Source organism: Cupriavidus sp. D39 (assembly GCF_026627925.1).
Taxonomy (GTDB): Bacteria; Pseudomonadota; Gammaproteobacteria; order Burkholderiales; family Burkholderiaceae; genus Cupriavidus; species Cupriavidus ulmosensis.
The window spans coordinates 4,512,568-4,569,308 of sequence record NZ_JAPNLE010000009.1; the positions used below are offsets into that span (position 1 = coordinate 4,512,568).

Genomic DNA, 56,741 nt, shown 5'->3' on the forward strand with positions numbered 1-56,741 from the left:
TCGGCGCGCAACCAGTTGCCAGGCAAGGTGACCCGCGTGCTGCCGGGCGCCGTCAATGCCGAGGTGGCGCTGGAGCTGGACGGCGGCGGCACCGTGGTGGCCATCGTCACCAACGACAGCGTGAGCGCGCTCGGCCTGGCCGAGGGCAGCCGCGCGCTGGCGATCTTCAAGGCGTCGAGCGTGATCCTGGGTACCATGGGCTGAGTCGCGTCGCGGAATCTTCTGCGCGGCTTGACGTCAAATTCAACTGCTTAACGTCCAAAGGTCAAAAGCCTAAAGTCAAAGGCAGTTTCACCTCCCCTGCGGGGAGGCGACCTACTTTCTTGTCTCGCCAAGAAAGTAGGCAAAGAAGGCGACCCGGATGGGGCGAAAGACTCCTCGTCGGCAGGCAAAAGAGCGGCCGGGGGCCAAACTCACATCGCCTTGAGGCGATGCTCAGACATGGCCCCCTCTTTTCCGCTCTTTTTGCCTGCCGACGAGGCGCCCCATAACGGGAGATGAAAACCTTGACGGCTCGCTTCGCATCGCGCGTGGGTGATTTCCGCCTGGGGGCGGAAATCACGGCTACCACAATTGGTTGATCTTGCCGCCGGTTTGCTCCCCTCTCCCACTCGTGGGAGAGGGGCCGGGGAGAGGGCGGGCGCTGGCTCGAAGTGAAGTGTCGCTCCCCCACCCCCTCCCGCCATGTGGGAGAGGGGAGCAAATCAGTGCTGGAGTCCGCTCTGCAAAGCAGTCCAGCCCAAACCAAGATCCAAGTACCCGTTGATGATTCACAGAAATCCGCAGGAAGCAGCATTTGCGCCGGGCCGTTCCATCCCGGCATGGCGCGTGCTGGAGATCGTCATCGGCGTCACCATGTGGGTGATTGCCGCCAAGCTGCTGTTTTCCTCAGACCCATGCCAAGAAATATAGAAATCAAGGCGCATATCGACAGCGTGGACACATTGGTGCCGCTGGTTGCGCCGCTGGCCGATCATGGCCCGGAGCTGATCTTGCAGGACGACACCTTCTTCGTCTGCCCCAACGGCCGGCTCAAGCTGCGTGCCTTCCCGTCCGGCGATGGCCAGTTGATCTTCTACGCGCGCGCCGACCAGGCCGGGCCCAAGGAGAGCCACTACATCATATCGCCCACGGCCGAGCCCGATTCGCTGCGCGCCGCACTGACGGCGGCGTGGGGCGAGAACGGGCGCGTGCGCAAGGCGCGCACCTTGTTCCTGGTGGGCCGCACGCGCGTGCATCTGGACCGCGTGGAGGGGCTGGGGGATTTCCTGGAGCTCGAGGTGGTGCTGGCGCAGGGCGAGCCGGCAGCGGCCGGCGTTGCCGAGGCGCATATGCTGCTGGGCAAGCTAGGCGTAGCGCCAGGGCAATGGATCGACGCCGCCTACGTGGACCTGCTGCGCGCGGCCGGGGCCTGAGCCGGCCTCAGACCGCGCTCGCGGAAGCCGGTGCGTACACCTGCGGATGCCCCTTCACGGGCGCGGCGCCAAAGATACGGCCTTCGCGCACTTCCAGCACATGGTCGCCGAGGGCTTCCACGTCGTCGGGGTCGTGCGAGATCACCAGCATCGGCACTTCCAGGCTGGCCTGCAGCGCGCGCAGCTCGGCGCGCATGCGCACGCGCAGCGCCGGGTCCAGCGCGGAGAACGGTTCGTCCAGCAGCACGATGTCGGGCCGCGCCGCCAGCGCACGCGCCAGCGCGGCGCGTTGCTTCTGGCCGCCCGAGATCTCGCCGGGATAGTTGCCGGTGATCGCGCCGAGGCCGAACGCATCGATCCAGCGCTGCGCTTCCGGGTGGTGCGTATTGCGGCGCGGGTTGCGCCAGCCGCGCTCCAGGCCAAAGGCAATGTTCTGCGCGACCGTCAGATGCGGGAACAGGGCGTAGTCCTGGAACAGGTAGGCTACGCGCCGCTCCTGCGGGCGTACGTTGACGCGAGTCTCGCTGTCGAACAAGGTGCGGCCGTTGAGCGCGATGTGGCCGCTGTCGGGCGTGAGCAATCCGGCGATGGCGCGCAGCGTCAGGCTCTTGCCTGCGCCGGAGGGTCCGAACAGGGCAATGCGCTTGCTCTCCGAGTCAAAGGCGATATCCAGCCCGAAATGGCGGTCGGCGGAACCGAGCTGCTTGCGTACGGTGACTTGCATGGTCATGGCGGTCTACCGGTACATTTTGCGGGTGGGCGGCACCAGCCGCCCGGCGGCCACCAGCAGCACCACGCAGGTGACGGAGGTGACCAGCACCAGCAGGGTGGAGGTGTTGTCGTCGCCGGCCTGCACGGCTTCGTAGATGGCGACCGACAGCGTTTGCGTGCGCCCGGGCAGGTTGCCGGCCACCATCAGCGTGGCGCCGAACTCGCCCAGCGCGCGGGCAAAGGCCAGCAGCACGCCGGCGATGATGCCGCGCGACGCCAGCGGCAGCGTTACGCGAAAGAAGATGCCAGCCTCGGACGTGCCGAGCACGCGCGCGGCGTCCTCCAGCTGGGAGTCCACCCCTTCGAAGGCGGTGCGTGCCGACTTCAGCACGAGCGGGAAGGCCACGATGGTGGAGGCCAGCACCGCGCCTTGCCAGGTAAAGACCAGTTCGATGCCGAGCCGCCCGAGCCACTCGCCAAAGACGCCGCGGCGCCCGACCAGCACCAGCAGGTAGTAGCCGAGCACGGTGGGCGGCAGCACCAGCGGGAGCGTGAGCAGGGCGTCGACCACGTCGCGCGCGGCCGATTGCCAGCGCGATAGCGCAAAGGCCGCGCCCACGCCGAGCACGGCATTGAGCACGGTGGCCCAGCCCGCTACTTTGAGCGAGAGCGAGAGCGGGACCCAGACAGCTTCCAGGGAGGTCATCAGCATAAACGCCTGCCGGCGAAGCCAGGCAGGCGGTGAGGTGGATTCAGGTTGGCGGCGCGCGCAGGCGCCGGGGCTGCGGGTAAGGACTACGGATTATGGCTTGCGGATTACGGCTCACGGCTTACGGCTTGAGAAAACCATACTTCGCCAGCACCGCTTGCCCTTCCGGCGATGTCACGTAGCCGAGGAATGCCGCGGCTTCGGCGGGCTGCTTCGATTGCGAGGTGATGGCGATCGGATAGGTGACCGGCTGGCGCGTCGGCACCCGCAGCGCCACCTTGACCTTCTCCGGCATGATCGCCGCATCGGTGGCAAAGACGAAGCCGGCATCGACTTCACCGCGCGCCACATAGTCCAGGCTCTGGCGCACGTTCTGCGCCATCACGCCCTTGGCCGATACCGCATCCCACACGCCCGCCGCTTCCAGCGCGCCCTTGGTGTAGCGGCCTACCGGCACCGACGCCGGGTTGCCGAAGGCCACGCGCTTGAACTCGGGGCGGGTCAGGTCCTGCAGCTTGCTCAAGTCCAGCTTGCTGTCCGCCGGCACGATCAGCGCCAGCTGGTTGGCCGCGAAATCGCGGCGCGACGCAGGCTGCACCACACGCTCGGCCACCGCCTTGTTCATGGCGTCCTGGTCGGCCGAGGCAAACACATCGGCCGGCGCGCCGTTGACGATCTGCTGCATCAGCACGTCGGAGGCACCGAAGTTGAGGATCACCTTGGTCTGGGGATGCGCGCGTTCGTAGGATTCGGCGAGCGACTTGAAGGCATTGGTCAGGCTGGCCGCGGCGGAGACCACCAGGTCGGCGCCGAAGGCGGCCGGCGCGGACAGCGCCAGCGTGGCGGACAGCAGCAGGCCGGCCGCCAGCGCGGCGGTCCGTCGGGCGCCGCGCGGTGGGCGGAACTGGGCAGGCTGCGGAGCGGAGATCGGGTGCATGGGCATGGCGGGGCGAGGGTTGGAGGGCAGGCGGGGCAAACAGAAAGTGTCCGCCAAAAGCGCAATATATGACGGTATATAACGCGGCGTCAATGGCACTTTTGGTCAGGACAGGGCATATGGGCAGAGTCCCCCGCTCCGCGCCCCACCCGATGGTGGCCGTCACGGTGGTGTAACGCGCGCGTCACTCTGCTGCCATTTGCGCTCGGGACAATGTCCGGCTTCAGGCACAACAAGAAAGAAGGGAGCCACAAATGCACCGCCGTCCGACCGACGTTCTACCTGCGCGCGCCGCGCCCGCTTCGTCCCCCATCCTCGCCGTGTCCACCGTGGCCGCGGTCGCCGCCGCCATCGCGGCCACCGCGCTGCTGGCCGCCTGCGGCTCCGGCGACAGCCCCGCCAGCCCCGGCACGGGCGCCGGTGTCACGCCGCAGGCCGATAGCGTCTCGGCCGGCACCAAGGCCACGCTGGCCTTGCTGGAGACCACTGACCTGCACACCAATGTGCGCAGCTACGACTACTTCAAGCTGGCCGAGGACAAGTCCTTCGGCTTCGAGCGCGTGGCAACCCTGATCAAGCAGGCGCGCACCGAGTTTCCCAACACCTTGTTGCTGGACAACGGCGACACCATCCAGGGCACGGCGTTGGCCGACTACCAGGCCCAGGTCAACCCGCTTAAGTGCGGCGAGACGCTGGCCATGTACAAAGTGATGAACGCCGCGAAGTTCGACGGCGGCGGCATCGGCAACCACGAGTTCAACTACGGCCTGGGCTACCTGAACCAGGTCACGGGCAACCGCTTCAACGTGGATGGCCTGCCCGACCCGACCGTGCAGACGCCGTGCGCCGGGCCGGCCTTCCCGCAGGTGCTGGCCAACGTGTACAGCGTGCGCACGCGCGCGCCGCTGTTCCAGCCGTACACCATCATCACCCGCCAGATCACCGCCACCGGGCCCGACGGCAAGGCCGTCACGGTCCCGGTCAAGGTCGGCATCATCGGTTTCACGCCGCCCGCGATCATGAGCTGGGACAAGCGCTGGCTCGACGGCAAGGTCTACACGGAGGGCGTGAAGGAAACCGCTGAGAAGTTCGTGCCTGAGATGCGCGCCAAGGGCGCCGACCTGGTGGTGGTGATCTCGCACGGCGGGCTCGATGCCTCCGCTTACTCGCCCACCATGGAGAACGGCAGCTGGCACCTGTCCAAGGTGGCCGGCGTGGACGCCATGCTGATCGGCCACTCGCACCAGGTCTTCCCCGATGCCACCAGCACGGTAGCGCAGTTCAACCTGCCGGGCGTGGACAAGGTACGCGGCACGGTCAACGGCGTGCCCACGGTGATGGCCGACTACTGGGGCCGCCGCCTCGGCGTGATCAAGCTGCAGCTGGCGCATGACGGTTCCCGCTGGGTCGTAGACAAGAGCGCCACCACGGTGGAGGCGCGCTCGATCCAGAACGCCGACAAGAGCTATGTTGCCCCCGATGCCACCGTGGCCGCCGCGGCCGATGCGGAGCACCAGGCCACCATCGCTTATGTGAAGACGCCAATCGGCACCACCGACTACCGCATGAGCACGTACTTCGCCGATGTGGGCGATCCCGGCGCGATCCAGATCGTCAACCAGGCGCAGGCGGCCTACGTGAAGGACTACATCGCCGCCAACCTGCCGGCGCTGGCCGCGCTGCCGGTGCTGTCCGTCTCCGCGCCGTTCAAGAGCGGCTTTGGCGGCGGCAACGACTACACGGACGTGCAGTCCGGCAACCTCGCCATCAACAATGCGGCCGATCTCTACCTTTACCCCAACACCATCTACGCGGTGAAGGTGAGCGGCAGCGACGTCAAGGCGTGGCTGGAGACCGCCGCCAAACGCTTCAACCTGATCGATCCGGCCAAGACCGCCGACCAGCAGCTCATCAGCAGCTTCCCTGGCTATAACTTCGACATGTTCACCTCGCCCGACCTGCAGTACGAAATCGACGTGATGCAAGCCGAAGGCAGCCGCATCAAGAACCTCGCTTACAAGGGCGTGCCGCTCGACGCCAGCCAGCAGTTCATCGTAGCCACCAACAACTACCGCGCCAGCGGCGGCGGCAATTTCCCCGGCCTGGACGGCAGCAAGACGGTCTATGCCTCGCCCGACACCAGCCGCGATGTGTTGATCGCCTACATCAAGAAAGCCGGCTCCATCACGCGCGCCGCCAACGGCGCTGCGCGCAGCTGGCGCTTCACCAAGGTGGCCACGGCCGGCAAGGTGGTATTTGCTTCCGCGCCTAACCAGCTGGCGCAGGCACAAGCCGCGGGCCTCGCCAATATTGCGCTGGAGCAGGCGAGCTACGACACCACCAAGAACCTGTCGCTGTATAGCATCGACCTCAACCAGTAAGGCGGCAATGACCACGGCAATGAAGGGAACGATGGCGCCGGCACGCAGCGCGCCTGGGCGTCGCCAGGGCCGCCAGCGCCGCCTGCATCCGGTCATCGCTGCCGCGCTGGTGGCGGTCGCGGTGGCGGCAGGCTGCGTGGGCGGGGCTTCGGCGTGGCGCGAGCATGCCAGCGCGCGCCACGCGCAACTTGCCCAGTGGCAGACGCTGGCGGGCTCGGCCGCAGACGCGCAGGCGCTCGCGGCGTTGCAAAAGCGGCGCAGGCGGGCGAGGTCGCGGCCCAGGCCGCGCTCGGTGAGGCGTTGTGGGCAAGCGGGGATGCGGCGACGCATGCCGAAGGCCGGGACTGGCTGAAACAGGCCGCCGTGGCGGGCGACGCGCGCGCGCATTTCGTGCTGGGCAAGGCGGCCTTCCTCGGCGATGCGCAGCGCTCGCCCGACGTGGCGGCGGCCTGGCACCACTTCGAGCTGGCCGCCGCTGCGGGCAATACCGGGGCGGCGTACTACCTCGGCTTGCTGCACCGTGGCGGCTATGGCCGCACGCCGGACCCGGCCGCGGCCGCGCGCTGGTTCGAGCTGGCCGCAGATGCCGGCGTGGCGCAGGCGATGTTCATGCTGGCCAACGCCTATCGCGAAGGTGCGGGGGTGCCGCGCGACGAGGGCCGCGCGGTGGCGTGGTACGAGGCCGCGGCCGAGCGCGAGCATCCGGAATCGATCCAGGCGCTGGCGATGGCCTATCGGTATGGCGAGCTGGGGTTGAAGCGGGATGAGGGCAGTTTTCGCGCGCATCTGGCGGAGACCGCGCATGCGCTGAAGCATCCGGCTCTGGTTCCCTGAGCCTTTGGGTCCTGGAGCGCGGGCGGCGGCGAGGCGGCGTGCGTGGATGCCACCGCCGCCGCCCGGCCGCGCAAGGGGGATCGGGCTTGGCCGATCTCGCTCAGTCGATCTTGATGTCCGCCGCCTTCACCACCTTCGCCCACTTCACGATCTCGCTGCGCTGGAACTCGGCAAACTGCTGGGGCGACATCCCCGACGGTTCCATCCCCAGCTTTTCCAGCCGCGCCTGCATGTCCGGCGTCTTGATGATCGCCGAGATCTCCTTGTACAGGCGGTCCACGATCGGCTTGGGCGTATTCGCCGGGGCAAAGACGGCTTGCCAGGATTCCAGCTCGTAGCCGCTGACGCCGGCCTCGGCCATCGTCGGCACGTTCGGCATGCTCTTGATGCGCTTGGCGGAAGTCACCGCCAGTGCCCGCAGCTTGCCCGAATCGATATGCTGGGCCGCCACCACGGTGGTGTCGAACATCATCGGCACCTGCCCCGCCATCACGTCCTGGATCGCCGGGCCGCTGCCCTTGTAGGGAATATGCGTGATCTTGATGCCAGCCAGGCTCTGGAACAATTCGCCGGCCAGGTGCTGCGAGGTGCCGTTGCCGGCGGACGCGAAGGCCAGCGTATCCGGCTTGGCCTTGGCTTCGGTCACGATGTCCTTCACCGTCTTGAACGGGCTGCCGGCGCCGACCACCAGCACATTGGCATTGGTGCCGATCAGCGTGATGGGGGCGAAGGACTTGACCACGTCGTACGGCATCTTCGGATATAGGCTGGCATTGATCGCGTGCGAGCTGATGGTGCCGCCAAGGATGGTGTAGCCATCGGGCGCGGCCTTGGACGCGTAGTCGGAACCGATATTGCCGCCGGCGCCGGGGCGGTTCTCCACTACCACGGTGGTGCCGAGCGCCTGGCCAAGGCGCTGGCCGATCAGGCGCGCCAGGGTATCGGTGGTGCCCCCGGGCGGGAAGGGCACCACGTAGGTGATCGGCTTGCTGGGCCAGCTGGCCTGGGCGGAAGCGGTCAGCGGGAGGGCGGCGGCTACGGTCGTCGCGGCGGCCAGCAGCGCAAGGGCTTGGCGTTTCATGGGGTTGGGTCTCCTCGGTTTTTCTTGGAATGGTGAAGCGTCAATGGATTTCCGGCTCGCCGCTTTCCGGGGCGTCGACCGGTTCCAGGAAATCAAAGTCGCAGCCCTTGTCCGCCTGGCTGACATGGCGCAGGTAAAGCTTGCCGTAGCCACGCTCGAACTTGGGCACGGGCGCGACCCACGCAGCGCGGCGGCGCGCCATCTCCTCGTCGCCGATCAGCAGGTTGAGCTTGCGGGCCGGGACATCGAGCTCGATCAGGTCGCCATCGCGCACGAAGGCGAGCGGGCCGCCAACATAGGATTCCGGCGCCACGTGCAGCACGCACGCGCCGTAGCTGGTGCCACTCATGCGCGCATCGGAAATACGCACCATGTCGCGCACGCCTTGCTTGAGCAGCTTCTGCGGAATCGGCAACTGGCCCCATTCCGGCATGCCTGGGGCGCCTTGCGGGCCGGCGTTCTGCAGCACGATCACGCAGGTGGCGTCGATGTCCAGCGCTGGGTCGTCGATGCGCGCCGCCATGTCGTTGTAGTCGCGGAACACCACGGCGCGGCCGGTGTGGCGCAGCAGGTCCTGCTGCGCCGCGGGGAGCTTGATCACGGCGCCGTCCGGGGCGAGGTTGCCGCGCAGTACCGCCAGGCCGTCGCTGGCCACGAGCGGCTTGTCGCGCGGGCGGATCACGTCGTCGTTGAAGACGCGGGCGCCTTCCAGGTTCTCGCCGAGCGTGCGGCCGTCGACGGTGAGCGTGCGCGTATCGAGCAGGTCGCCCATCTGTGCCAGCATCGCGCGCAGACCGCCGGCGTAGTAGAAGTCTTCCATCAGGTACTGGCCCGACGGACGGATATTGGCCAGCACCGGCGTGCCGCGCGCCAGCGCGTCGTAGCGGTCCAGCGAGAGCGCATGGCCGGCGCGGCGCGCCAGCGCGATCAGGTGGACGATGGCATTGGTGGAGCCGGACAGCGCCAGCGCGGTGCGCACGCCGTTGTCGATGGCGGCAGGCGTGACGATCTCTGACGGCTTCAGGTCCTGCCACACCATCTCGACAATGCGCCGGCCCGACAGCGAGGCCATCTGTGCGTGGCGCGAATCCGGCGCGGGAATCGACGAGGCGCCGGACAGGCACATGCCGATGGCCTCCACCACGGCCGTCATGGTCGACGCGGTGCCCATCGTCATGCAGTGCCCGGGCGAACGCGCGATGCCGTCCTCGATGCCCTGCCAGTCCTGCTCGGTGATATTGCCCGCGCGCAGCTCGGCCCAGTATTTCCACGTATCCGAGCCCGAGCCCAGCGTGACGCCATTCCAGTTGCCGCGCAGCATCGGCCCGGCCGGCACGAAGATGGTCGGCAGGTCCATCGCCAGCGCCCCCATCAGCAGGGCGGGGGTGGTCTTGTCGCAGCCGCCCAGCAGCACGCAGCCATCGGCAGGGTAGGAGCGCAGCAGCTCCTCCGTCTCCATCGCCAGCAGGTTGCGGTACAGCATGGTGGTGGGCTTCTGGAACGGCTCGGACAGGCTCATCGCCGGCATTTCCACCGGGAACCCACCGGCCTGCCAGATGCCGCGCTTGACCTCTTCGGCACGCTGGCGGAAGTGGCTGTGGCAGGGGTTGATGTCGCTCCACGTGTTGATGATGGCGATCACCGGCTTGCCGGCGTAGTCGGCGCGGTTGTAGCCCATCTGCGCGGTGCGCGAGCGGTGGCCGAAGGCGCGCAGGTCGTTGGCGCCGTACCAGCGGTGGCTGCGCAGTTCCTCTGGGCGCTTGGCGGGCCGGTCTTGCCTGTCTTGCCGGTCTTGTGGCGCGGAGTTGGCGGGGGTGTGGGCATGGGCTGTCTCGTCTGATTGGTAGCGTCGTGTCGACGTCTGTTTTTTGTCCGGCCTCGGCGTGCGACGGCGGTGCTTCTCCGGCCCCGAAGACAGCAGATGATAGCGCTGTCATTTGTCGATCACAACGCATGCCTGCTCGGGGTTAACCCGTCGCGCGGGCCGGCATTGCAGCCCGCCCCGCGGCGCGGGCGCTATCATGGCGGCCACGCTGGCCGTGCCGACCCTGCGGCCAGCTGGCTTTTTTGCTTCCTTCACCACATTCATGGCCTCATCCCGCAAGCCGACCACCCCTCGCCCCGCGCCCCCGCCAGCTCCCGCGGGCCGCGCCACCGGCAGCGTCACGCTGGCCGACGTGGCCAAGATCGCGGGCGTCTCGCCGATCACCGTGTCGCGCGTGGTCAACCAGCCCGGGCTGGTCTCGGCGGGTACCGTGGCGCGCGTGCAGGAGGCCATCCAGCGCACCGGCTATGTGCCCAACCTGCTGGCCGGCGGCCTGGCCTCGCGGCGCAGCCGGCTGATCGCGGCCATCGTGCCGACCATCGCCAACTCGATCTTCGCGGACACCATCCAGGCGCTGACCGACCGCTTCTCGCAAGCGGGCTACCAGATGATGCTGGGCCTGTCGGGCTATGCCGCCACGCGCGAGCAGGACCTGCTGGCCGCCATCCTCTCGCGCCGCCCGGACGGCATCGTGCTGACCGGCATCGCGCACACCGCCGACACGCGCCGCCGCCTGCTGGGCGCGCGCGTGCCGGTGGTGGAGACCTGGGACATCACGCCCACGCCGATCGACATGCTGGTGGGTTTCTCGCACGAGAAGGTGGGACAGTCGGTGGCCGAGTTCCTGTATGCGCGCGGCTATCGCAAGCCCGCCATCCTGTCGGCCAGCGACCAGCGCGCCGAGTCGCGCCGCCTGGGCTTTCTCGACGCCTTCGGCCGCTACGGCATCACGGAAGTGCCGAGCAGCATCGTGCCGGCGCCGTCCAGCCTGGGGCTGGGCCGCGAGGGGCTGGCGCGGCTGCTCGACGGCGGCGCGCGGCCGGACGTGGTGTTCTGCAGCTCGGACACGCTGGCGCAGGGTGCGCTGTCGGAAGCCCGCGCGCGCGGGCTGAAGGTGCCGGAGCAGCTCGCGGTGATGGGCTTTGGCGACCTCAACTTTGCCGCGCACACTTTCCCGTCGCTCTCGACCGTGCGCATTGACGGCCCGGCCATCGGCCGCACCGCCGCCGAATGCCTGCTGGCGCGCATCGACGGGCGCGAGGTGGGGGAGCGCATCATCGACCTGGGGTTCGAGGTCATCCAGCGCGACAGCGCCTGAGTGGAGCGTCCTGCGCTGCGGCGCGGCGCAGGACGCGCTATGATTGCGCTACCATCCAACGCCGCAACCTTTTCCCTCGCTTCGCACCCATGTCCCAAGCCACGCTTATCCAGATCGGCCCCCTCGCGCCGCAGATCAATTCCCGCCTGCGCGAGCAGTACCAGGCCGTGCCGCTGTGGGAGCAGGCCGAGCCGCTGGCGTGGCTGCGCGAGCACGCGCAGCAGGCGCGCGTGGCGGTGACGTCGGCGCGCCACGGCATCACCGCCGAGGCGATCGCGGCCATGCCGAAGCTCGAAGCCATCGTGAGCTTTGGCGTGGGCTATGACTCGATCGCGCTGGACGCGGCCCGCGCACGCGGCATCCAGGTCAGCAACACGCCCGACGTGCTCAACGACTGCGTGGCCGACCTCGCCTTCGGCCTGCTGCTCGACGCCGCCCGCGGCATCGCCCATGGCGACCGCTTCGTGCGCGCCGGCAAGTGGGGCAAGGACAACTTCCCGCTGACCACCCGCGTCTCCGGCAAGAAGCTCGGCATCCTCGGCCTGGGCCGCATCGGCGAGAAAGTGGCGCAGCGCGCCACCGGCTTCGGCATGGAGATCGCGTACCACAACCGCCGAGCGCGCGACGGCGCGCCGTGGCGCCACGAGCCGGACCTGAAGGCGCTGGCCGGCTGGGCGGATTTCCTGGCTGTCACTTGCGTGGGCGGCCCCGAGACCGAAGGGCTGGTGTCCGCCGAGATCATCGCGGCGCTGGGCCCCAAGGGCATCCTGGTCAATGTGTCGCGCGGCAGCGTGGTGGACGAAGACGCGCTGGTGGCGGCCTTGCGCGACGGCCGCCTGGGCGGTGCCGGGCTGGACGTGTTCCGCGCCGAGCCGGAAGTGCCCGAGGCGCTGTTCGCGCTGGACAACGTCGTGCTGGCCCCGCATGGGGCCAGCGGCACGCATGAAACCCGCGCCGCCATGTCCGGCCTGGTGTTCGACAACCTCGATGCGTTTCTTGGGACCGGCAAGGTGATCACGCCGGTACTTTGACGCGCTGGCCGGCCCCTCGCGTACCGCGCCGGTCCTATACTGGATCAGGCGCCCGCTGCCCTGGCGGCGCCATCTCACCTCACGCGTCAGGAGGCAATGATGGGACGCAAATATATCGATTGCCGCGAGTTTCCGAGCCAGTCCAAGTGCACGGTGGCATTGAGCGCCGACACGGAAGACGAACTGCTCGAAGTCGCGGTCCAGCATGCGGTGCAGGTGCACCAGCACCAGGATGGCCCCGAACTGCGGCAGATGCTCAAGAGCGCATTCAAGGATGTCTCGCCGCCCGCGTGAGGCCCGGGGGCACGAACGCAGGCCGCCGCCCGGCGAGGGGCGGTGGGCTGCGGTTCAGGTCTGACGTTGGGTTTGAAGCTGTCGCCAACGCTTCAAACACATGCGCTATGCTCAGCAGCATCAACGTCCGCCATCCCGCCCACGCTCAATGAAAACCATCTACCTTGCCGGCTTCGACGTATTCCGCAAAGACGCCATCGCCTATGGCGAGACCCTCAAGGCCCGCTGCGCCCATTACGGCTTCCTCGGCCTCTACCCCCTCGACAAAGCCGCCCCGGCGGGCCTTTCCGGCCCCGATACCGCGCGCTGGATCTACGAAGCGAACATCAACCTGCTGCGCCGCGCCGATATGGTGATGGCCAACCTCGACGATTTCCGCGGCCCGGGCGAGCCGGACTCGGGCACGGCGTTCGAGGTGGGGTTCGCGATTGCGCTGCAAAAGCCGGTATGGGGCTACAGCGGCGACCGCGGCACGTTGCTGGACCGCGTGGCCGTTGCCACCGATGCAACGCACGGCAAGGGCGAGCGGCTCGATGCGCGCGGCTTCGTGGTGGAGGATTTTGGCCTGGGCAAGAACCTGATGCTGGCCTGCTCGGCCAAGCTGGTGGCGGGAGATGCCGAGGCATGCCTGGCGGCCATGGCCGAGGCGGAGCGCAGGCGCAGTTGCAGGGGCGCGTGGGCGCCGGCGGAGGATTGATGCTGGCGCGGGCGGGACCTGCGTCCCGCCGCGCCACTACTTTACCGTGCCTCGGCGCAGTGTTTCCACGCCGGCCGCGATATCGTCCGCGGTGCTGGCCACGATCTGGCGGTAAGCCGCCACTACACCGTCCACCGCGCCCGGCGCGGGCAGCTCGGCCTGCGTGCGGCCGGCCTTGACCTTGCCGTCGGGCAGGCGGCGCACGGTCCAATTGATGACGGCGCCGGCGCGCTGGCCCACGTCCGCATCCAGCCGCACCACTTCGGTGGTGATGCGAAACACAGGCTCCACTTCCGACAAGCCTTGCTGGTAGGTATCGACCGCACCCAGCCTGGCCTGCAGTTGCTGCGACAGCGCGTCGCGCAGCTCATCCGGCAGAGGCGCGGACCAGCGCGACAGGTCCAGCAGCCTGAGCGCGTTGCCATCCTTCCCGTCACGCACCACAAGCTGTGGCCGGTTGAGGCGTTCAGGCACCCGCACCGGCGCAACCTCGATCCACACCGGCTGTGCCTGCGGCGCCCGCGCCGGCGCAGCGGCCTGTCCTTCAGCGCTGGTAGCGGTAGCGGGACCCTGGGCCAGCGTGTAGTAGCGCGGATCGGGCGAGGCGCAGCCCGCCAGCAGCGCGGCGGCGAGCGAGAGGGGCAGCAACGGGCGGTGGCGGGTCATCTCTATGCGGGTCATCATCATTTCTCCGGCTTGCCGCGCACCAGGGCTTCGGGGTGGCGTTCCAGGTATTCGGTCAGCGTGCGCAGCGACACCGCGGTGCGCGTCAGCTCCTGCATCATGCGGCGCGTGTCTTGCTGCAGCGGCGCATCCGAGGCAAGCGTGCCGTTGGCGGAATGCAGCGTCTTGCGCGCGTCCTGCAGCGCGGCCAGCACTTGCGGCGCCACATCGCCATTGAGCTGGGCGACCAGCTTGTCGGCGCTGGTCATCATGGTGTTGAGCGTGGCCATCGACGTGCGCAGGTCCTGGCCGATCTGGTCGAACGGCACCTTGTCGATCTTGTTGACGATATCGCCCAGCTTGGCCTGCAGCTCGTCGAACGCGCCCGGCGTGGTGGGCAGCTCAGGCATGGGGCCATCCGGGTTGACGCTGGCCGGCGGCGCCTTGGGGAAGAAGTCCAGCGCCACATAGAGCTGGCCGGTCAGCAGGTTGCCGGTGCGCAACTGCGCGCGCATGCCGCGCTTGATCAACGTCTGGACGATATTGCGGGCGCGGTTGATGTCCTCCACGTCGCGCGCGCGAAAGCCCATGCGCGAGGGATACAGTTCCACCACCACCGGCAGGCGGAAGGCCTTCTTCTCACTCTGGTATTCGATGCCGATCGAGCGCACCTGGCCCACGATCACGCCGCGGAAATCCACGGGCGCGCCGGGTGACAGGCCGCGCACGGACTGGTCGAAGTTCAGCACGGCGAGCGAAGGCGCGAGTTCTTCCGGCTCCTTCATCGCCTCGGTCTGGTCGCTGGCCAGCAGGAACTGGGTGTTCTCGTTGGCGGCATCCATTGCCTTGGAGTCGTCCGGGGCCTGGAAGGCCACGCCGCCCAGCAGCACCGTCACCAGCGATTGCGTGTTGAGCTTGAAGCCGCCGGCATCGAGCTTGATGTCCACGCCGCTGGCGTGCCAGAAGCGCGAGTCGGCCGTGACCAGCTTGTCGTAGGGCTTGTTGATGAACACGCGCAGCGACAGGTCGCGCCCATTGGGCTCCAGCTGGTAGGCCACCACCTGGCCGACCTGCACGCGGCGGTAGTAGACCGGCGAGCCGATGTCGAGCGAGCCGAGATCGGTGGCGCGCAGCACGAACTGCTTGCCGGAGGCGTCGGTGGTGACGGCGGGCGGCACTTCGAGCCCGGTGAAGTCGCGCACGCGCTCCTCCGACTTGCCGGCGTCAACGCCGATATAGGCGCCGGACAGCAGCGTCTCCAGCCCGGAGATGCCACTGGTGGCAAAGCGCGGGCGCACCACCCAGAAGCGCGTGTCCTTGGCGGAGAAGCTCGCCGCATCCTGGGTCAGGTCGATCCTGGCGATCACGTGCGAGCGGTCGCCGGCGAGCCGCACGGACTTGACCAGGCCAATGTCCACGTCCTTGTAGCGTACCGGCGTCTTGCCTGGGACGAGGCCCTCGGCGGTGCGGAACGTGACCGTGATCTGGGGGCCGCGCTCGGTGAGCGTGTGGATCAGCAGCGACAGGCCAACCACCGCCGCCACGATCGGGATCAGCCAGACCAGCGAGGGCAGCCAGCGCGCTCGGCGGCGGCGCTCGGGCGCCGGTGGCAGCGACGGCGAGGAAGGAGAGGAGGAGACGGGTCAAGGTCAGGCATCGTTTGTATCCATCGAATCCCACAGCAGGCGCGGGTCGAAACTGAGTGAAGCCAGCATGGTGAGCACCACCACGGAGCCGAACGCCATGGCGCCGGCGCCCGGGATGATGGTGGCGAGCGCCCCGGCCCGCACCAGCGAAGCCAGCAGCGCCACCACGAAAATATCCAGCATCGACCAGCGGCCGATGAGTTCCACCAGCCCGTACAGCTTGGTCTGCTGGCGAATCCGCCAGCGCGAGCGGAAGTGCACGGACAGCAGCAGCAGCGTGAGGATGATCATCTTCAGCAGCGGCACCACGATGCTGGCGATCAGCACCACGATGGCCAGCAGGTTGGAGCCCGACAGCCACAGGTAGACCACGCCGGAGAAGATGGTGTCGCGCTGCGTGCCCAGGATGGACTGCGTCACCATCACCGGCAGCAGGTTGGCGGGAAGATAGAGGATGAAGGCGGACAGCAGGAACGCCCAGGTGCGGGTGAGGCTGTTCGGCTTGCGGTGATGTAGCGTGGCGCCGCAGCGCGGGCAGGGCTCGCCTTCCATCGTGCGCGGGCTGAGCGCATCGCAGGCGTGGCAGGACACCAGGCCCATCGAAGTGGCGGTGGGCACCTGCGGCAGCGGCTTGGTTTCGTCGTCGTCGGTCAGCTCCGCCACCACCTCGGCGGCCAGGCGGCGCGAGCGCGCTAGCGCGGCGGCGCCCACCGGGAGCTTGGGGGTTGGGGCGCTCATCGGGGCGGCTCCTCGTCCAGGTGCTGCCAGAGATCGCGCGGATCGAACGACAGCATCGCGGCCAGCACGATCACCAGCGCGGCGAACGACCACAGCGCCACGCCCGGCAACACCTGCGCCATGGTGGAGAGCTTTACCAGCGTGACCAGCACGCCAATCATGAAGACTTCGATCATGCCCCACGGCCGGGTTTGCTGGATGCCGCGCACGATGCGCTCGAAGCCCGGCGGCATCCGGCGGCGCGCCATCGGCACCAGCAGGTAAAGCATCATCAGCATCTCGGACAAGGGAAACAGGATGGTGGTGGCGAACACGATCACGGCCACCAGTGCCATGTTGTCCGCGTAGAGCGCCTGCACCGCGCCCCACAGCGTGGTTTGGGTGCGCACGCCCTTGAGATCCATCTCGACGATGGGATAGGCGTTGGACACCATGAACAGGATCAGCGCGGCAATCACCAGCGGCAGCAGCCGGGCATAGGCCCGCGCGCTATCGCGGTAGAGCTGGCCGCCGCAGCGCAGGCACAGCGCGCGCTCGCCCGGCTCCAGCTCGGCGCGCTGGTAGACCGCATCGCAGTACTCGCAGGCCACCAGCCGGGCCAGCTCGGCCTGGGTGGGCGCGGGCGGCGCCAACGGTTGCGGTTCGGGACGGCTGGTTTCGCTCATGCCTTGCCGGAACCCGCCACGTCCTCGGCGGTGGTGATGGGCTTGCCTTGCGCCAGCGCTGGCGGCGGGTCGGCCAGGTGCTGCGAGCCGATGGTCCAGTCGCGCAGCAGCGCGTAGGCCACTGCCAGCAGCGTCGGGCCGATGAAGACGCCGAGGAAGCCGAAGGCCAGCGCGCCGCCAAACACGCCCAGCATCACCCAGATCAGGGGCATGTCGGTGCCCTTGCTGATCAGGAGCGGCTTGATGACGTTGTCGGCCATGCTGACCACGCCCACGCCCCACACCACCATGAAGATGGCCCAGCCCAGCGAGCCGGTGTGGTACAGCCAGAGCGCGGCGGGAATCCACACCAGCGGCGGCCCGACCGGGATCACGGACAGGAAGAAGGTGATGAAGCCGAGGATGGCGGCGCCGGGCACCCCGGCGATCCAGAAGCCGATGCCGGCCAGCAGGGCCTGCACGAACGCCGTGCCCAGCACGCCGTAGACCACGCCCTTGACCGTATTGCCGGCCAGCGCCAGCAGGTGGTCGGCGCGCTCGCCGGCAATGCGGCGCATGCCGGCGCGCAGCCACGCCACCGCGAACTCGCCGCCGGTGTAGAAGAAGAATGCCAGCACGATCGACAGCGCCAGCTGGCCCAGCCCCGCGCCGATCGACAGCCCGGCGCCCAGCACCACATGGCCCACGGGCGCAATCAATTTGCGCAGGTTGGCGACCATCTCCGAGTCGGCATGGATCACCTTGTCCCAGGAGCTTTGCAGGTAGTCGCCCACATAGGGCAGGCCGGTCAGCCATGCGGGCAGCGCGGGCGCGCCGTGATCGAAGAACTGGTCGACCAGGCCGGACAGCTCGTCGATGTGCGCGGAGACGCTGGCGCCCGCATAGACAAAGGGACCGAGCACGATGACCGCGGCCAGCAGCACGCAGATCAGGGCCGCCAGGCTGCGCCGGTTGCCCATCCAGCGCGACAGCACCGTATAGGGGTACCACGAGCTGAAGGCGAGGATGGCGCCCCACAACAGCGCGGTGGTAAAGGGCGCGAGCACCAGCAGTGAGCCGCCGATCAGCACGATCAGTGCAAAGATGGCGGCGAGTTTTTCAATCAGTTGGCCGGAATTCATCAGTTCGCGCGGGAAACATCGGCCTTCAGGCCGGTGAGGGATAGCGCGCGACGCGAAGCGTCGCCCCTGTGCCCGCTCTCCTTCGTGGATTGCGCTACGAGTGAATAACCATATCCATCGCCGCGCTGAATGATCTTGCAGTAGCGGTGAGAAATGCCTTGGACGACCCCAGCGACGGTCTGAATGTTGAAGGATCCGGTGGCGCGAATCGCCAGCCGCCCAATATGCCTACCGACCTTCTTTCCGGACGGGACATCGGCCCGCACCATATCACCGGTCTGGAAGCCGAATGCCCGCTTGCTGCGCATCAAATAGCCGCGCGGGAAGCCTGATGCGGTGAGTCGCGTGCGCTGGTAAGTGCCACGGCCCGAGCACTTGATAGCCAACGTGGGCTTTTGCCAGTCTGAAACAGAGTCGACCACCCCAACACACGCCGCGTCCAGCGCGTGCGTCTTTGGCAGATCGAAGCGTCGGCGGTTGTACTTCGTCCGGCCACCCGACCCCGTCTCCAATGAAAGCCCCGTGGTCTTCAGCGCGTTGTACAGCGCCCACCGGGTCGAATTGACGGCGGCAGCGTCGCGAAGCGGGGCCTTTGCCTTCGCCAGAATGCGTCTGAGGCGCTCCGGGTCCTTGCGCAGGAAATCAGAGAGCGGGCGAGCGGCCTTCTTCCTATTGCAAGGCACGCAAGCCAGTGTCAGATTGGAGACCCGATTCGAGCCTCCGTTTGCCCGGGCATCGATATGTTCCAATTCCAGCGGCATATCGCGGGCATCGCAGTACGCGCACTGCCGGCCCCATTTCTCTAGTAGGTATTCGCGGACCTCATAGCCGGCCAGTTCGCCCTGCTGATACTCGACGCCGGAGATTTCGGCGTTCTGCATCGCCTGCATGTCGAAGCGGACGAGTTCGGTGCTGATGGCGGTGATCGGCGCGAGTGCGCGCAAGCGGCGGACCCAGGCCATCGTGGTCTGCACACGGTGTTGTAGGCTCGGCGCTAGCCAGCCTGCCGGCTTACGGCGGTTGTCGAATCGGGCAGCGCGATACCGCGTCTTCCGCCCGCGTCGCGACCGGCGCATAGCCCTGCGGGCCGTCAGGTTCAGGCTGATCTGCGCGCCGCGGTGTATCAGTTCCACTAGCGACAGCACGGCGACACGCCGGCCCGCCTCGCCGCCGCAGGACTCGACCTCACGCACGATGGCCACGCCGGTTCCCTTGCTACCGGGATCGAGTTTAAGACGGACCGGTTGCAGGACGCAGTCCGCTGTCCGCCGATCCACTATGCGGATAGCGAACGGCATCACGCGGTGCACGCGTGCGCGGCCGCGCGCCAGCAACAGCCGCGCCCGCTTCTCACTGCAGGGCATGAGCGGATTGCCGCTCCTGTCTAACACAAAGACTGCCAAGGCAATCTCTCCTAAAAGCTGCCCTTACGGGCCTGGTGACGCCTCCCGTTGGGAGGTCTCCCCTCGGCAATGTTGCGAACCGGCGATCTGCCCCGATCCGTTTCGTGCTTGGTGAGTAGCTCCGGGGAGTCGCACCCCGAGGCTCTCGCAGAACCGTACGTGACACTCTCGCGTCATACGGCTCCCGTTATCCAACCACACCCTAAGCAACCCGCCAGTGGGTAAACAGTCCACGATAGATATCCTTCATCCTGCCCAGCCACGCCACGCCGCGCAGCTTGTGCCACGACAGCGTCTTGTACTTGCGCCGGGCCCACGTCACAAGTCGACGGTCAACATAACGCGCCAACTCGCGCATCGCAGATCGATGGAATGCCCCGTAGTAGCTTAGCCACCCACGAATTGCCGGATTGCAGAACTCAGCGAGTTCCTCCAGCGTTGCTGGAGTCCGGCGGTGCAGCCGCCAGTTCCGCACCGTCTGCCTCATTCGGTTCAGCGCTTCCTTGCTCACCGCCGGCAAAAAATTGGTAAATCGCCGGTTGTGTCTGTTCAGCGCCTCACGAGGTCGGAACGTGAAACCCAGGAACGTGAACTGCACGTCGGGATACGAACCGGGACGGTTACTGTCCTTGCAGTACACAATCTTCGACTTCTCTGGATGCATCGTCAGCCCACAGTCCGCCAGCCTCGAGGCTATTGCCTCCATCACGGCCTTCGCCTCTGCTTCCGTGCGGCAGTGGACCACCGCATCATCGGCGTATCGGGCAAACGGACACTGCGGATACGTCCGCTTCATCCAGTTGTCAAACGCATAATGCATGAACAGGTTCATCAGGATCGGACTGACTACGCCTCCCTGGGGTGTACCCCTCGTGCGGGGTATCTGCTCCCCGTCCGCGGTTTCAAACGGCGCGCACAGCCACCGCTCAACGTACAGCAGGATCCAGTCTTCCCTGATGTGGCGCCGCACTGCTTTCATCAGCAGCGCATGGTCGATCTGGTCAAACGCCGCCTTGATGTCAAACTCAACAACCCAGTCGTATTTCCAGCAACGCTTTCGCGTCACGGCAATCGCCTGTTTCGCCGACTTGCCCGGCCGGTACCCATAGGAATCTTCGTGGAATACCGGATCAAGGATCGGCTCGATCATGAGTTTGGTCACCGTCTGGGCGACCCTGTCAGATACTGTGGGCACGCCCAGCTTTCTCGTGCCACCCGTGGCCTTTGGTATCTCCACCTGTTTCACCGGCGGCGGGAAATACGCCCCCGACGACATCCGGTTCCACACCTTGTAGAGGTTGCCCGACAGGTTCTGCTCGAACATGGCGATTGTTTCATCGTCCACACCCGCAGCGCCACGGTTGGCCTTCACCAGCTGGTACGCCTCCCATACCACCCGCTTCGCAATGCAATACGGTTTTGCTGGGCTCATGTCACTCATCCCGGCCTTGCCGGTTGGCAACACTCGTCAGCAGGATAACGCTGCCCCTTTGCTCCATTCCCATTACAGGAACTTCAACACTACTACGGGCAGCTCCGCCCCTCGCTCCGGCATCGGTATTCATCCTCATGGTGTCTGCCATTTGTCTTTTCCCTTCACATCCGAAGCAAGGTTCTCACGTTCCATACCAAAGCCTGTATTGGGCTCATGCCACCTATACACCGACTGCCACCGGGCCCGTAAGCAGGTTTCCTCCCGGCTGATCCTGGAGGACAAGGTCACCTCCAGTTTTGACAGTGTCTATACAAGTTACGATGCGTCATCGGTCGGTTTGCTTTCGCTCATCTTCCCAATACGTACCTGCCACCCTCACGGAGTGACTTTTCCCCGGTCGCTCACCACCGTGCCTTTTGGGCACAGCAGCACCGGGCGGTTTGGAGCCTGCCCCTGCAGGCCGACTCCGGGAGGCCTTCTCCCATCTTTGGTACAGCACCACGGGCTCTCACCCGTGTTCGTGACACACACCCTGTCGCTTGTCTGCAACCGGAGCTTCAAGAGGTTGGGACTGAGGAAGCATCCCCACGTTGGCCTTGCACCTATTCGCAACGTAGCGGGTTGGTTACCGCTTTGCCTGGTCAACCCGAGCTTGTTCAGTTGCCTTTGCAAGCTCCGGCCTTTAGGCCGGGGTAGTTGACCGGGCGCTTCTCCTGGACTGCCGGTGTGACGTGGACGGCGTCAATATATAGGAAAACCCGTAGGCCGCCGGAGGCGGGCCGTTTTGAGACGGCTGAGATGCTGCATTGCGGGATGCCTGGCGCGCTATGTGCTTCGCAGTCCTTCCCCGAACGTCTCACGATGCCATACCTCGGTGACATCTTCCAGCAGCGCGAGAAAGCGGTCCAGCGCGGGCAGGCCGTGGTCGCGCCGTACGGTGGCGTAAAGGTCCGCGGCCAGCCCCGGCTCGTCCAGCGTGACGAAGGCCACGTCCTCCCGCGGCGCGCCTGAAAGCGAGCGCGGCAGCGCGCTCACCCCCACGCCTGCGCCCACCAGGCTCAGCACTGTCTGTGGATCCACCGACTCGTGCAGCACGCGCGGCTGGAAGCCATTGCGCACGCAGGCGGCCAGCAGGTTGCGGATCACCGGGCTTTGCGTATTAAGGACCACAAACGGCTCCGCCGCCAGCGCCTTCAGCCGGATCCGGCCGCTCGCCGCCAGTGGATGGCCGGCCGGCAACGCGGCCATCAGCGGCTGCGGATAGACCCGGATCGAGCGCAACTCCTCCCGCTCGGTGGCGCTGGACGCAAAGCCCACATCGATCTGGCCGCGCGCCAGCGCCTCGCCCTGCTGGTCGGGCAGCATCTCGTGCAGGGTCCATTCCACCGCCGGATTGCGCTCCTGGAACAGCCGCATGGTACGTGGCAGGGGACCATACATCACCGAATTGATGATGCCGATGCGCAGGTAGCCCTCCAGCCCGTCGGCCACGCGCAGCACCATTTTCCGGGTCGAGTCCAGGTCGGCCACGATGTCGCGCGCCCGGATCAGCAGCGCCTCGCCCGCCCGGGTCAGGCGCGCGCCCAGGCGGCCGCGCTCGAACAGGATGACCCCGAGCGACGCCTCCAGCGACTTGATCTGCTGGCTCAGCGGCGGCTGGGAAATATGCAGGCGCTCGGCGGCACGGCTGAAGTTGCCCTCCTCGGCGACGGCGATGAAATAGCGGAGCTGGCGGATATCCATATGGTTTTCGTATGGAAAAGATTCTCAAATCATATTTCACATATGGATTTGGCGCAGCTAGTCTTTGCTTCAAGACGGCCCGCCAGCCCCCAAGACAGCGATAAGCAGCGATTAACAGCGACAGACGGCGGAGCAAGGAGAAAACAATGACCCCCATCAAAGTCAACGGCGCCCTGCGCGCCGTGCAAGCCCCAGCGATACGCCCCTGCTGTGGGTGCTGCGCGACGAACTCGACCTCACCGGCACCAAGTACGGCTGCGGCATGGGCCTGTGCGGCGCCTGCACGGTGCATGTGGACGGCGCCCCGGTGCGGGCCTGCCAGACGCCGGTGTCCAACGTGGCGGGCAAGCGGGTCACCACCATCGAAGGCCTGGGCCAGCCCGATGCGCTGCACGCGGTGCAGAAAGCCTGGCAAGCCGAGGACGTGCCCCAATGCGGCTATTGCCAGTCCGGCCAGCTAATGTCGGCCGCCGCGCTGCTGGCCCGCAAGCGCAACCCCACCGACAGCGATATCGACGCCGCCATGGCCGGCAACATCTGCCGCTGCGGCACCTACGACCGCATCCGCCGCGCGATCCATCGCGCCGCCGCCGAACTGCGTGGAGGCAAGGCAGCATGACGCGCGATCTCGACCTCATCGATGCCACCCCTGCCAATGGCGGGCGCCGCCGTTTCCTGCAAGCCGGCGCCGCTCTCGCCGGCGGCTTGCTGCTGGAGATCGGCAGTGCTGGCCAGTTCATCCGCAACGCTGGCGCCGCGCCCATCACCGACAGCGCGGCCGGCAACTTCGCCCCCAATGCCTGGGTGCGCGTCACGCCCGACAACCGCGTGCTGCTGGTGGTGCACAAGTACGACAGCGGCACCGGCGTGAAGAACGCGCTGGGCCTGATGCTGGCCGAGGAGCTGGATGCCGACTGGGCCACCGTGCAGGTGATCCAGCCCGACGATCCGCTCGCCAAGGCCTACCTGCATCCGCTGTGGGGCATGCACGCCACCGGCGGCAGCACCAGCGTGCCGCTGGAGTGGAATACGCTGCGCCGCGCGGGCGCCACCGCGCGCGCCATGCTGGTCGGAGAAGCCGCGCGGCGCTGGGCGGTCGAGCCGGCCACCTGCAAGACCGCGGCCAGCGCCGTGATCCACGCGGCCAGCGGACGGCGCCTAACCTACGGCGAACTGGCCGAAGGCGCGGCACGGCTGCCGGTGCCGGCGGAGGTCACGCTCAAGCGGCCCGACGAATTCGTGCTGATCGGCAAGGAGCGCAGCAGCTACCGCGTGGCCGACAAGCTTACCGGCCGCGCGCGCTACGCCATCGACATCAAGCTGCCGGACATGCTGACCGCAATCGTGGTGCACGCGCCGGTGGTCAACGCGCGGGTGGTGTCCTTCAACGCCGCCGAGGTCAAGGCGCTGCCCGGCGTGCGCGATGTGTTCGCTACCGAGATTCCGGAAGTGATCGCGCATTTCCGTCCCGACGCGCCCGCCGCGCGTCCATCAACGGCGCCAGCCAGCCCGGCGTGGCCATCGTGGCCGATCATTTCTGGGCCGCGCAGCGCGCGCGCCAGGTGCTCAAGGTGGCGTGGGGCGACAGCGAGATGAAGGACTTCAGCGCAGAGGCCGCCATCCGCACCATGGCCGCGCGCGTGGACGAGCCGGGCAAGAAGTCCAAGGCCAAGGGCGATGCCGATGCCGCCTTCCAGGGCGCCGCCAAGGTCGTGGAAGCGGTCTACACCATGCCCTACAAGGCGCACGCGCAGATGGAGCCGCTCAGCATCGTGGCGTGGGTCAGGCCGGATGCGGTGGAGTACTGGGGCGGCGTGCAGGTGCCGTCGCGCTGCGCGCAGGCGGCCGAAACCATCGCCGGCATCTCGCGCGACAAGGTGAAGATCCACCTGACCGAAGCCGGCGGCAGCTTCGGCGCCCGCGAAGGGCTGCACATCATCCTGGAAGCGACCTATATCGCCAAGCGCATGGGCCGCCCTGTCAAGCTGCTCTACAGCCGCGAAGACGACATGCACGCGTTCTACTACCAGAGCGCCAGCGTGCACAAGGCGCGCGCCGCGCTGGACGCGGCCGGCAATGTGCAGGCGTTCAGCCTGCGCGCCGTGGTGCCGTCGATCAAGGAGCCGGACGATCCCGGCTTCCTGGCCAAGGTGCCGGTGGACCCGAGCTGTACCGAGGGCATGCGCGACGATTTCTACTACCAGGTACCGGCGCTCGACCTGGCCTGGGTGCGCCACGAGCCGGGCTTCCCGGTGTGGTGGTGGCGCGCGGTGAGCTACGTGCCGAATATCTTCGCCATCGAAAGCCTGATCGACGAAGCCGCGCATGCCAGCGCGCAGGACCCGGTGGCGCTGCGCGGCAAGCTGCTGCAAGGCAAGCCCGAGCATGTCGCGGTGCTCGACCGCGCCGCCGCGCTGGCGGGCTGGAAAGCCGGCGTGAAACCGGGCAAGGGCCGCGAGGGTCGTGGCCTGGGCGTGGCCACCTACGAAGGCTACAAGAGCTATATCGCCATCGTGGCCGATGTCAGCGTCAGGAACGGCGCCATCACCGTGCACAAGATCACCTGCGTGGTGGACTGCGGCCTGTGCGTCGATCCCAGCTCGGTGCGCCAGCAACTGGCCGGCGGCATCTACTGGGGCGTGTCCACCGCGCTGATGAACGCGGTGCATATCGAGAACGGCGGCGTGAAGCAAAGCAAGCTTCCACGACTACCCGGTGGTGCGCATGAGCGACGCGCCCGCGCTGGAGATCGTGGTGATGCCGCCCTCAGGCAGGCAGCCCGGTGGCGTTGGCGAACTGTCCAATCCGCCGGTGGTGCCCGCGATCGGCAACGCCATCTTTGCGGCTACCGGCAAACGGCTGCGCGCCACGCCGTTCGTGCTGGCCTGAGCCGCCGCCCTCGACAACACCAACGAACATGCACAACCCGAACACGGAGCAACGCAAATGACAAAATGGAAATGCATGGTATGCGGCTTTGAATATGACGAAGCGCTCGGCATGCCCGAACATGGTTTTCCCGCCGGCACGCGCTGGGAAGACATCCCCGACGAATGGCTGTGCCCGGACTGCGGCGTGAGCAAGGCAGAGTTCGAGATGGAAGTGGTGGCCTGAGCCATGACCAACGACGCGAACGACGCCATCCACGCTGAAGCACATCGAGCCTTGCCGCTGGTCATCCTCGGCACCGGCCTGGCCGGCTACACGCTCGCGCGCGAGTTCCGCAAGCTCGACAGCGCGACGCCGCTGGTCATCGTCACGCGCGACGGCGGCGAGTCGTACTCCAAGCCGATGCTGTCCAACGCGCTGGCCGCCAACAAGGCGCCCGCCGCACTCGCCATCGCCAGCGCACAGAAGATGGCCACGCAACTCAACGCACGCGTGCTGACGCATGCCGACGCAACGGCCATCGACACCAGCGCGGGCACCGTGCTGGTCGACGGGCAAGCGCTGCGCTACGGACAACTGGTGCTGGCGCTGGGCGCGCAAGCGCGCGCCGGGCTTGCAAGGCGATGGTGCCGATGCGGTGCAGACCGTCAACGATCTCGCCGACTACACGCGCTTTTACGCCTCGCTGCAAGGCAAGCGCCGCGTGGCCATCCTCGGTGCCGGCTTGATCGGCTGCGAGTTCGCCAACGACCTGCACGCGGGCGGCTTCGCAGTGGAGCTGGTCGATCCCGCCGCGTGGCCGCTCGGCCGGCTGCTGCCGGGCGAGGCGGGCGAGCTGATGGCCGGCGCGCTGCGCGGCCTCGGCGTGCGCCTGCACCTCGGCGAGATGCCGGTCGCGGTGCATCGCCGCGACGGCGCGTTCGCGGTGCAACTGGCGAGTGGCGCGCAGATCGTGGCCGACGTGGTGCTGTCTGCCACCGGGCTGTTGCCGCGCGTGGCGCTGGCGCAAGACGCCGGCATTGCCACAGCACGCGGCATCGTGGTCGACCGCCTGCTGCGCACCAGCGCGCCAGCGGTCTACGCGCTGGGCGACTGCGCGGAGGTCGACGGCCTGGTGCTGCCCTACGTGATGCCGCTGATGCAGGCCGCCCGCGCACTGGCCCGCACGCTCGCTGGCACGCCTACGCCGCTGAGCTATCCCGCCATGCCGGTGGTGGTGAAAACGCCTGTGCTGCCGGCGTTGGTTTCGCCCGCGCTGGCTGGCGCGGGCAACTGGGAGATCGAATCCCAGGCGGCGGAGGAAGCCGGCGCTGGCCTGCGCGCGTTGTTCCGCGATACGCAAGGCGGCCTGACCGGATTCGCGCTCTTGGGCAAGGCGGTGGCGGAGAAGGGCGCACTGGCCAAACAGATCCGCGACTGGCTGCCGGCGCCAGCCACGCCAGCCGCGCCAGCCTGAAGCAAGAACACAACGAGCTGCACGCCTGCACAACCCACACTCGACAATACGAGAGGAGACTTCCCAATGCTTGTCACCCAACAGCCGGTCCTGCGGCGCTTCTGGTACGCGGTCATTCCCGAATCCATGCTCGACAACGGCCCGCAGCCGTTCACGTTGCTGGGCGAGGACATCGTGATCTGGCGCGGGGCCGATGGCACGCCCGCGGCCGTGCGCGACCGCTGCTGCCACCGCACCGCCAAGCTCTCCAAGGGCTATGTGGATTCGGACGGCCTGCTGTGCTGCGGCTATCACGGCTGGTCCTACGACTGCAGCGGCAAGTGCGTGCGCATTCCGCAGATGCCGCAGAACATGATTCCCGCCAACGCGCGCGTGGCGAACTACCACTGCAAGCTGCGCTACGGCTACGTGTGGGTGGCGCTGGAAGACCCGCTGACCGATATCCCCGACATCCCCGAAGGCAACGATCCTTCATTGCGCCGCATTCCACAGTTCTACGAACGCTGGCAATGCAGCGGCCTGCGCTTCATGGAAAACTCGTTCGACAACGCGCACTTCAGCTTCGTGCACAAGAACACCTTCGGCAAGTTCGCCAGCCCCAAGCCGGCGGACATCGAGATCGTCGAGAACGCGTGGGGCTTCGAGTCGCGCCGCTCGGTGCCCATCATGAACCCGCCGGATAGCTGGCTGCTCACCGGCAGCAAGGAGCCGGAGACCATCCGCCACCTGCACGACAACTGGTACATGCCGTTCTCGCGCCGCTTCGGCTGCACCTATCCCAACGGCCTGGTGCACACCATCGTCAACTGCGCCACGCCCATCGACGACAAGAGCACGATGATGGTCCAGTGGCTGTACCGCAACGACACGGAGCAGCAGGCGCCGGCCGAGGAACTGGTCAAGTTCGACCACGCGGTCACGCGCGAGGACAAGGAGATCCTGGAAGCCACGGACTATGACGCGCCCATCGATACCACGCGGCGCATGGAGTTCCACATGCCGTCCGACAAGCCCGGGCTGGTGATGCGCAAGAAGCTGATGGCGCTGCTGCAGGCGCACGGCGAGAAGGAGGTGCACCTGTAGGAAGCTTGCTGACCTTGCCCCGGCGCCTGCTGGGCGCTAGTCAGGTGCCGGGGTTTTCTTTTCTGGGTTCATCGGACTTGCGTGGGTCGATCAATGCGATGCGATACGCCGGTTTGCTCCCCTCTCCCATGAAATGGGAGAGGGGCCGAGGAGAGGGTGGGCGCTAGCTCAAGGTGAAGCGCCTCGCTCTTGCGGATGCCCGCCCTCTCCCCCAACCCCTCTCCTGCCGCGCGGGAGAGGGGAGCTACAACAGCGCCGGATTTGCGCCGCAACGGGTTCACACCAAAGTCCGTAGAAGCCAATTCCCATAGATGTCGCGTGATCTCACGTAACGGCACAAGAGGAGACAACCCCATGAACACCCAAGACCTGACCGGCGACAGGCCGGCCGCAGTCGACCAGGTGCCCGCCCCCGGGCCGCTGGTGATGCTGGGCTTCCAGCACGTGCTGGTGATGTATGTCGGCGCCATCGCGGTGCCGATGATCATCGCCAGCGCGCTCAAGCTGCCGAAGGAGGCGGTGGCGGTCCTGATCAACGCCGACCTCTTCACCTGCGGCATCGCCACCATCCTGCAGGCCGCCGGCTTCTGGCGCTTTGGCGTGCGCATGCCGGTGATGCAGGGCGTGGCCTTCAGCGCCATTCCGCCGATCCTTGTCATCGCCACGAACCCGGCGCTCGGCTTGCCGGCGGTGATCGGCGCGGTAATGGCGGGCGGCGTGATCACCATGCTGCTGGCGCCCGTGTTCGGCAGGCTGCTGCGCTTCTTCCCGCCCATCGTCGGCGGGTCCATCGTCATGGTGGTGGGGCTGTCGCTGTTTCCGGTGGGCGTGAACTGGGTCGGCGGCGGACGCGGCGCGGCGGATTTCGGCGCGCCGCATAACCTGGCGCTGGCGGGCTTCGTGTTCGCGCTGATCCTGGTCATCAACAAATGGCTCAAGGGGTTCTGGTCCAACGTCTCCGTGCTGCTGGCGCTGGCGGCCGGCATGCTGGTGGCGATCCCCTTTGGCATGGTGGATTTCCATGGGGTTGCCGAGGCGCCGATGCTCGACGTGATCCATCCCTTCTATTTCGGCTGGCCGGTGTTCGATGTGGTGGCCACGCTCACCATCGTGGTGGTGATGATCATCATCATGATCGAGTCGATGGGTTTGTTCCTGGCGATTGGCGATGTCGTGAACAAGCCGCTGAGTGCGGGCGAGATGACGGATGGCCTGCGGGCCAACGGCCTGGCCAGCGTGATCGGTGGGGCGCTCAACGGCTTTCCGTACACCATCTACAGCCAGAACATCGGCCTGCTGGTGGTGACGGGCGTCAAGAGCCGCTGGGTCGTGGTGGCAGCGGGCGTGATCCTGTGCGCGTTGGGCTTGTTCCCCAAGCTGGCCACGGTAGTCGCTTCCATTCCTCTGCCGGCGCTGGGCGGGGCAGGGCTGTTCATGTTCGGCGTGGTCACCGCAGCGGGCGTGCGCACGCTGGCGCGGGTGGATTTCGAGGGCACGCGGCATAACGTGTATATCGTTGCCGCCACGCTGGCCATCTCGCTGCTGCCCACGTTCTCGGGCACGCTGTTCAACCAATTGCCAGGTTGGTTGCAGCCCATCATGCACAGCAGCATCTTGCTGGCTTGCGTGATGTCGGTGGCATTGAACCTGCTGTTCAACGGCATTCCGTGCGTCGATGCCCATGCGGTGCCGGCGGCGGGCGGGTTGCAGCCGAGCCGCTAGCGCCCCTGCCGTTCAGCTTGCCGGCTGCTGGGCGGGTTCCACTTTTGCCGGCGGGCCTTGTTCGAGCAGCGCGGCGATCAGGTCCGATTGCGTGACGATGCCCAGCAGCCGCTGCTGGGCATCCACCACCGGCACCTGATGCAGGCCGCCATCGGAAAACGCCCGCGCCAGATCCACCATGGGCTGCTCCACCCGGGCCGTGGCCATCCCGGTGTGCATCAGGTCCCCGGCAGTGCCAACTCGCACCTGCCCCGCAGCGTCGCCCCGCGCAGCAAGAAGATCCGCCAAACCAAGCATGCCAAGCAGCCGCCGCTGCCCGTCCACCACCGGCAATGCCTGGATCCCATGCTTGAACAACAGGGCCCGCGCCTCCACGCCACTTTGCCCGGGCTGCACCGTCACCACGTCCCGCGACATGATGTCCCCGCACCGCACATCGCCGAAGCGCCGGCGATACGCCCGCAGCTGCGCGGCCACCAGGATGTCTTCAAGGTCGTCTTCCTCGATATCCAGGAATTCGCCGCGGGCCTTCAGCACTTCGTCCAGATCGCTGCGGTTGAAACCCACCCGCTCGCTCGGCAGCGGATCGGCGGTGCGGTGCGGGTTGGCGTGCTCGACGGGGCGGTGCGGATAGCGCCGGCGCATCAGGTTGTTGAACAGCAGCGCCACCAGCAGCAACAGCATCGAGTTGACCGCGACCGGCATCACCACGAAGCCAAAGCCAAGCTGGGTCACGGCGTGGCCGCCGAAGACCGCGGTAATCGCCACCGCGCCGCTGGGCGGGTGCATGCAGCGCAGCTGGAACATGGCGACGATGGCCAGCGCCACGGCGACCGAGGCGGCCAGCCCAGGCTCGGGGATCCAGCGCGCGCAGGCCACGCCGATCAGCGCCGCCACCAGGTTGCCGCCGATGATGGACCACGGCTGCGCCAGCGGGCTCGCCGGCACGGCGAACAGCAGCACCGCGGAGGCGCCCATCGGGGCAATGAACCAGGGGTTGAAGCCACCGAGCAGGTGACGGCTGATCCATTCGGTGATCAGCAGGCCCAGCAGCGCGCCGATGCAGCTCTTGATGCGTTCGCGGCGGCCGGCGGTGATGGGAGTGGGGGCAAACGCGCGCAGCCACGCACGTGCCCGGCCTGGCGGGAAGTCGGCTAAGGAGGGGGCCTGGGATGGCGGCATGGGTCTTTTTGTTCGGGTTGTGCGGGAAATGCGTGCAATAGCGCACCTGGATCGACTTGGGATAGTGCCCTGGAATCCAGCGCGCAAATATATCATGGCATGATACATTCCGTTTTCCGCGGACCGTGTTCGTCCCGCAATCCGCGCCACGTCCTTCGCCACATTTGCCCAATCCTCACCATGCACTTCGAAAAACGCGACTACGCCGTCGACCGCCGGCTGCTCCTGCTGGCCGCGCTGGCGCCGCTCATCGGGGCGATCAGCACGGCGGCTGCCGTGCTGCTGCTAAACCTGATCCGGTTCTTCACCAACCTCTTTTTCTATCAGACGCTGTCGCTGGCGGAGCGCTCGCCGGCGCAGCATGCGCTGGGGGCATGGGTGATCGCCGTCCCGGTGGCGGGTGGCTTGCTGGTGGGCCTGATGGCGCGCTATGGCAGCGACAAGATCCGTGGCCACGGCATCCCGGAGGCCATCGAGGCCGTGCTGTTCGGCAAAAGCAAGATGTCGCCCCGGGTGGCGGCGCTCAAGCCGCTGTCGTCCGGCATCGTGATCGGCAGCGGCGGGCCGTTTGGCGCGGAGGGCCCGATCATCATGACCGGCGGCTCGATCGCCTCGCTGCTTGCGCAGTACCTGCATCTCACCGCGGCCGAGCGCAAGACGCTGCTGGTGGCGGGCGCGTGCGCCGGCATGACGGCGATCTTCGGCACGCCGGTGGCGGCGGTGCTGCTGGCCGTGGAGCTGTTGCTGTTCGAGCTGCGCCCGCGCAGCCTGCTGCCGGTGGCGCTGGCTTGCGCCGTAGCCGGCTTCCTGCGCACGATGGTGTTCGAGCCCGGTCCCTTGTTTGCGCTGCACACCGCGCCGGCAAGCAACATGGCGCTGGGCTCGTGCATGGTTGCCGGCCTGCTTTGCGGCATGCTGGGCGCCGTGCTGACGCTGGCGCTCTATCGCACCGAGGACCAGTTCTCCAGGCTCAAGCTGCACTGGATGTGGTGGCCGGCAATCGGCGGGCTGGTGGTTGGCATCGGCGGGTACTTCGAGCCGCGCGCGCTGGGCGTGGGCTATGACGTGATCGCGGACCTGTTGCACAACCGCATGGCGATCGGCGTGGCGGTGGCGCTGCTGACGGTCAAGGCCATTATCTGGGTTGCCGCGCTGGGGTCAGGCACCTCGGGTGGCGTGCTGGCCCCGCTGCTGATGCTGGGCGCGGGCCTTGGCGTGGCGCTCGCGCCGTGGCTGCCCGGCGCCTCGCCGGCGTTGTGGGCACTGGTGTGCATGGCGGGCGTGCTGGGCAGCGTGCTTGGCGCGCCGCTGACCGCCATCGTCTTTGCCTTCGGCCTGACGCATGACAGCAACGCATTGCTGCCGCTGCTGCTGACCGTGGCGGTGGCGCACGGCTTCACGGTGCTGACCATGAAGCGCTCGATCATGACCGAGAAGATCGCGCGCCGCGGCCTGCATATCTATCGCGAGTATGGCGTGGATCCGCTCGAGCGCCAGCACGTGGCGGATTTGATGACGACGGCCGTGGTGAGCGTGGACGGCGAGCAGCCGGTCCACGTCTTGTGGGCCAGGCACTTTGGCGAGCAGGCACCGCATCGCGGCTATCCCGTGGTGTGCGCAGAGCGTGTGGTCGGCATGCTGGAGCGCAATGCGCTGCGCGGGACGGAGGCATCGATGGAGGCCGGCCGCGCGCTGATGGCGCCGCTGCAGCCGCACCAGGTGCTGCTGCCGGCGCAGACCGCGCGCATCGCGGCGGGCCGCATGGCGGAGCTCGGCGTCAGCCGGCTGCCGGTGGTGGCCGACCTGGATTCCATGCGGCTGGTCGGCGTGGTCTCGCTGCGCGACCTGCTGGGCCCCAGCGGCCAGGTGCTGCACGAGGAAACCCGGCGCGAACGGCTGCGCGGCGCTGCCGCGGCGTAAGCGCTCCCGCGCCGCTCAAAGCTTGTAGCTCGACAGCAGGATGCTGGTCTCCGTGGCGGCAATGCCGTCGATCAGCCGGATGCGGTCCAGCGTGCGGTCGAACGCCTCCAGCGAATCCGCGCGCAGCTCGGCAATGATGTCCCAGCGCCCGTTGGTGGTGTGCATGGCCTGCACATTGGGCTCGCCGCGCAGCGCCTGCAGCACCGCGCGCGCCTTGTTGCCTTCCACCGCGATGGTCATCCAGGCGCGGATGCGGTGCGCCTCGGCTTCGGGCTTCAGCCGCACCGTGTAGCCCACGATCAGTCCTTCCTTTTCCAGCTTGTCGATGCGGTTCTGCACGGTGGCGCGCGAGACGCGCAGCGCCTTGGCCAGAGCGGTGGCCGGCGTGCGCGCGTTGTCGCGCAGCAGGGCAAGCAACTGGCGGTCGGTGTCGTCCATGGTGGTTCCTGTGGGCGGGCGAGGGGGTGCTTTTGCCTGCACGATCGTCGTGGCTGGCGATTCGCCAATTCTAGTTGGCGTTTTGCAATACAGTACAGGCAAATTGCGCAACTTGCTGGCTTTTAGTTAGCGCGGCAGTGCACCAGAATGCAGGCATCCCAGCGCATTCACTGACCCCGTCACCCACCACCTAAAGGAGCCAGCGTGATCAACCAGCCCACCATCCTGCTTGTCGAGCCCACCCACTACGACGTGTCGTACAGCATCAACCCGTGGATGGACCCCGGCCTCTGGGCTAGCGACCCGCGCGGCATGCATCGCAACGCGGTGGCATCCTTCGAATCCCTGCATGCTGCCTTGCAGGCAGCTGGCTTCGCGGTGGAAACCGCACCCGGCGCCCCGGGCCTGCCCGACATGGTGTTCCCTGCCAATGCCGCCGTGGTGCTGGATGGCCACGCCGTGCTGGCGCGCTTTCGCTATCCGCAACGGGCCGGCGAGGAAGCGCCTTTGCGCGCATCTTCGAGGGCCTGCGCGAGCGCGGCCTGATCGACTCCGTCAGCCTGCTGCCGGAAGGCTGCTACCAGGAGGGCGCCGGCGACTGCATCTGGGATGCCGTGCGCGGCCACTTCTGGGCCGGCTTCGGCCCGCGCTCTTCGCGTGCAGCGGCCGAAGCCATGGCGAGCCATTTCGGCCGCGAGGTGGTGGCGCTGGAACTCGCCACGGCGCAGAGCTATCACCTCGACGTGTGCTTCTGCCCGCTGTCCGGCGGCGAGATCCTCTACTACCCGCCCGCCTTTACGCGGGACGCCCTGCGCACCTTGCGCGAGCGCGTGCCGGCCAGCCTGCGCATCGAGGCGAGCGAGGATGATCTGCGCCACTTCAGCGTCAATGCGGTCAACCTGCATGACCAGGTGGTGATGACGCGCACCACGCCGCACCTGCGCGCCGAACTGGGCCAGCGCGGCTACCAGTTGCGCGAGGTGGACTTGTCGCCGTACATGCTGTCCGGCGGCGGCGCCTACTGCATGACGCTGCGCCTGGACCGCACCAGCGGGCCGGCCCAGGGGATCGTCGCGGCCGATGGCGCCGCGGTGGCGGCATGAGATGGGCCGGCCGGGCAAAAACTAGAACCGAGGCAAACAGAGCCAAGTAACGCCAATCAGGGAGAACACCATGAAGGAGATCGCCATGACCCGCTTTCTGGACGCCGCCGATGTGGCGGCGCTGGTGCGCGCCACGGGCGTCGCCAACGCCATCGCGCAGATGGCGCATCATATCCACCAGGATTTTGTGCGCTGGGACGCATTCGATAAATCCGCGCGGCTGGCCACGCACTCCGTCGACGGCGTGATCGAGCTGATGCCGGTGAGCGACGGCGTGCAATACGCATTCAAGTACGTTAACGGCCATCCGCGCAATGGGCAGAACGCCATGCCGACGGTGATGGCCTTTGGCGCGCTGGCGGAAGTGGAGAGCGGCTTCCCGTTGCTGCTGTGCGACCTCACGCTCGCCACCGCGTTGCGCACTGGCGCCACGTCGGCGCTGGCCGCGCAGGTGATGGCGCGGCCCGGCGCCGCCACGCTGGCGCTGATCGGCAACGGCGCGCAGGCGGAGTTCCAGGCGCTGGCCTTCCATGCCATGGTGGGCATCCGGGAGATCCGCGCCTACGACATCGATCCGGCCGCGACCGCGCGGCTCGCGTACAACCTGGCAGGCGTGCAGGGGCTGAAGGTAGTGGCGGCGGACTCGGTGCGTGCAGCAGTGCAGGGTGCCGACATCATCAGCACCGTGACCGCGGACAAGACGCGGGCCACCATCCTCACGCCTGACCTGGTCGCCCCCGGCGTGCATATCAATGCGGTAGGCGGCGATTGCCCGGGCAAGACCGAACTGCACCCGGACATCCTGCGCCAGGCGCGCATCGTGGTCGAGTACGCGCCGCAGACGCGCATCGAAGGCGAGATCCAGCAATTGCCGCCGGATACGCCGGTGACGGAGTTGTGGGAGATTTTCTCCGGCCGGGCGGCCGGGCGCACCGAAACGGGGCAGGTCACGGTGTTCGACTCGGTGGGGTTTGCGCTGGAGGATTACTCCGCGCTGCGCTGGCTCCATGCCGCGGCCCACGCGCAGCATCGCGGCAGCCACGTGGAACTGGTGGCGACGCCGCCGGATCCGCGCAATCTCTATGGCTGGATGTTGGACGCCGGGGTGCCGCAGCCCGCGCGCGAGCCGCTCGCCGCGCTGGCCTGAAGCGGTGGCAGATGCAACAACGCCGCAGTCGTGCGGGTCACGAGACTGCGGCGTTGTAGTGTGCGGTTTATAGCGAGTGCCACGCCCACGGGTAACGGGCAAGGCAGGCCGGGCGGCCGGGTGACGGCCGGGCAGATAGCTGCCGGTGAAACGTCCTGGATAGGGTCGTGGCGATGTGCCGGGTGATCAGCCGGCTGCGCCTCGGGTCATCATCAGTTGCGCGCGCAGGAAGCCTTTGACTTCTTCCAGCGAGGGCGTCTTCAGGAACACCATGATGCCCCATTGCTGTAGCGCATCGGCCACGCCGTCATAGGCCTGGCGGTTGGTGATCACGGCGAAGATGACATTCTGGCGCGCAAAGAAGTTTTGCAGCTTCTCGATGGTGGCCGACTCGGCGTCAGTGAGTTCTTCCACGTAGTACAGCACCACTCGCGGATGCGAGCTGACCGAAGTAATGATGGTATCCACCACGTCCTCCACCACCACGCTTTTCAGGGGCAAGCCCCATTTGCCCAGTTGCGCGTGGATGCGTTGGGCTTCCTGGTGGTTCGGGTGGAACACCACCAGGTCGAGTTCATGCACAGAAGGAAGCTCCTGCCCCACGCGCGTGGCCAGCAGGCGATGCACGGTCTCCTTATGTATGCGTCGGTGGCCACCGTTGGTCTTCCAGGCCCCGAGTTCGCCGCGTTCCACCATCTTCTGCACAGTGCCTAATGACACATTGAGCAGCTTCGCGGCGGTACGCGTACTGTAGTAAGGCTTTTCAGCCAGTTCTGAATCCAGTTTCATCCGTTCACCCGTTAACTAAACACACCGCACTGCGAGAGAAGCAGCAGTGACAGCGCGAGCCTTCCGCGCTGGTTTGGGCTTGGCAACGCAAGACGAACGCCTGCAATGAAGTCGTTTGCATGCTGGCACCGTTAAGCCTCCCGCATGACCTGCCCTCGCTGTCTGGGGGCGGCGGGAGCGAAGGTGCTCCCGCGGTCATGCAATGGCGTGATCTATGTCACTGGTGCCTTCTTCTCCCGATGGAAGAATGCCAGCCTCGAATCATATGCGGTATCGAACATAAGCAGCCAGTCGGCGTGCCAAATATTTCGAAATCGCATCGATCGCTCCCACTTCTGTGTTTAAACGCATATTGCCGCGTTTTGGCAGACACGGGTGAGCGGGAATTTATAGCGAACATTGCATACATCCGAAGCGCTTTTACCGGGCTGCCAGCGTATCGCGCGGCCCTTATATTCAGGACTGCCGCGGGCGCAGGGGGTTCCCGGAGGTGGCAGGCATTGGCTTTAAGCCAGCCCGTTGAAACATATGGCAGACATGGCCGCGCGGCCACTCCGCCTCATCAATTGACAAATATGGCGTAGGCAGCAATTTCGCGTGCCGTCAGGGATTTCGCCCACCTGCCACCGCCGCGGTTTGCCTGGCCGATGCGACTGGCATGTTGCCGAGCTCCGCGTCGCCATCTGTTGCCATCCCCGTTATCGGGAGGGTTTGGCGCACGGCTGCCGGCGCGCTTTCCGGGCACACGGACTCCGGGTCCGGCGCGGGCAGCGTCATGGACATCTCCAGTTCGCGCGTCTTGATCACGATGAAGTATTCGTAGATCGACTGCAGCACGGCGTAGGTGAGACCGGCCCGTCCGTCGAGGAAGCCGCGCTTGCCCAGGTACAGGATCGCGAACTTGACGAGGGGGCGCATCGGCAGGCGGAAGAACAACGCTTTCTGGTGCGCGCGGCGCCGGTGGAAATCCGTCGCGAACAGGGCTTCGGCCAGGCTGAACGCTGCCTTGCCGCGCCGGTTCTCGATGATCTGCATCGCCTCCAGCCCGCTGTAGTTGTTGTGGCGCGTGATCCAGTGGGCTACGCCTTTGCTGAAGGGGTAGTGGTCGAGATAGCCGGTCAGCTCGCCGACCGGGCCATCGGGGATCGATACAGGGTTTACCAGGCGCTCGTAGCGCATGCATTGCGGCCGGAACAAACGCAGGTAGAAGGGGGATGTCTGTACATGGCGCAGCCAGGTGTCGAGGAAAAGTCGCGCCGCTGCACCCGGAACGCGACCTCGTCGCGCGCCGCGCGCACCGCGGCCTGGGCTTGCGCCACGAGCTCGGGCGTCATGCGCTCGTCGGCATCGATGTAGAACACCCAGGGATGGCGAAAGCCGATGTGCTGCAGGCCCCAGTTCTGGTGGCTGGCCCAGTTGTCGAAGACGCGCTGCGTGACATGCGCGCCAAAGCGCTGCGCGATCGCCACCGTGGCGTCGGTGCTCATCGAGTCGTACACATGGATGTCGTCCGACCACGCCACGCTTTGCAGGCAGCCCGGCAGGTCCTGCTCCTCGTTGCGGGTCAGGATCAGCACGGAGATGCCCGGCGCTTGCATGGGCTGGCTAGGCTGAAGACTTGGCATGTCTGACTCTCGTGCTGATGGCGCGGGCCGGGACGCCCGCGTAGACGGTCCATGGCGTGCGCAGGCTCTTGCCGACCACCGCGCGCGGCGCGATCACCGCGCCCTCGGCCAGCGTCACACCCGGCGAGACAAAGGCTTCGGCGCAGATCCACACGTGCGCCGCGAGCACGATGGGATGGGCTACCAGCTGGAAGTTGGCGCTGTTGTAGTCGTGCGTGCCGGTGCACAGGTGCGCGCCCTGCGAGACCACGCAGAAATCGCCGATGTCGATCGGCGCCATGTTGTACAGCGTGACGCCATCGGCCACGCCGACATGGCTGCCCACGCGCAGGTTCCACGGCGCCCAGATCTTCACGCCCGGATAGATATGCACATGCGGGCCCAGCCGCGCCCCGAACAACCTCAACAGCGCCGAGCGCCACGCATGCAGCGGGCGTGGGCTTGGCCGGAACAGGCACAACCAGACCCAGTGCCAGAGCTGGCGCTGAATCCGGTTGCCCAGCGAAAACGAAGCCCCGGTAGTCGGGTCGTTTCCTTGAAGGATCATCGTCGGTCCGCTCCTGCTGGTTGGCGGCTTCTCGATACACGGCACGGCAAGGCCCGGCAGCCATGGAGGCGACCACGGTGCGGGCCAGCACCGCGGTCGCCGAACCCGGCCGAAGCCAGGCTTTGTCCCGCACCGGCCGCGCCAGGCACGGCAAGGTGCAAAGCGCGCGGGAAGGGGTGAAGCCATAGTGGCGCGGCGTGCGCGCCGCTTCGGTGCGGCACCTCACACAACGAAAAGTCGAAGCGCAAGGAAGCGGGAAGGACGGGGAGCGCGAACGGAGGAGGAGGGAGGTGGAGTTGCGGTTGATGCGGCAAGGAAAGCGGCAACGCAAGCTGCGCTCAAGCCATTGCAGTTCAGCCGGTGGCAGCCAGAGCCGCCACCAGGCAAATCTCAAAGCCTGTATTTCCTGACTTTATCGAACAAGGTCGTCTTGGCAATCCCCAGTGCCTCGCTAGCCCGGCTGAGGTTGCCCTCATGCCTGCGCATGGCATCGGCAATCATGGCCCGCTCGAATTGCTCGACGGCCTGCGCCAGCGGCAGCGCCGCCGGCTCGGCGGTGCCTTGCCCGGGATTGCACCCCAGCCCCAGCACATGGCGCTCAGCCAGGTTGCGCAGCTCGCGCACATTGCCCGGCCACGGATAGGCCATCAGCGCAGCGAGCTCCGCCGGCGTGGCAGGCTGCGCCTCGCGCTCGAAGCGCAGCGCCGCCTGCGCGACAAAGTGCTCGAACAGCGGCGGCACGTCTTCGCGCCGCTCGCGCAGCGGCGGCAGCTCCAGCGTCACCACGTTGAGCCGGTAGTACAGGTCGGCGCGGAACTGGCCGGCCGCGGAGAGCGCCTTCAGATCCGCCTTGGTGGCCGCAACCACGCGGGTATTGACCGGCACCGGCGTATTGGAGCCAAGCCGCTCCACCACGCGCTCCTGCAGCACCCGCAGCAGCTTGATCTGCATCTGCATCGGCATGCTCTCGATCTCGTCGAGGAACAGCGTGCCGCCCTCGGCGTGCTCGATCTTGCCGATGCGCCGCCGCGCCGCGCCGGTGAACGAGCCGGCCTCATGGCCAAAGATCTCGCTTTCGAACAGCTGTTCGGGCAGGCCGCCGCAGTTGATCGGCACGAAGTGCCGCGCGCGGCGGGAACTCGCTTCGTGCAGGCAGCGGGCGACCAGTTCCTTGCCGGTGCCGGTCTCGCCGTGTATGAGCACGTTGGCAGCGGTGTCGGCCAGGTCGGCGATCAGCTTGCGCAGCCGCTCGATGGATGGCGAATGGCCGATCAGGCGCGCCTGCAAGGTGTCGCGCCCGGCCAGCTTCCTGCGCAGCTCGGCCACTTCCAGCACCAGCCGGCGTTTCTCAAGCGCGCGCTGCGTGACCTCGACCAGGCGCTCCGGCGAGAACGGTTTTTCCAGGAAGTGGTAGGCGCCGGCCTTCATGGCCTGCACGGCCAGGCTGACATCGCCGTGGCCCGTGACCATCACCACCGGCAGCGCGTCGTCGCGCGCCCGCAGCTCATGCAGCAGCGCCATGCCGTCGATGCCGGGCAGGCGGATGTCGCTCACCACCACGCCGGGGAAATGGCTGCCGACTTCGCGCAGCGCGGCTTCGGCGCTGGCCACGGCGCGCGTGGCAATGCCTTCGAGCCGCAGCGCTTGCTCGCAACCCAGGCGCACGTCGGGGTCGTCCTCGACGATCAGCACGGTCAGCCGCGCAGGGTCGATCGCGTCCGCGGAATCGGCATGGTTCGGGTCAATTGCCATGGCGGCTCTCCTGCTCAAGCCTGGCCAGCGGCAGCACCAGCGTGAAGCACGCGCCGCCGTCGGGGTGGTTGCTGGCCTCCAGGTTGCCGCCGACCTCGTCCAGGATGCCGGCCGACAGCGTCAGGCCCAGGCCTAGTCCCTGTCCTGCCGGCTTGGTGGTGAAGAACGGCTCGAACAGCCGCGCGAAGGCTTCCTCGGACAGCCCGGGGCCGTTGTCGCGGATGGTCAGGCGCAGCTTGCTGCCCGCCAGGTGGCTGCGCAGCTCCAGCCGGGGCTCAGGGCTGCCGGCCAGCGCGTCGAGCGCGTTGCCGATCAGGTTGACCAGCACCTGCTCCAGCCGGTTGGGATCGCACGTCACCACCAGGTCCGGCTCGATCTGCCGGACCAGCGCCGGGCCTACCGCCTGCAGGCGCGTATCGAGCAGGAACAGGGCGTTGTCGATGGCATCGTCCAGCGGCGCCAGGCGGCCGGCGTTGCTGCCATTGCCAGGCTTGCGCGCGAATGACTTGAGCGCGCCGGTGATGCGCCCCATGCGCTCCACCAGCCCGATGATGGTGCCGAGGTTGGCCTGCGCGGTGGCGTTGTCGCCGCGCTCGAGGAATTTCTGGGTATTGCCCGAGAGCGTGCGCAGGGCCGCTAGGGGCTGGTTGAGCTCGTGGGCGATGCCGGTGGACATCTGGCCTACCGCGGCCAGCTTGCCGGCCTGCAGCAGGCCATCCTGGGCCTGGCGCAGGGTCGCTTCGGTGCGGATGCGTTCGGCGACTTCCGCCTGCAAGTGCTGGTTGGCGGCGGACAGGTCGGCGGTGCGCTCCGCGACCTTGCGCTCCAGTTCGCCGTTGGCGGCCTCCAGCGCGGCGCGTGCGGCCATGCGCTCGCTGGCGACGCGCCGGCGCACGTTCCAGGCCGCCGCCAGCAGCAACAGGAAGGCGGTCAGCACGCCGGCCAGCGCGGCGGTGCTGAGTGCAGCCACGCGGGCCTGCGAGGTATTGGTGAGCAGCGTCAGGTGCCAGTCGGTGCCGACCAGCTCGGCGTTCTGTGCCAGCATGGGCGGGCCGCGCCGCAGGCGGACCAGGGCGTCGCTGTCGGACAGCTTGCGCACCGGCGTGAGCTCCAGCTGCGGGAGCGCGGCGCGGTTGTATTGCAGGTTGCGTTGCAGCCGCTCGCGCAGCTCGGGGGCAGCGGCTTGAGCGCGGCCAGTTTCAGGGACGGGTCGGAGGCCAGGATCACCACGCCGTTCTCGTCCGTCAGCAGCATCTGGGTATCGGCGCCCTGCCAGCGGTTTTCCAGGGGCTCCAGCCCCACCTTGACGACGGCCACGCCGCTTGGCTTGTGGCGATCGCCCAGCGGCGCCGAGAGGTAGTAGCCGGGCTCGCTGCGGGTGGTGCCCACCCCATAGAAGCGTCCCAGCTGGCCGTCCGCCGCGTCGCTGAAGTAGGGGCGGAAGCTCAGGTCTTCGCCCAGGTAGCTGTCGGGGCGCTGCCAGTTGCTGGTGGCAAGCACGCGGCCACGGGCATCGAGCACGAACACCACGCGGGTGCCGGCGCGGGCATTGACTGCGGCGAGGTACTGGTTGGCCGCCTCGACGCGCGCCGGATCGTCCGGATGCGCCAGCAGGGCGGCAATCTTGTCATCCAGCGAGAGCAGGCTGGGCACGTAGTCATAGCGCGCCAGCTCGCTCGACAGGGCCTGGCCGTACAGGCGCAGCTGCACCTGGCCGCGTTCGCCCTGGCGCGCCAGCGCGTTGTCGTAGCTATAGCGGTAGCCCATGGCGCCAGCCAGCCCGATCAGCGCAGCCAGTGCCAGCATGGCCACGAGAGGCACCCACGGGCGCAGGCGGGCGGCGCGAGCGGAGGTGTCGTGCGGGGCACCTTGCGGGGTGGCGTGTGAAGGGAGCGGGCCGGTCATGGGAGCGGGCGGAATGCGCAAAAAGCGAAGGCGAAAGAACTCGGTCGCGGGCAGCGAGCCCGACTGGTTAAGACTGGAGGCGCCAGCAAAAGTGCATCGTGCGGAGCGGTAAGCGTGGCGTGGGTGTGCCAATGCGCACATTGCGCAATGGCGGCGCCCGCGGCGACCCCGTGTTTTACCACATCGCGGTTTTCCGGCCCCCGGAAAGAAAAAGGCCCGGCCACCTGATCGGTGGCCGGGCCTTGGCGCGCTGGCAGTGTTACTTGCCGGCCAGGACCTGAACGGGTGTCAGGCCGCGGTTGCCGTCGGCAGCGGGGTCATCCGCTTCTTCGGGCACCGGCGCGCCGATGGCGCCTTCGCTTTTGGCGACGACGGTTGTGGCAATGGCATTGCCAAGCACATTGGTAACGGTACGGCCCATGTCCAGCACGTGGTCGATGCCGAGCACCAGCAGGATGCCCGCCTCGGGCAGGCCGAACATCGGCAGCACCGCGGCCACCACCACCAGCGAGGCACGCGGCACGCCGGCAATGCCCTTGCTGGTGACCAGCAGCACCAGCAGCATGGTCACCTGCTGCGAGAGCGACAGGTGGATGCCGTACACCTGCGCCACGAACAGCGCGGCGAAGGACGTGTACATGATCGAGCCGTCCAGGTTGAATGAGTAGCCCAGCGGCAGCACGAAGCCCGTGATGCGTTCCTTGACGCCAAAGCGGCCGAGCTGCTCGATCACCTTGGGGTAAGCCGATTCGCTGCTGGCGGTGGCGAAACCGATCATCAGCGGGGCGCGCACCATCTTGAGCAGGCGGAACACATCGCGGCCGAGGAAGAAGTAGCCACCGGCGATCAGCGCCACCCACAGCAGCGCCAGCGACAGGTAGACGGCACCCAGCAGCTTCGCGTACACGACCAGCACGCCCAGGCCCTCGGCGGTGATCACCGCGGCGACCGCGCCGAACACGCCGACCGGCGCAAAGGCCATCACGTAGTTGGTGATCTTCAGCATCACGTGCGACAGGCCTTCGATGCCGGCCAGCACGGGTTTGCCGATGCCGTCCTTGAGCGTGCCCAGCGCAAAGCCGAAGAACAGCGAGAACACCACGATCTGCAGGATCTCATTGGTGGCCATGGCTTCCACGAAGCTCTTGGGGAACATGTGCGCGATGAAATCGCGCAGGTTCAGCGCCCCGGTCTTCAGGTTGGAGGCCGCGTCCGCCGCCGGCAGCGCCAGGTTCATGCCTTCGCCCGGGCGCAGCAGATTGGCCATCAACAGGCCCAGCAGCAGCGAGGTAATGGACGCGGCGATGAACCATGCCATCGCCTTCATGCCGATGCGGCCAACGGCCTTGCCATCGCCCATGCTGGCGATGCCGCCAACCAGGGTGGCGAACACCAGCGGCCCGATGATCATCTTGATCATGCGCAGGAACACGTCGGTCAGGATGGACAGGTGGTTGGCGATGGACTTGGCGGCGGCGGGGTCCGGCGCGTAGTGGTGGGCGGCCGTGCCGGCCAGCACGCCAAGCAGCATCGCAATGAAAATCAGGGTGGGCAGTCGGTTCAGTTTCATCAGAAGTCGGGCCGATGCGCCCGGCCAATGGCCGGACGGCTGTTTTGCGGGGGCTGGCTGGCAGCCTTCTGGCGTGGCGCTGCCGTCGTGGGGACAGCGCCATGCGGCCTCAGCCGGGAAAATCAGTGCCTGTTCAAATGCCTGTTCAAATGCCTGTTCTATGCCGAACGGGCATGGGCAGCGTGTGCCCGGCGCCCACCGGTGTGGTGGGCAAGGTCGGCAAGGCGGGGTCGATCATTGTTTCCTCCATTGTTTTGGGTCCGGGCCGGCACGGGGGAGCCAACCGTCGACCTGTATGGCCGCTTGGGGCCGGCGCATACATTGCACGAGGCGTGCCAGGCCACGGGCCGCGCCGATGCCGCCTAAGCCACTGAAATACAAGGGGAAATTAATGTGCGCCCGGCGCACGGTTCGGATTTCCGTGCGAGCGGGGCGGTAGGGCGTTCGGATTTCCGAACGGGTGGCGGGGCTAAAAGCGGAGCTGGCACCCGTACGGGCGCCGGCGTGTGATGCAAGAGGCAAGTCTCGATTGGCGCGTGCTGCCGCCAGCCGCTCGCCCCAGATGACTTAAGCGTTGCCCACCGGCTGGATTGGGCAACTCTCCAGGAACAGTTCCAGCGGCATCGGCCGCCCGATCACATAACCCTGGGCATAGTCCACGCCGATCGAGCGCAAGGCCTGCAGCGTTTCCTCGTCCTCCACGGACTCGGCCACGGTCAGCATGCCCAGGCGATGGCCGATATCGTTGATCGAGCTGACGATCTCGCGGTCCACCGCGTTGCCGGCCAGGTGGCGGATAAAGCTCCCGTCGATCTTGAGATAGTCCACCGGGAACTGCTTGAGATAGGAGAACGACGACAAGCCGGCCCCGAAATCGTCCAGCGCCACGGTACAGCCAGCGCTGCGCATTTCGGTCACCAGGCGATTGGCCGCCGCCATGTTGTTGATCAGCGCGGTCTCGGTGATCTCCAGCTGGATGCGGCTGGCGGGCAGCACGGACTCGTGCAGCTCGGCATGCAGGAACGGCAGCAGGAACGGCTCGCCCAGCGAATTGGCCGACAAGTTGATGGCGACCGTGAGATCGGGCACCGCGGTCAGGCGCGCGCCGAATTCGTGCAGCACATGGTGGATCACCCAGCGGTCCACGTGGCCCATCAGGTCATAGCGCTCGGCGGCGGGGATGAACGCGCCCGGCATCACCAGCTTGCCTTGCTCATCGACCATGCGCACCAGGATCTCGATATGGCGGCCGGCCTGGTTGTGCTCCTGCAGCGCGCGGATCTCCTGGGCGAACAGGCGGAAGCGGTTCGCGTCCAGCGCCGAGTGGATGCCGGCGGCAACCTGCAGCTCCTGGTGGTGGCGCTGGGCGTCGCTTTCGTCGCGCCGGTACACCGAGACGCGGCTGCGCCCGGCCGCCTTGGCGGCGTAGCAGGCTACGTCGGCGCGGCTCATCAGCTCGCCCATCGGCGGCGTTTCGTGGTCGATGGCGGTAATGCCGATGCTCGCGCCCACATCGTAGACCCGCCCTTCCCATGGGAAGCGCTGGCCGCGGATGGCATCGATGATCTTCTGGCATACGCGCTCGGCCTGGTCCACCGTACAGTCCTTGAGCAGCAGCGCGAATTCGTCGCCGCCCAGGCGGGCGAGCAGGTCGTCCGGCCGCACGTGGTAGCGGATCACGTGGCCGAGCTCGCGCAGCAGTACGTCGCCCGCGGCATGCCCGGCCGTGTCGTTGACGATCTTGAACCGGTCCAGGTCGATGAAGCACAGCGCGTGATGCTGCTGCTGCAGGCGCGCGGCCTCGCAGGCCTCGCGCAGCCGCTTCTCGAACCAGATGCGGTTGGGCAGGCCGGTGAGCGCATCGTGCGAGGCCGAGTGGGCCAGCTCGCGCTGCAGCGCGCGGGCGCTGGTGATGTCCTGGAACACCAGCACCGCACCGATGACCTCGCCGCTGGCCGTGCGCACCGGCGCGGCGGAGTCCTGCACGTCATGGCGGTCGCCGGTCAGGCTTTGCAGCACCGCGCCGTCCTGGAGGTAGACCGGGCGCAAGGTCAGCAGGCACTGTTCCACCGGGCTGGGGATCGGCGCGTTGGTATGCTCGTCGACGATGCGGAAGATGGATTCGAGCGGCTGGCCGGCGGCCGCCTGCATGGTCCAGCCGGTGAGCTGCTCGGCGATCGGGTTCATGAAGGTCACGCCCATGGTGGCGTCGGTGCAGATCACCGCGTCGCCGATGGAGCGCAGCGTGATGTGCAGGCGTTCCTTCTCCTCGAACAGCGCCTCGGTGAGGCGGCGCTGCTCGGTGATGTCCCAGTTGGTGCCGATCATGGACACCGCGGTGTCATCGTCCTGGCGCAGCACCATCGCCATGGCGCGGATATGGCGCACCTCGCCGCCGGGGCGCTGGATGCGGTATTCGGTGTCGAAGGCGCGCATGCCGCGCACCGCCTCGCGCATCTCGGTGCTTGCCTGCTCGACATCCTCGGGATGCACCATGGCCGTCCAGCGCTTGATGTCCGGCGCGCCCAGGGCAGGATCGACGCCGTGCAGCGCGTGCATGCGCGCGTCCCACTCGATCGCGCCGCTGGCAATGTCCCACTCCCAGATGCCCACGCCGCCGGCCTCAACTGCCAGCTGGGTCCGGCGCGACAGCGCCTCGAGCTTGTCCAGCGCGGTCTTGCGCTCGTCGATGTCCTCCACCTGGGAGATGAAATGCAGCGGCTTGCCCGTGTTCTCGTCGCGCACCAGGGAGACGGCCAGCAAGGTCCAGCGATAGCTGCCGTCCTTGTGGCGGAAGCGCTTTTCTATCCGGTACGACTCGATCTCGCCGGCCAGCAGGCGCTCGACCTGGTGCAGGTCGGGGGCGAGATCGTCCGGGTGGGTGATGGCCGGGAAGGGCAGCTCCGCCAGCTCGGCGGCATCAAAGCCGAACAGGTCGCAGATGGCGCGGTTGACCTGCAGCCAGTTGCCGTCCAGCCCCACCAGCGCCATGCCGATGGCCGAGTGCTCCATGGCCTGGCGAAAGCGCCGCTCGCTGGCGCGCAGCTCGCTGCGGTCGCGCCGGTTCTGCTCGAGCAGGAAGGCGATGCAGATCGGGAACACCATGATCAGCGCGGTCGACAACTGCACCGACTGCAGCAGGAACGGCTCGTTCGCGCCCAGGCCGAGCGCTGCGGTGACCAGCCCCAGCGCCACCGTGCCGCAGATGGCCAGCAGCGTCAGCAGGGCAGTGGCAAAGGGGTTGGTCAGCAGCGCCGCCAGCACCAGCGGCAGCGCCATCACCACGAACGGCTCGTTGCTCTTATATAGCGCCACGCCGCCCACCGCCAGGCTCAGCGAGAGCAGGCCGGCAAAACGGGGCAGCTGCGCGCGGCGGAAGGTATCCGCGAAACGCTCGCGCGTGACCGATACCATCAGCGGCAGCAACATGACGATGCCCATCGAGTCCGCCGTCCACCAGGTCCACCAGACCGCGCCAAAGCCGCTGTGGTACGCGGTGCTGATGGCGGCGGCGCCGATGGTGGCGCCCACCGCCGGCCCCAGCGTGCTGGCCGCGCCCAGCGTCAGCGCAAAGCGCGCCAGCGGTCCCGGGCGGGATAGCGTGGCGCCGCTGGTCATGGCGCGCACCAGCCACGCCGAGAAGGCAATCTCGGCGACGTTGCCCAGCGCCAGTGCCAGCGCAATGGCGGGCGTATCGCCCATGGCCGCGTTGGCCGCCACGCCCGCCACCAGCATCCCGGCCAGCTGCCAGGGCGCATCGCCGCTGCGCTGGTGCAGCAAGATGCCGATGCCGAAAGCATTGGCCAGCCAGAGCATGGCCACGTTGCCCGGGTAGCGCGACACGGCCAGACCGGCCAGGGCCAGCAGGAAGAAGGCAATGGCGGATAGCGACACGCGCTGCCAGCGCGGACAGGTGATGGGCAAGGGGCGGACATCCAAGTCTGGTGTCATGTGGCGTCAGCCTGAAGCTGCGTTCTCGAAATTGGGGCGATGGGCGGGCGTTGCGGCAAGTTGCACGCGCGGCCCAGCTTAATGGATCAATATAGCGGCGATATGCCGGAAGCACGAGGCGATAAGCCCAGGTCTGCTCCCGCTGTTCAGACTAGCGCCGGACGCCGTTTTGGGGTAGGAGGGCGGGCGGCGGACCGGAACCGGTACCGGCGCCCTGTCGTCCAAGTCCTACAGGCGTTTCAGGCATTGCCCCGCTAAGGAGGGGTATTGGCGCAGATATCGGCCCTTGGGCGGGTGGTGATGACGCGGCGGCGATTACCTCGCGCGTAATCGCGCGCCGCGCTGCGCGCACCGATGATACGGACAGCTTCCTCACTCACCCCAAGGAGAAGACCATGTCCGAATCGGATCGTACCGCCGCCCACGCCAACCTCGCCGCAACCGATCTTGCCGCCCTGGCGGATCGCTATCTCGCGGCCTGGAACGAAGCCGACGCGGCTCGTCGCCGCGCGCTGATCGTCAGCACCTGGACCGAGTCCGCCAGCTACGTCGATCCGCTCATGCGCGGTGACGGCCACGCCGGGATCGACGCCATGATCGCCGCCGTCCAGGCGCGCTTTCCGGGTTTGCGCTTTTCGCGCGCGACGCCGGTCGACGCGCATGGCGGCAACCTGCGCTTTACCTGGGAGCTGGCGCCCGTGGGCGCGGCTGCCGTGGTGGTCGGCACCGACTTCGCGACCGTGGCGGCAGACGGCCGGCTGCAAAGCATGACAGGCTTTATCGACCGCGCGCCGCAAGGCATGGCATGAGGTCGCCCGGGTGCCCGGGCGGCCGCTCACGCGCCCGTCCGGGCGCGGCGCGCGGTGAAGCGCGCGGCCACGCGCCTGCCGGTGGCCATGGCCGGCACCTCCACCCAGCGATGCAGCAGCATGGCAAGGCCAAGCGCCAGCCCGGCATCGATGGCGAAGCGCGCCAGCTGCAAGCCCATTTGCCCGGGCGCCAGCTCCGGCATCATCCGCTTGACCGCTTCGATCACCAACGGATGCGTCAGGTAGAGCGCGTACGACAGCTCGCCCAGCCACACCAGCGCTCGCGGCACGCGCAGCACGCCGGCATGCTCGGCCGCCACCGCGCCGAACAGTAGCGCGCCCGCCGGCAAGCCGCGCCCGGCCAGGCTGAACTCGGGCTCCACCAGCCACAGCGAGGCGGCGAAGCTGCCCACGCCCGCCACGAGCAAGGCCATCGCCACGCCGCGCGAGAGCCGGTGGCGCGTGCGCGCATAGAGCCAGGCCAGCGCGCAGCCGAGCGCGAATTCCAGCACCAGCGGATTGGCAATCATCGACACCCATGCCGATGCGAACGGGTAGACGTGCGTCGGGTCCGGGTTCACCGCGCCGAAGCGCCACCAGGGCAGCACCAGCGTGGTGCCTGCCAGCGCCGCGGCCACCACCAGCAGCGCGCGCTGCCGCGCCACCAGCAGGCCGAGCGCGCAGATCGCATAGAAGGCCATTTCGTAATTGAGCGACCAGCCCACGTATAGCGCCGGATAGCCGAAGTAAGGCGCCTCCTGCTGTGCGACGGGCAGGAAGGCGAGCGAGCTGGCGAACACCGCGAGGCTGACCGGGTTGAGCGTGAGCGCATGCAGCGCCGACATGACCCAGTACGGCGGCACCAGCCGGAAGACGCGGCGGATCGAGAAGGCCAGCGCCGTCTCGGGCTCGGGGCGCGCCAGCACCGCCACCCACGCGATGATGAATCCGCTGATGACGAAGAACACGTCCACGCCGACATGGCCGCGCTTGATCACGTGTTCGGTGACCCATGCCAGCAGCGGCAACCGCTCGCCGCCCAGGCGCAGCCCGGAGTGGTAGACCAGCACATAGGCGGCGGCCAGCCCGCGCAGCGCCTGGATGCTGTCGAGTGTGGCGGGCGCGGCATATGGCGAGCGGGTAGCGCAAGGGGCGGGCACGAGTCCGGATGCAGGGTGGCTGGCAGTTGATAACAAACAGACCGCTGGGCCGGGCGCGAAGTTCGCCAGCCCGGTGCACGGTGCCGCACGCGACTTTCCTTTTTGCACTATGCTCAGAAAGTTTTACGGCGTGCGTACCGCGGCTGGGGCGCGCGCCGCTGACCGGCCGCCGGCGGCGCGGCGCGGCGGATCGAACCGCTGCGCCATGCCGGGGGCGGACCAGGGCAAACAGACCCAAGGAGCTTCCCCCATGACCACGCTAGATATCAACGGCAAGCCGTTGCAGGTAGACGTTGATCCTTCCACGCCCCTGCTGTGGGCGTTACGCGACAGCCTTGGCATGACCGGCACCAAGTTCGGCTGCGGCATGGCTGCATGCGGCGCGTGCACCGTGCATGTGAACGGGCAGGCCACACGCAGTTGCGTGACGCCGGTCTCGGCGGCGCAAGGCGCGCGCATCACCACTATCGAAGGCGTCACCGGCGACAAGGTTGGCCGCGCGGTGCTCGACGCCTGGATCAAGCACGATGTGGCGCAGTGCGGCTATTGCCAGAACGGCCAGGTGATGAGCGCCGTCGGGCTGTTGCGCAGTAAAAAGCACCCAAGCGATGCCGACATCGACCAGGCCATGGCCGGCAACCTGTGCCGCTGCGGCACCTACCAGCGCATCCGCGCGGCCATCAAGGACGCGGCGCGCGCGCTGGCTTAAGGGGACGACACCATGCGAATCAGATACCTTGAAGCGCTCGCCGGCGGCAATCGCCGGCACGCGGACTCCGGCGGCGTCGCCGCGCTGGACCGCCGCAGTTTTCTCAAGCTGACCGGCTTTGCCGGTGGCGGCCTGGCGCTCGGCATCCTGCCGGCCCAGGCCGCGCTGGCGCAGGAAGGCGCGGCGCCCAAGGCCCCGCCTTCGCAGCCGCAGGCGTTCCTGCTGATCGCCCCGGACAATACCGTCACGGTGGCGGTCAACCGGCTCGAATTCGGCCAGGGCGTGCATACGGCGTTGCCCATGGCGCTGGCAGAAGAGCTCGACGTCGACTGGCGCAACGTGCGCGCCACGCTGGCGCCCGCCGGCGATGCGTACAAGGATCCCGCCTTCGGCATGCAGATCACCGGCGGCTCCACCGCGCTCAACCATTCCTTCCAGCAGTACCGTGAGCTGGGCGCGCGCGCACGTGCCATGCTGGTTTCCGCCGCGGCCAAGCAGTGGCAGGTCGATCCGGCGAGCTGCCAGGTGGCGCTGGGCGTGGTCACCTCCGGCAGCCATCGCGCCACCTTTGGCGAACTGGCGCAGGCCGCCATGGCGCTGCCGGTGCCGCAGCAGGTGACGCTGAAAAACCCGGCGCAGTTCAAGCTCATCGGCAAGCCCACGCGCCGGCTGGATGCGCGCGGCAAGCTGGAGGGGACCACCGCCTTCGGCATCGACGTGCGACTCAAGGACATGGTGGTGGCCGTAGTGGCGCGCCCGCCGCGTTTTGGCGGCAAGGTGAAATCCTTCAACGCAGACAAGGCGCGCGCGATCAAGGGCGTGGCCGACGTGATGCTGGTGCCGGTGGACCGTGGCGGCACCGGCGTGGCGGTGGTGGCCGATGGCTACTGGCCGGCCAAGCAGGCGCGCGATGCGCTGGAGATCGTGTGGGAAGACAGCGGCTCCAGCGTCTCCACCAAGGACCTGTTTGCACAGTACAAGACGCTGGCCGCGCAGCCCGGCACGGTGGCGCTGCAGGCCGACCTGGGCGCCATGTCCGGCGCCGCGCGCACCATCTCGGCGGACTACGAGTTCCCCTACCTGGCGCATGCGCCGATGGAGCCGCTGAACTGCACCTTGCAAGCCGAGGTGTCCGGCAAGGCGGTGCAGAACGTGAAGGTATGGGTGGGCTCGCAGTTCCAGACCGTGGACCAGGCCGCCATCGGGCGCGTGCTCGGGCTGCCGCCGGCCAAGGTCACGCTCAACACCATGATGGCGGGCGGCGGGTTCGGCCGGCGCGCCGTGCCCACCTCCGACTACCTGGTCGAAGCGGCCAACGTGCTGCTGGCCTGGGTCAAGAACGGGCATGACGAACCGCTCAAGGTGATGTGGAGCCGCGAGGACGATATCCGCGGCGGCTACTACCGGCCGCTGCATGTGCACCGCGCGCGCATCGGCATCGACGCGAAGGGGCAGGTGCTCGGCTGGCAACATACCGTCGTCGGGCAGTCCATCCTCACCGGCACGCCGTTCGAGGCATTCATGGTCAAGGGCGGCGTGGATGGGACCATGGTCGAAGGCCTGGTCGAGAACGACTACGGCTTCCCGCTGCAACTATCGGTGCATCATCCGCAGGTAGCGGTGCCGGTGCTGTGGTGGCGCTCGGTTGGCAACACGCACACCGCCTTCGTCAAGGAAACGCTGGTCGACGAAGTGGCCGTCAATGCCAGGCAGGATCCGGTGGCGTACCGCCTGGCGCGGCTGGACGCGAGCAAGCACGGGCGCCATCGCGCGGCGCTGCAACTGGCGGTGGACAAGTCCGGCTACGGCAAGCGCAAGCTGCCCAAGGGCCAGGCCTGGGGCGTGGCGGTGCATGAGTCGTTCGGCACGGTGGTGGCCTATGTGGTGGAGGTGTCGCTGGTGAAAAACGAGCCACATGTGCATCGCGTGACGGCCGGGGTGCATGCCAACCGCGTGGTCAATCCCATGTCGGCCGAGGCGCAGGTGCAGGGCGCGTGCGTGTTCGGGCTGGCGATGACGCGGCCGGGCTTTGCCATCGAGATCGAGAACGGCGCGGTGAAGAACAGCAACTTCCCCGATTATCCGCCGCCGCGCATCACCGATGCGCCGGTAGTGGACGTGTTCTTCGTGCCCTCCGAGGAGCCGCCCACCGGCCTGGGCGAGCCGGGCGTGCCGGCCATTGCTCCGGCGGTGGCCAACGCGCTGTTCAAGCTCACCGGCAAGCGCCAGCGGCAGTTGCCGTTTGTGCTGGCCTGAGCTGGCCTAAGCCCAGGCACCGGGCTCAGGGCGCGCGGTTGTCACCGGCCGCGCGCCAGGCCTGCGTGAAGCGTAGCAGGTCGTCGGCCGAGGCATCGGTGATGGCCGCGTAGCGCATGCCGTCCGCCTCCCAGAGCGCCAGTTGATAGCCTTGGCGCGCCTCGATCTGCGGCGGTGCCGGGCTGCGGCCGGGATTGACGGCCGGCTTGCCCTCGGGCGTGTCAGACGAGCGCAATGGCAGTACGAACACATCGATGGGGTGCTGGTTGCGGCGGTAGACCAGCACCGCCACCGGCCGCCCATGCACGTAGTCAAGCCGTCCCCCGGCCAGCGGGAAACCTTGCGGCGCGAGTTCGCGTACCGACGGCGCGTAGTCGATGCGGCCATTGAACCAGGGCTTGACGGTGTGGCGGTCCGACGAGGCGACATCGATCGTGTGCCCCGAGATCAGCGCCCGCACGTGGCTGCTCACCATCTCGCTTTCCACCGTGGGCTCCGGGCCATCGCTCAGCGTGTACTGGACCATGCCGATGCCCAGCGTCGCAACAGTCAGCGCTGCCATGGCGGCATTGGCGGCCGGGCCCCATTCGAAATAGCGCCGCATCCGTTGCCACCATGCGCCACCGTTGCCGGCGGGCGCCGCCGCGCCGCCGAAAGCCGCCGCCTGTGGCGCTGGCGCGGCCTGGGCTGCGTCCAGCGCGGCGTTCAGCCGCGCGCGCAGGGCCGGGCCGGCGCGATGGTAGGGCGCATGCGCGCGCAATACGGTGCGCAGTTCGCGCAGGTGTGCGAGCTGCGCGGTGCAGGCCGTGCATTGCGCCAGGTGCCGCTCGAGGCGCAAGGCATCGCCCGCGCCGAGCTCGCCGTCAGCACTGGCCTGCAGCAGCAGGCGGGCGTCATTGCAGTTCATGGCCTGTCTCCCCGGCAGGTTGCGGCGGCGTTGCGTGGATGGCAGTTGCCGCGTCGGCCCTGCCCGTTGCCGGCGCGGCGGATGCGTTGCTTGCCGCGCCGAGGTTGGCGCCGCCATTGGCGCTGGTGCCTCGCGTGCCTTCCGCCCGCAAGGCGAGCACTGCCGTCGCCAGCAGCTTGCGCGCGCGTGCCAGGCGCGACATCACGGTGCCCAGCGGGACTTGGGCGATGACGGCGATATCGCGATAAGGCAGGTCCTCGAGCTCACGCAGCACCAGTACTTCGCGAAAGGCCAGCGGCAGGCGCTCCAGCGCCAGATGCAGCAGCTGGACATCCTCGGCGCGCAACAGCCATTGCTCCGGGCTGTCGCCGTGTCCATCCTGCCAGCCGGGCAGCGGCTCGCCATCGAAATGCGCGTCGTCGTAGCCGGCGCCTTCGGCCTGGCCCGGCTGATGCCGCTTGCGCCAGGCGGTGAACCACGTGTTGCGCACGATCGCCAGCAGCCACGCGCGTGGCTGGTCGCCCCGGAAACTGTCAAAAAGCAGAAAGCCCGCAGGCAGGCTTCCTGCACCACGTCATCCGCCTCCACGGGGTTGCCCGACAGCCAGCGGGCCAGGTTGTAGGCGGCATCGAGGTGCGGAAGCACCAGATCGTCGAAACAGCGGCGCTGGTCGGCAGCGTTCACATCACTCCTTTGGCTCGGTGCCCGGGTTGGACGCATCGCGCGCGCTTCCCCGTTCATTCCGTCTCTGCCTCGTATACCGGGATTGCACTGAGTTTATTCCCGATTCTCACCGCCACCACGAAAAAAATATTACCGGAAACGGGAATAAACATGCCTGCGCGCCGGTATGACAGGCAGGTCCACAGCAACCTGGCCGATCCGATCAACCGATGGAGCTCAACATGAAGCGAGCATGGAAGCGGCGCGATTTTCTCGGGCTTGCCGCCTGCGCCGGCGGCGCGGTGTTTGTGTCGGCATTGCCCGGATGGGCCGCCGGACGCGACGAAGCGTTCTACTTTGTCCAACTCTCGGACTCGCACTGGGGCTTCCAGGGCCCGCCCAATCCCGACGCGCGCGGCACCTTGCCCAAGGCGGTGGCCGCGGTCAACGCACTGGCGGAACCGCCGGATTTCCTGATGTTCACCGGCGACCTCACCCACACCACCGATGACCCCGCCGAGCGCCGCCGGCGCATGCGCGAGTTCCAGTCGATCATCGCCGCGCTCAAGGTGCCGGTCGTGCACCTGATGCCGGGCGAGCACGACGCCAGCCTGGACCAGGGCGCCGCCTACCGCGAACTGTTCGGTCCCACGCACTATGTGTTCGACCACAAGGGCGTGCACTTCATCGTGCTGGACAACGTGTCCGATCCTGCCGGACGGGTGGGCGCGGCGCAGCTCGACTGGCTCGCCGCGGATCTTGCGCAGCAGCCGCAGTCGGCGCGCATCGTGGTGTTCACGCACCGTCCGCTGTTCGATCTCTATCCGCAGTGGGACTGGGCCACGCGCGACGGCGCGCAGGTCATCGAGCGGCTGATGCCGCATCCCAACGTGACGGTGTTCTATGGACACATCCATCACGAGCATCACCACATGACCGGGCATATCGCGCACCACGCGGCGCGCTCGCTGATGTTTCCATTGCCGGCGGCGGGGTCGCAGCCGCAGCGCTTGCCGGTGCCGTGGGATCCGACGCAGCCCTATCGGGGATTGGGCTGGAGGGAAGTGGAGGCGGGCAGGGCGTCGGGGGATTTCGGGATCGAGGAGAAGCCTGTCAATGGTTGAGCAGGTTGTGCTGTGCCGCTTTGAACTCGCTATCAGGAGTTGGTCATGTTAGTCACAGGACGAGAAGGAATCAGCCGCAGGCGGGCGCTGTGCTGCTTGCTGGCGCTGGCGGGCGGGACGCCACTGTTGCACAGCGCGGCCGCCGCGCCGCGGGTGATCAAGGTGCATGCGCGGAAGTTTGTCTTCACGCCGAATCAGATTGCGCTGCGGGTCGGGGAGCCGGTGGTGTTCGAGCTGACCGCGCAGGATGTGATCATGGGGTTTAGCGTGCCGGACCTGGGGATTCGGGCGGATTTGCCGCCCGGCAAGGTGGTTCGGGTTTCGGCGTTACCGAAGGTGGCTGGGAGCTTTGGGTTCTTGTGCGATATTTTTTGTGGGTCCGGGCATGAGACTATGAATGGGGTGATTGAGGTTAGTTAGGTTGTTGCAACTGCAACTGCAACTGCAACTGCAACTGCAACTGCAGTTTCACCACCCCTGCGGGGCGGCGACCTACTTTTTTGTCTTGCCAAAAAAGTAGGCAAAAAGGCGCGCCGGATGGGGCGACTACCCCTCGGGATTCGACGAAAAGAGCGGCCGGGACCCAAACTCGCATCGCCTTAAGGCGATACTCAGACATGGGTCCCTCTTTTCCGCTCTTTTCGCCGAATCCCGAGGCGCCCCATACGGCCTCTGCACACCTTGACGGCTCGCTGCGCATCGCGCTGGGGTGATTCCCGCCTGGGGGCGCGAATCACGGCCGAACCGAATCGATGCTTCAACTCTCCTGCCGGTTGGCTCCCCTCTCCCGCCTGCGGGAGAGGGGCCGGGGAGAGGGCGGGCGCTCGCAGGAGCGAGAGATCTCATTGACTGTGGGCCTCAATCCCCCTCCCCAGACGCCAACACCCGCCGCCGCTCGCGTTCGGCCTCCGTGCTGCTCACGGGTTCATGTCCCTCCCGCCGGGCCTGCCGCTTCTCCTTGCGCTTCACATACCAATAATGCGCGCGATCGAGGTAGAGATAGACCACCGGCGTAGTGAACAGCGTCAGCGCCTGCGACAACACCAGCCCACCCACCATCGCGAAGCCCAATGGCCGCCGCAGTTCCGAGCCTGCGCCGTGCCCGAGCATCAACGGCAGTCCGGACAACAGCGCGCACATGGTGGTCATCATGATCGGCCGGAAGCGCAGCAGGCACGCCTGGTAGATGGCCTCCTCCGGCTTCATGCCGTGGTCGCGCTCCGCGGTAAGCGCGAAGTCGACCATCATGATCCCATTCTTCTTGACGATGCCGATCAGCAGGATGATGCCGATCAGCGCGATCACGCTGAGGTCGTAGCCGCCGGCCAGCAGGATCAGCAGCGCGCCCACGCCGGCGGAGGGCAGGGTGGAGAGGATGGTGAGCGGG

Annotated in this window: 49 protein-coding genes and 5 pseudogenes (2 of these 54 only partly in view); 26 read left to right on the plus strand and 28 right to left on the minus strand. The window is 67.4% G+C overall.

What is annotated here, in order from left to right:
- The 3 genes from OMK73_RS33120 to OMK73_RS33130 all read left to right on the plus strand — a co-directional run.
- On the plus strand, positions 1-204 hold the 3' end of the coding sequence (locus OMK73_RS33120; protein WP_267605711.1) for a TOBE domain-containing protein. 600 nt of this gene lie to the left of the window's left edge; the window shows 204 of its 804 coding nt (coding positions 601-804); its start codon lies beyond the left edge, outside the window; the stop codon is at positions 202-204.
- A gap of 561 nt (positions 205-765) precedes the next feature.
- On the plus strand, positions 766-912 hold the full coding sequence (locus OMK73_RS33125; protein WP_267605712.1) for a hypothetical protein: 147 nt from the start codon (positions 766-768) through the stop codon (positions 910-912).
- The gene (locus tag OMK73_RS33130; protein WP_267605713.1) at positions 897-1,415 is read left to right on the plus strand and encodes a class IV adenylate cyclase; all 519 of its coding nucleotides are present in this window, start codon (positions 897-899) and stop codon (positions 1,413-1,415) included. Before OMK73_RS33125 ends, OMK73_RS33130 begins: the two co-directional genes overlap by 16 nt.
- Before the next feature lie 7 nt (positions 1,416-1,422).
- Here the strand turns inward: OMK73_RS33130 and OMK73_RS33135 are convergent, their stop codons facing one another.
- From OMK73_RS33135 to modA, 3 genes are all read right to left on the minus strand, one after another.
- Positions 1,423-2,145, minus strand: a complete 723-nt coding sequence (locus tag OMK73_RS33135; protein WP_267605714.1) for an ATP-binding cassette domain-containing protein — start codon at positions 2,143-2,145, stop codon at positions 1,423-1,425.
- Between the two features lie 6 nt (positions 2,146-2,151).
- Positions 2,152-2,823, minus strand: coding sequence for a molybdate ABC transporter permease subunit (gene modB / locus OMK73_RS33140; protein ID WP_267606605.1), 672 nt, complete (start codon positions 2,821-2,823; stop codon positions 2,152-2,154).
- A gap of 133 nt (positions 2,824-2,956) precedes the next feature.
- A complete protein-coding gene (gene modA / locus OMK73_RS33145; RefSeq protein WP_267605715.1) occupies positions 2,957-3,778 on the minus strand; it encodes a molybdate ABC transporter substrate-binding protein in 822 nt (273 codons plus the stop codon).
- Positions 3,779-4,026: 248 nt separating this feature from the next.
- On the opposite strand from modA, the gene OMK73_RS33150 reads away from it, so the two are divergent.
- The 3 genes from OMK73_RS33150 to OMK73_RS33160 are packed head-to-tail and all read left to right on the plus strand — an operon-like array spanning position 4,027 to position 6,987.
- Entirely contained in the window at positions 4,027-6,153 is a 2,127-nt protein-coding gene (locus tag OMK73_RS33150; protein ID WP_267605716.1) for a bifunctional 2',3'-cyclic-nucleotide 2'-phosphodiesterase/3'-nucleotidase, read from the plus strand.
- 7 nt (positions 6,154-6,160) lie between these two features.
- Entirely contained in the window at positions 6,161-6,505 is a 345-nt protein-coding gene (locus OMK73_RS33155; RefSeq protein WP_267605717.1) for a hypothetical protein, read from the plus strand.
- Positions 6,454-6,987, plus strand: coding sequence for a tetratricopeptide repeat protein (locus tag OMK73_RS33160; protein ID WP_267605718.1), 534 nt, complete (start codon positions 6,454-6,456; stop codon positions 6,985-6,987). The genes OMK73_RS33155 and OMK73_RS33160 overlap by 52 nt, the downstream gene beginning before the upstream one ends.
- Before the next feature lie 100 nt (positions 6,988-7,087).
- Here OMK73_RS33160 and OMK73_RS33165 read toward each other — a convergent pair whose 3' ends face one another.
- Both OMK73_RS33165 and araD read right to left on the minus strand, forming a co-directional pair.
- Positions 7,088-8,068: a Bug family tripartite tricarboxylate transporter substrate binding protein gene (locus OMK73_RS33165; RefSeq protein ID WP_267605719.1), complete on the minus strand. Its 981-nt coding sequence runs from the start codon at positions 8,066-8,068 to the stop codon at positions 7,088-7,090.
- 40 nt (positions 8,069-8,108) lie between these two features.
- Positions 8,109-9,830: pseudogene (gene araD, locus OMK73_RS33170) on the minus strand (L-arabinonate dehydratase); the annotation flags it as partial.
- A 259-nt stretch (positions 9,831-10,089) separates the two neighbouring features.
- Between araD and OMK73_RS33175 the strand changes: the two are divergent.
- The 4 genes from OMK73_RS33175 to OMK73_RS33190 all read left to right on the plus strand — a co-directional run bounded on the left by OMK73_RS33175 (position 10,090) and on the right by OMK73_RS33190 (position 13,233).
- A complete protein-coding gene (locus tag OMK73_RS33175; protein ID WP_420715625.1) occupies positions 10,090-11,211 on the plus strand; it encodes a LacI family DNA-binding transcriptional regulator in 1,122 nt (373 codons plus the stop codon).
- Between the two features lie 89 nt (positions 11,212-11,300).
- Positions 11,301-12,242: a 2-hydroxyacid dehydrogenase gene (locus OMK73_RS33180; RefSeq protein WP_267605720.1), complete on the plus strand. Its 942-nt coding sequence runs from the start codon at positions 11,301-11,303 to the stop codon at positions 12,240-12,242.
- A 99-nt stretch (positions 12,243-12,341) separates the two neighbouring features.
- Positions 12,342-12,536: a DUF1059 domain-containing protein gene (locus OMK73_RS33185; protein ID WP_267606607.1), complete on the plus strand. Its 195-nt coding sequence runs from the start codon at positions 12,342-12,344 to the stop codon at positions 12,534-12,536.
- A gap of 148 nt (positions 12,537-12,684) precedes the next feature.
- Positions 12,685-13,233: a nucleoside 2-deoxyribosyltransferase gene (locus tag OMK73_RS33190; protein WP_267605721.1), complete on the plus strand. Its 549-nt coding sequence runs from the start codon at positions 12,685-12,687 to the stop codon at positions 13,231-13,233.
- 36 nt (positions 13,234-13,269) lie between these two features.
- Here the strand turns inward: OMK73_RS33190 and OMK73_RS33195 are convergent, their stop codons facing one another.
- From OMK73_RS33195 to OMK73_RS33230, 8 genes are all read right to left on the minus strand, one after another.
- On the minus strand, positions 13,270-13,917 hold the full coding sequence (locus tag OMK73_RS33195) for a PqiC family protein (protein WP_267605722.1): 648 nt from the start codon (positions 13,915-13,917) through the stop codon (positions 13,270-13,272).
- Positions 13,917-15,509 (minus strand): intermembrane transport protein PqiB, encoded by a 1,593-nt coding sequence (locus tag OMK73_RS33200; RefSeq protein ID WP_324291836.1) that lies wholly within the window; start codon positions 15,507-15,509, stop codon positions 13,917-13,919. Before OMK73_RS33200 ends, OMK73_RS33195 begins: the two co-directional genes overlap by 1 nt.
- 36 nt (positions 15,510-15,545) lie before the next feature.
- Complete coding sequence (locus OMK73_RS33205; RefSeq protein WP_267605724.1) at positions 15,546-16,280, minus strand: paraquat-inducible protein A; 735 nt, start codon at positions 16,278-16,280, stop codon at positions 15,546-15,548.
- A complete protein-coding gene (locus OMK73_RS33210; protein ID WP_267605725.1) occupies positions 16,277-16,945 on the minus strand; it encodes a paraquat-inducible protein A in 669 nt (222 codons plus the stop codon). The genes OMK73_RS33205 and OMK73_RS33210 overlap by 4 nt, the downstream gene beginning before the upstream one ends.
- Positions 16,942-18,066, minus strand: coding sequence for an AI-2E family transporter (locus tag OMK73_RS33215; RefSeq protein ID WP_267605726.1), 1,125 nt, complete (start codon positions 18,064-18,066; stop codon positions 16,942-16,944). Before OMK73_RS33215 ends, OMK73_RS33210 begins: the two co-directional genes overlap by 4 nt.
- A complete protein-coding gene (gene iscB, locus OMK73_RS33220; protein WP_267605727.1) occupies positions 18,066-19,469 on the minus strand; it encodes an RNA-guided endonuclease IscB in 1,404 nt (467 codons plus the stop codon). The genes OMK73_RS33215 and iscB overlap by 1 nt, the downstream gene beginning before the upstream one ends.
- A gap of 202 nt (positions 19,470-19,671) precedes the next feature.
- Complete coding sequence (gene ltrA, locus OMK73_RS33225; protein ID WP_267605728.1) at positions 19,672-20,901, minus strand: group II intron reverse transcriptase/maturase; 1,230 nt, start codon at positions 20,899-20,901, stop codon at positions 19,672-19,674.
- An 828-nt stretch (positions 20,902-21,729) separates the two neighbouring features.
- Positions 21,730-22,647, minus strand: coding sequence for a LysR substrate-binding domain-containing protein (locus OMK73_RS33230; RefSeq protein WP_267605729.1), 918 nt, complete (start codon positions 22,645-22,647; stop codon positions 21,730-21,732).
- Positions 22,648-22,861: 214 nt separating this feature from the next.
- Between OMK73_RS33230 and OMK73_RS33235 the strand changes: the two genes are divergently transcribed.
- The 8 genes and pseudogenes from OMK73_RS33235 (at position 22,862) to OMK73_RS33270 (ending at position 29,797) form a co-directional block, all read left to right on the plus strand.
- Complete coding sequence (locus tag OMK73_RS33235) at positions 22,862-23,266, plus strand: (2Fe-2S)-binding protein (protein WP_267605730.1); 405 nt, start codon at positions 22,862-22,864, stop codon at positions 23,264-23,266.
- Positions 23,263-24,243 carry a molybdopterin cofactor-binding domain-containing protein gene (locus tag OMK73_RS33240; protein WP_267605731.1) on the plus strand — a complete coding sequence of 327 codons (981 nt, stop codon included), beginning with the start codon at positions 23,263-23,265 and terminating at the stop codon, positions 24,241-24,243. Before OMK73_RS33235 ends, OMK73_RS33240 begins: the two co-directional genes overlap by 4 nt.
- Positions 24,171-25,628, plus strand: a complete 1,458-nt coding sequence (locus tag OMK73_RS33245; protein ID WP_267605732.1) for a molybdopterin cofactor-binding domain-containing protein — start codon at positions 24,171-24,173, stop codon at positions 25,626-25,628. Before OMK73_RS33240 ends, OMK73_RS33245 begins: the two co-directional genes overlap by 73 nt.
- Positions 25,594-25,761 carry a rubredoxin gene (locus OMK73_RS33250; RefSeq protein WP_267605733.1) on the plus strand — a complete coding sequence of 56 codons (168 nt, stop codon included), beginning with the start codon at positions 25,594-25,596 and terminating at the stop codon, positions 25,759-25,761. Before OMK73_RS33245 ends, OMK73_RS33250 begins: the two co-directional genes overlap by 35 nt.
- Before the next feature lie 3 nt (positions 25,762-25,764).
- Positions 25,765-26,626, plus strand: a pseudogene (locus tag OMK73_RS33255) (NAD(P)/FAD-dependent oxidoreductase); the annotation flags it as partial.
- A gap of 114 nt (positions 26,627-26,740) precedes the next feature.
- Complete coding sequence (locus OMK73_RS33260; RefSeq protein WP_267606608.1) at positions 26,741-26,992, plus strand: hypothetical protein; 252 nt, start codon at positions 26,741-26,743, stop codon at positions 26,990-26,992.
- A gap of 66 nt (positions 26,993-27,058) precedes the next feature.
- Positions 27,059-28,075 carry an aromatic ring-hydroxylating oxygenase subunit alpha gene (locus OMK73_RS33265; RefSeq protein WP_267605734.1) on the plus strand — a complete coding sequence of 339 codons (1,017 nt, stop codon included), beginning with the start codon at positions 27,059-27,061 and terminating at the stop codon, positions 28,073-28,075.
- Positions 28,076-28,429: 354 nt separating this feature from the next.
- Complete coding sequence (locus OMK73_RS33270) at positions 28,430-29,797, plus strand: nucleobase:cation symporter-2 family protein (protein WP_267605735.1); 1,368 nt, start codon at positions 28,430-28,432, stop codon at positions 29,795-29,797.
- A 12-nt stretch (positions 29,798-29,809) separates the two neighbouring features.
- On the opposite strand, the gene OMK73_RS33275 is transcribed toward OMK73_RS33270, so the two are convergent.
- Positions 29,810-30,979, minus strand: coding sequence for an HPP family protein (locus OMK73_RS33275; RefSeq protein ID WP_267605736.1), 1,170 nt, complete (start codon positions 30,977-30,979; stop codon positions 29,810-29,812).
- Positions 30,980-31,159: 180 nt separating this feature from the next.
- Between OMK73_RS33275 and OMK73_RS33280 the strand changes: the two genes are divergently transcribed.
- The gene (locus OMK73_RS33280; protein WP_267605737.1) at positions 31,160-32,899 is read left to right on the plus strand and encodes a chloride channel protein; all 1,740 of its coding nucleotides are present in this window, start codon (positions 31,160-31,162) and stop codon (positions 32,897-32,899) included.
- A 15-nt stretch (positions 32,900-32,914) separates the two neighbouring features.
- Here the strand turns inward: OMK73_RS33280 and OMK73_RS33285 are convergent, their stop codons facing one another.
- Positions 32,915-33,337, minus strand: a complete 423-nt coding sequence (locus OMK73_RS33285; RefSeq protein ID WP_006160263.1) for an Lrp/AsnC family transcriptional regulator — start codon at positions 33,335-33,337, stop codon at positions 32,915-32,917.
- A gap of 204 nt (positions 33,338-33,541) precedes the next feature.
- On the opposite strand from OMK73_RS33285, the pseudogene OMK73_RS33290 reads away from it, so the two are divergent.
- Positions 33,542-34,440, plus strand: a pseudogene (locus OMK73_RS33290) (dimethylarginine dimethylaminohydrolase family protein).
- A gap of 70 nt (positions 34,441-34,510) precedes the next feature.
- Positions 34,511-35,587, plus strand: coding sequence for an ornithine cyclodeaminase (locus OMK73_RS33295; protein WP_267605738.1), 1,077 nt, complete (start codon positions 34,511-34,513; stop codon positions 35,585-35,587).
- Positions 35,588-35,773: 186 nt separating this feature from the next.
- Here the strand turns inward: OMK73_RS33295 and OMK73_RS33300 are convergent, their stop codons facing one another.
- The 8 genes and pseudogenes from OMK73_RS33300 to OMK73_RS33335 all read right to left on the minus strand — a co-directional run bounded on the left by OMK73_RS33300 (position 35,774) and on the right by OMK73_RS33335 (position 47,726).
- On the minus strand, positions 35,774-36,376 hold the full coding sequence (locus OMK73_RS33300) for a helix-turn-helix domain-containing protein (protein ID WP_006160260.1): 603 nt from the start codon (positions 36,374-36,376) through the stop codon (positions 35,774-35,776).
- Between the two features lie 603 nt (positions 36,377-36,979).
- A complete protein-coding gene (locus OMK73_RS33305; protein ID WP_267605739.1) occupies positions 36,980-37,555 on the minus strand; it encodes a hypothetical protein in 576 nt (191 codons plus the stop codon).
- Positions 37,534-38,001: a glycosyltransferase family 2 protein gene (locus tag OMK73_RS33310; RefSeq protein WP_267605740.1), complete on the minus strand. Its 468-nt coding sequence runs from the start codon at positions 37,999-38,001 to the stop codon at positions 37,534-37,536. Before OMK73_RS33310 ends, OMK73_RS33305 begins: the two co-directional genes overlap by 22 nt.
- On the minus strand, positions 37,982-38,548 hold the full coding sequence (locus tag OMK73_RS33315) for a putative colanic acid biosynthesis acetyltransferase (RefSeq protein WP_267605741.1): 567 nt from the start codon (positions 38,546-38,548) through the stop codon (positions 37,982-37,984). Before OMK73_RS33315 ends, OMK73_RS33310 begins: the two co-directional genes overlap by 20 nt.
- A gap of 390 nt (positions 38,549-38,938) precedes the next feature.
- Positions 38,939-40,300, minus strand: coding sequence for a sigma-54-dependent transcriptional regulator (locus OMK73_RS33320; RefSeq protein ID WP_267605742.1), 1,362 nt, complete (start codon positions 40,298-40,300; stop codon positions 38,939-38,941).
- A pseudogene (locus tag OMK73_RS33325) lies at positions 40,290-42,205 on the minus strand (sensor histidine kinase). The gene OMK73_RS33320 and the pseudogene OMK73_RS33325 overlap by 11 nt, the downstream one beginning before the upstream one ends.
- Positions 42,206-42,464: 259 nt before the next feature.
- Positions 42,465-43,775 (minus strand): dicarboxylate/amino acid:cation symporter, encoded by a 1,311-nt coding sequence (locus tag OMK73_RS33330; protein ID WP_267605743.1) that lies wholly within the window; start codon positions 43,773-43,775, stop codon positions 42,465-42,467.
- A 567-nt stretch (positions 43,776-44,342) separates the two neighbouring features.
- Positions 44,343-47,726, minus strand: coding sequence for a diguanylate cyclase (locus tag OMK73_RS33335; protein ID WP_267605744.1), 3,384 nt, complete (start codon positions 47,724-47,726; stop codon positions 44,343-44,345).
- A gap of 395 nt (positions 47,727-48,121) precedes the next feature.
- Between OMK73_RS33335 and OMK73_RS33340 the strand changes: the two genes are divergently transcribed.
- Positions 48,122-48,535 carry a nuclear transport factor 2 family protein gene (locus OMK73_RS33340; protein ID WP_267605745.1) on the plus strand — a complete coding sequence of 138 codons (414 nt, stop codon included), beginning with the start codon at positions 48,122-48,124 and terminating at the stop codon, positions 48,533-48,535.
- Positions 48,536-48,561: 26 nt separating this feature from the next.
- Here OMK73_RS33340 and OMK73_RS33345 read toward each other — a convergent pair whose 3' ends face one another.
- Complete coding sequence (locus tag OMK73_RS33345) at positions 48,562-49,695, minus strand: acyltransferase family protein (RefSeq protein WP_267605746.1); 1,134 nt, start codon at positions 49,693-49,695, stop codon at positions 48,562-48,564.
- Between the two features lie 250 nt (positions 49,696-49,945).
- Here OMK73_RS33345 and OMK73_RS33350 point away from each other — a divergent pair, with 250 nt between their 5' ends.
- Positions 49,946-50,404: a (2Fe-2S)-binding protein gene (locus OMK73_RS33350; RefSeq protein WP_150988428.1), complete on the plus strand. Its 459-nt coding sequence runs from the start codon at positions 49,946-49,948 to the stop codon at positions 50,402-50,404.
- A 12-nt stretch (positions 50,405-50,416) separates the two neighbouring features.
- Positions 50,417-52,660, plus strand: a complete 2,244-nt coding sequence (locus OMK73_RS33355) for a xanthine dehydrogenase family protein molybdopterin-binding subunit (RefSeq protein WP_267605747.1) — start codon at positions 50,417-50,419, stop codon at positions 52,658-52,660.
- Positions 52,661-52,685: 25 nt separating this feature from the next.
- Here OMK73_RS33355 and OMK73_RS33360 read toward each other — a convergent pair whose 3' ends face one another.
- Positions 52,686-53,567 (minus strand): anti-sigma factor family protein, encoded by an 882-nt coding sequence (locus OMK73_RS33360; protein ID WP_267605748.1) that lies wholly within the window; start codon positions 53,565-53,567, stop codon positions 52,686-52,688.
- Positions 53,554-54,251, minus strand: a pseudogene (locus OMK73_RS33365) (RNA polymerase sigma factor). The gene OMK73_RS33360 and the pseudogene OMK73_RS33365 overlap by 14 nt, the downstream one beginning before the upstream one ends.
- 221 nt (positions 54,252-54,472) lie before the next feature.
- On the opposite strand from OMK73_RS33365, the gene OMK73_RS33370 reads away from it, so the two are divergent.
- Complete coding sequence (locus OMK73_RS33370) at positions 54,473-55,354, plus strand: metallophosphoesterase family protein (RefSeq protein WP_267605749.1); 882 nt, start codon at positions 54,473-54,475, stop codon at positions 55,352-55,354.
- Positions 55,355-55,399: 45 nt separating this feature from the next.
- A complete protein-coding gene (locus OMK73_RS33375; RefSeq protein WP_267605750.1) occupies positions 55,400-55,774 on the plus strand; it encodes a cupredoxin domain-containing protein in 375 nt (124 codons plus the stop codon).
- Here OMK73_RS33375 and OMK73_RS33380 read toward each other — a convergent pair.
- The gene (locus OMK73_RS33380) at positions 55,767-55,973 is read right to left on the minus strand and encodes a hypothetical protein (protein ID WP_267605751.1); all 207 of its coding nucleotides are present in this window, start codon (positions 55,971-55,973) and stop codon (positions 55,767-55,769) included. The two genes, OMK73_RS33375 and OMK73_RS33380, sit on opposite strands and share 8 nt — an antisense overlap.
- Positions 55,974-56,212: 239 nt before the next feature.
- Positions 56,213-56,741 carry the 3' portion of an efflux RND transporter permease subunit gene (locus tag OMK73_RS33385; protein WP_267605752.1) on the minus strand. The gene runs 2,675 nt beyond the window's last position, so 529 of the gene's 3,204 nt are visible here — the last part of the coding sequence; its start codon lies off the right edge, out of view; its stop codon occupies positions 56,213-56,215.

Coding starts and splice junctions, on each gene's coding strand:
- OMK73_RS33190 (WP_267605721.1), top strand. CDS start 12,685: ATGAAAACCATCTACCTTGCCGGCTTCGACGTATTCCGCAAAGACGCC.
- OMK73_RS33360 (WP_267605748.1), bottom strand. CDS start 53,567: ATGAACTGCAATGACGCCCGCCTGCTGCTGCAGGCCAGTGCTGACGGC.
- OMK73_RS33295 (WP_267605738.1), top strand. CDS start 34,511: ATGAAGGAGATCGCCATGACCCGCTTTCTGGACGCCGCCGATGTGGCG.
- OMK73_RS33350 (WP_150988428.1), top strand. CDS start 49,946: ATGACCACGCTAGATATCAACGGCAAGCCGTTGCAGGTAGACGTTGAT.
- OMK73_RS33175 (WP_420715625.1), top strand. CDS start 10,090: ATGGCGGCCACGCTGGCCGTGCCGACCCTGCGGCCAGCTGGCTTTTTT.
- OMK73_RS33250 (WP_267605733.1), top strand. CDS start 25,594: ATGACAAAATGGAAATGCATGGTATGCGGCTTTGAATATGACGAAGCG.
- OMK73_RS33155 (WP_267605717.1), top strand. CDS start 6,161: ATGACCACGGCAATGAAGGGAACGATGGCGCCGGCACGCAGCGCGCCT.
- OMK73_RS33280 (WP_267605737.1), top strand. CDS start 31,160: ATGCACTTCGAAAAACGCGACTACGCCGTCGACCGCCGGCTGCTCCTG.
- OMK73_RS33340 (WP_267605745.1), top strand. CDS start 48,122: ATGTCCGAATCGGATCGTACCGCCGCCCACGCCAACCTCGCCGCAACC.
- OMK73_RS33240 (WP_267605731.1), top strand. CDS start 23,263: ATGACGCGCGATCTCGACCTCATCGATGCCACCCCTGCCAATGGCGGG.
- OMK73_RS33310 (WP_267605740.1), bottom strand. CDS start 38,001: ATGCCAAGTCTTCAGCCTAGCCAGCCCATGCAAGCGCCGGGCATCTCC.
- OMK73_RS33210 (WP_267605725.1), bottom strand. CDS start 16,945: ATGAGCGAAACCAGCCGTCCCGAACCGCAACCGTTGGCGCCGCCCGCG.
- OMK73_RS33205 (WP_267605724.1), bottom strand. CDS start 16,280: ATGAGCGCCCCAACCCCCAAGCTCCCGGTGGGCGCCGCCGCGCTAGCG.
- OMK73_RS33185 (WP_267606607.1), top strand. CDS start 12,342: ATGGGACGCAAATATATCGATTGCCGCGAGTTTCCGAGCCAGTCCAAG.
- OMK73_RS33165 (WP_267605719.1), bottom strand. CDS start 8,068: ATGAAACGCCAAGCCCTTGCGCTGCTGGCCGCCGCGACGACCGTAGCC.
- ltrA (WP_267605728.1), bottom strand. CDS start 20,901: ATGAGCCCAGCAAAACCGTATTGCATTGCGAAGCGGGTGGTATGGGAG.
- OMK73_RS33270 (WP_267605735.1), top strand. CDS start 28,430: ATGAACACCCAAGACCTGACCGGCGACAGGCCGGCCGCAGTCGACCAG.
- OMK73_RS33355 (WP_267605747.1), top strand. CDS start 50,417: ATGCGAATCAGATACCTTGAAGCGCTCGCCGGCGGCAATCGCCGGCAC.
- OMK73_RS33275 (WP_267605736.1), bottom strand. CDS start 30,979: ATGCCGCCATCCCAGGCCCCCTCCTTAGCCGACTTCCCGCCAGGCCGG.
- OMK73_RS33330 (WP_267605743.1), bottom strand. CDS start 43,775: ATGAAACTGAACCGACTGCCCACCCTGATTTTCATTGCGATGCTGCTT.
- OMK73_RS33215 (WP_267605726.1), bottom strand. CDS start 18,066: ATGAATTCCGGCCAACTGATTGAAAAACTCGCCGCCATCTTTGCACTG.
- OMK73_RS33130 (WP_267605713.1), top strand. CDS start 897: ATGCCAAGAAATATAGAAATCAAGGCGCATATCGACAGCGTGGACACA.
- OMK73_RS33135 (WP_267605714.1), bottom strand. CDS start 2,145: ATGACCATGCAAGTCACCGTACGCAAGCAGCTCGGTTCCGCCGACCGC.
- OMK73_RS33230 (WP_267605729.1), bottom strand. CDS start 22,647: ATGGATATCCGCCAGCTCCGCTATTTCATCGCCGTCGCCGAGGAGGGC.
- OMK73_RS33320 (WP_267605742.1), bottom strand. CDS start 40,300: ATGGCAATTGACCCGAACCATGCCGATTCCGCGGACGCGATCGACCCT.
- OMK73_RS33265 (WP_267605734.1), top strand. CDS start 27,059: ATGCTTGTCACCCAACAGCCGGTCCTGCGGCGCTTCTGGTACGCGGTC.
- OMK73_RS33195 (WP_267605722.1), bottom strand. CDS start 13,917: ATGATGACCCGCATAGAGATGACCCGCCACCGCCCGTTGCTGCCCCTC.
- OMK73_RS33260 (WP_267606608.1), top strand. CDS start 26,741: ATGCCGGTGGTGGTGAAAACGCCTGTGCTGCCGGCGTTGGTTTCGCCC.
- OMK73_RS33180 (WP_267605720.1), top strand. CDS start 11,301: ATGTCCCAAGCCACGCTTATCCAGATCGGCCCCCTCGCGCCGCAGATC.
- OMK73_RS33150 (WP_267605716.1), top strand. CDS start 4,027: ATGCACCGCCGTCCGACCGACGTTCTACCTGCGCGCGCCGCGCCCGCT.
- OMK73_RS33285 (WP_006160263.1), bottom strand. CDS start 33,337: ATGGACGACACCGACCGCCAGTTGCTTGCCCTGCTGCGCGACAACGCG.
- OMK73_RS33125 (WP_267605712.1), top strand. CDS start 766: ATGATTCACAGAAATCCGCAGGAAGCAGCATTTGCGCCGGGCCGTTCC.
- OMK73_RS33370 (WP_267605749.1), top strand. CDS start 54,473: ATGAAGCGAGCATGGAAGCGGCGCGATTTTCTCGGGCTTGCCGCCTGC.
- OMK73_RS33315 (WP_267605741.1), bottom strand. CDS start 38,548: ATGATCCTTCAAGGAAACGACCCGACTACCGGGGCTTCGTTTTCGCTG.
- OMK73_RS33380 (WP_267605751.1), bottom strand. CDS start 55,973: ATGTCTGAGTATCGCCTTAAGGCGATGCGAGTTTGGGTCCCGGCCGCT.
- OMK73_RS33305 (WP_267605739.1), bottom strand. CDS start 37,555: ATGCGCTACGAGCGCCTGGTAAACCCTGTATCGATCCCCGATGGCCCG.
- OMK73_RS33375 (WP_267605750.1), top strand. CDS start 55,400: ATGTTAGTCACAGGACGAGAAGGAATCAGCCGCAGGCGGGCGCTGTGC.
- OMK73_RS33300 (WP_006160260.1), bottom strand. CDS start 36,376: ATGAAACTGGATTCAGAACTGGCTGAAAAGCCTTACTACAGTACGCGT.
- modA (WP_267605715.1), bottom strand. CDS start 3,778: ATGCCCATGCACCCGATCTCCGCTCCGCAGCCTGCCCAGTTCCGCCCA.
- OMK73_RS33335 (WP_267605744.1), bottom strand. CDS start 47,726: ATGACACCAGACTTGGATGTCCGCCCCTTGCCCATCACCTGTCCGCGC.